Source organism: Acidobacteriota bacterium (assembly GCA_028874215.1).
GTDB lineage: Bacteria > Acidobacteriota > UBA6911 > RPQK01 > JAJDTT01 > JAJDTT01.
In genome coordinates, this window is sequence record JAPPLF010000096.1 from 68,693 (window position 1) to 109,255 (window position 40,563).

The 40,563-nt window shown below is 63.9% G+C and carries 27 protein-coding genes (1 of these 27 running past the window's edge); 14 read left to right on the forward strand and 13 right to left on the reverse strand.

Annotation, left to right across the window (positions count from 1 at the left end):
* Window positions 1–3,392: the 5' portion of a PSD1 and planctomycete cytochrome C domain-containing protein gene (locus tag OXT71_19175; GenBank protein ID MDE2928511.1), read on the reverse strand. Its footprint begins 106 nt before the window's first position; 3,392 of the gene's 3,498 nt are visible here — the first part of the coding sequence; the start codon lies at window positions 3,390–3,392; its stop codon lies off the left edge, out of view.
* A gap of 308 nt (window positions 3,393–3,700) precedes the next feature.
* Between OXT71_19175 and OXT71_19180 the strand changes: the two genes are divergently transcribed.
* From OXT71_19180 to OXT71_19195, 4 genes are all read left to right on the forward strand, one after another.
* Entirely contained in the window at window positions 3,701–4,501 is an 801-nt protein-coding gene (locus OXT71_19180; GenBank protein MDE2928512.1) for an SDR family NAD(P)-dependent oxidoreductase, read from the forward strand.
* A gap of 70 nt (window positions 4,502–4,571) precedes the next feature.
* On the forward strand, window positions 4,572–6,017 hold the full coding sequence (locus OXT71_19185; protein MDE2928513.1) for a neutral/alkaline non-lysosomal ceramidase N-terminal domain-containing protein: 1,446 nt from the start codon (window positions 4,572–4,574) through the stop codon (window positions 6,015–6,017).
* 8 nt (window positions 6,018–6,025) lie between these two features.
* Window positions 6,026–7,093 carry a tetratricopeptide repeat protein gene (locus tag OXT71_19190; protein ID MDE2928514.1) on the forward strand — a complete coding sequence of 356 codons (1,068 nt, stop codon included), beginning with the start codon at window positions 6,026–6,028 and terminating at the stop codon, window positions 7,091–7,093.
* 67 nt (window positions 7,094–7,160) lie between these two features.
* A complete protein-coding gene (locus OXT71_19195) occupies window positions 7,161–8,813 on the forward strand; it encodes a CRTAC1 family protein (protein ID MDE2928515.1) in 1,653 nt (550 codons plus the stop codon).
* Between the two features lie 55 nt (window positions 8,814–8,868).
* On the opposite strand, the gene OXT71_19200 is transcribed toward OXT71_19195, so the two are convergent.
* From OXT71_19200 to OXT71_19220, 5 genes are all read right to left on the reverse strand, one after another.
* The gene (locus OXT71_19200; GenBank protein MDE2928516.1) at window positions 8,869–9,714 is read right to left on the reverse strand and encodes a carbon-nitrogen hydrolase family protein; all 846 of its coding nucleotides are present in this window, start codon (window positions 9,712–9,714) and stop codon (window positions 8,869–8,871) included.
* 78 nt (window positions 9,715–9,792) lie between these two features.
* On the reverse strand, window positions 9,793–10,965 hold the full coding sequence (locus OXT71_19205) for a sialidase family protein (GenBank protein MDE2928517.1): 1,173 nt from the start codon (window positions 10,963–10,965) through the stop codon (window positions 9,793–9,795).
* A 62-nt stretch (window positions 10,966–11,027) separates the two neighbouring features.
* Entirely contained in the window at window positions 11,028–12,698 is a 1,671-nt protein-coding gene (locus OXT71_19210) for a CRTAC1 family protein (GenBank protein MDE2928518.1), read from the reverse strand.
* Window positions 12,685–14,076, reverse strand: a complete 1,392-nt coding sequence (locus OXT71_19215; GenBank protein ID MDE2928519.1) for a tetratricopeptide repeat protein — start codon at window positions 14,074–14,076, stop codon at window positions 12,685–12,687. Before OXT71_19215 ends, OXT71_19210 begins: the two co-directional genes overlap by 14 nt.
* A 79-nt stretch (window positions 14,077–14,155) precedes the next feature.
* Window positions 14,156–17,326: a carboxypeptidase regulatory-like domain-containing protein gene (locus OXT71_19220; GenBank protein MDE2928520.1), complete on the reverse strand. Its 3,171-nt coding sequence runs from the start codon at window positions 17,324–17,326 to the stop codon at window positions 14,156–14,158.
* Between the two features lie 279 nt (window positions 17,327–17,605).
* Between OXT71_19220 and OXT71_19225 the strand changes: the two genes are divergently transcribed.
* Window positions 17,606–18,106: a gamma-glutamylcyclotransferase gene (locus OXT71_19225; GenBank protein MDE2928521.1), complete on the forward strand. Its 501-nt coding sequence runs from the start codon at window positions 17,606–17,608 to the stop codon at window positions 18,104–18,106.
* Between the two features lie 18 nt (window positions 18,107–18,124).
* Here the strand turns inward: OXT71_19225 and OXT71_19230 are convergent, their stop codons facing one another.
* The 3 genes from OXT71_19230 to OXT71_19240 all read right to left on the reverse strand — a co-directional run bounded on the left by OXT71_19230 (window position 18,125) and on the right by OXT71_19240 (window position 21,607).
* The gene (locus OXT71_19230) at window positions 18,125–18,964 is read right to left on the reverse strand and encodes a phytanoyl-CoA dioxygenase family protein (GenBank protein ID MDE2928522.1); all 840 of its coding nucleotides are present in this window, start codon (window positions 18,962–18,964) and stop codon (window positions 18,125–18,127) included.
* Between the two features lie 54 nt (window positions 18,965–19,018).
* Complete coding sequence (locus OXT71_19235) at window positions 19,019–20,653, reverse strand: GWxTD domain-containing protein (GenBank protein ID MDE2928523.1); 1,635 nt, start codon at window positions 20,651–20,653, stop codon at window positions 19,019–19,021.
* A 93-nt stretch (window positions 20,654–20,746) separates the two neighbouring features.
* Window positions 20,747–21,607, reverse strand: coding sequence for a phytanoyl-CoA dioxygenase family protein (locus OXT71_19240; GenBank protein ID MDE2928524.1), 861 nt, complete (start codon window positions 21,605–21,607; stop codon window positions 20,747–20,749).
* 118 nt (window positions 21,608–21,725) lie between these two features.
* Between OXT71_19240 and OXT71_19245 the strand changes: the two genes are divergently transcribed.
* Window positions 21,726–23,117, forward strand: a complete 1,392-nt coding sequence (locus tag OXT71_19245) for a sialidase family protein (protein MDE2928525.1) — start codon at window positions 21,726–21,728, stop codon at window positions 23,115–23,117.
* 44 nt (window positions 23,118–23,161) lie between these two features.
* Here the strand turns inward: OXT71_19245 and OXT71_19250 are convergent, their stop codons facing one another.
* Complete coding sequence (locus OXT71_19250; GenBank protein MDE2928526.1) at window positions 23,162–23,884, reverse strand: SDR family oxidoreductase; 723 nt, start codon at window positions 23,882–23,884, stop codon at window positions 23,162–23,164.
* Window positions 23,885–23,946: 62 nt separating this feature from the next.
* Complete coding sequence (locus tag OXT71_19255; GenBank protein ID MDE2928527.1) at window positions 23,947–26,187, reverse strand: LamG domain-containing protein; 2,241 nt, start codon at window positions 26,185–26,187, stop codon at window positions 23,947–23,949.
* Window positions 26,188–26,319: 132 nt separating this feature from the next.
* Between OXT71_19255 and ilvC the strand changes: the two genes are divergently transcribed.
* Window positions 26,320–27,336 (forward strand): ketol-acid reductoisomerase, encoded by a 1,017-nt coding sequence (ilvC, locus tag OXT71_19260; GenBank protein ID MDE2928528.1) that lies wholly within the window; start codon window positions 26,320–26,322, stop codon window positions 27,334–27,336.
* An 18-nt stretch (window positions 27,337–27,354) separates the two neighbouring features.
* On the opposite strand, the gene OXT71_19265 is transcribed toward ilvC, so the two are convergent.
* Entirely contained in the window at window positions 27,355–28,428 is a 1,074-nt protein-coding gene (locus OXT71_19265) for a hypothetical protein (protein MDE2928529.1), read from the reverse strand.
* A gap of 431 nt (window positions 28,429–28,859) precedes the next feature.
* Here OXT71_19265 and OXT71_19270 point away from each other — a divergent pair, with 431 nt between their 5' ends.
* From OXT71_19270 to OXT71_19295, 6 genes are all read left to right on the forward strand, one after another.
* Window positions 28,860–30,125 carry an extracellular solute-binding protein gene (locus tag OXT71_19270; protein ID MDE2928530.1) on the forward strand — a complete coding sequence of 422 codons (1,266 nt, stop codon included), beginning with the start codon at window positions 28,860–28,862 and terminating at the stop codon, window positions 30,123–30,125.
* A 14-nt stretch (window positions 30,126–30,139) separates the two neighbouring features.
* Entirely contained in the window at window positions 30,140–31,024 is an 885-nt protein-coding gene (locus tag OXT71_19275; GenBank protein MDE2928531.1) for a sugar ABC transporter permease, read from the forward strand.
* Entirely contained in the window at window positions 31,024–31,923 is a 900-nt protein-coding gene (locus OXT71_19280; GenBank protein MDE2928532.1) for a carbohydrate ABC transporter permease, read from the forward strand. Before OXT71_19275 ends, OXT71_19280 begins: the two co-directional genes overlap by 1 nt.
* 15 nt (window positions 31,924–31,938) lie before the next feature.
* Window positions 31,939–33,033 carry a sn-glycerol-3-phosphate ABC transporter ATP-binding protein UgpC gene (gene ugpC / locus OXT71_19285; protein MDE2928533.1) on the forward strand — a complete coding sequence of 365 codons (1,095 nt, stop codon included), beginning with the start codon at window positions 31,939–31,941 and terminating at the stop codon, window positions 33,031–33,033.
* Between the two features lie 371 nt (window positions 33,034–33,404).
* The gene (locus tag OXT71_19290) at window positions 33,405–33,923 is read left to right on the forward strand and encodes an N-acetyltransferase (GenBank protein MDE2928534.1); all 519 of its coding nucleotides are present in this window, start codon (window positions 33,405–33,407) and stop codon (window positions 33,921–33,923) included.
* A gap of 336 nt (window positions 33,924–34,259) precedes the next feature.
* Entirely contained in the window at window positions 34,260–36,608 is a 2,349-nt protein-coding gene (locus OXT71_19295) for a response regulator (protein MDE2928535.1), read from the forward strand.
* Window positions 36,609–36,626: 18 nt separating this feature from the next.
* On the opposite strand, the gene OXT71_19300 is transcribed toward OXT71_19295, so the two are convergent.
* Entirely contained in the window at window positions 36,627–37,082 is a 456-nt protein-coding gene (locus OXT71_19300) for an OsmC family protein (GenBank protein MDE2928536.1), read from the reverse strand.
* Window positions 37,083–37,176: 94 nt separating this feature from the next.
* Here OXT71_19300 and OXT71_19305 point away from each other — a divergent pair, with 94 nt between their 5' ends.
* Window positions 37,177–40,467: a HEAT repeat domain-containing protein gene (locus OXT71_19305; protein MDE2928537.1), complete on the forward strand. Its 3,291-nt coding sequence runs from the start codon at window positions 37,177–37,179 to the stop codon at window positions 40,465–40,467.
* Window positions 40,468–40,563 lie beyond the last annotated feature (96 nt).

Here is a 40,563-nt window from a genome sequence, read left to right on the forward strand (position 1 = left end):
TGGCTCTGGTGAAGAGCATTGAAATCATGGACCGCCTGGGTCCACGTCGTCAACTCGCCCGCCTCCGGCTCCCGTCCCAGGGCATGCCGGAACATGTCGGTCAGCCGCTGCTCAAGCGAGCCGTGCGATTCGGCGATTAACCGGCGGGCCCAGAATTCGGCCTGCCCGGCAACGAAGGGATCGTTGAGCATGGTCAGGGCCTGATTGGGCACATTCGTGACGTCACGCCGGCCGGTGGGCATCTTGGGAATGGGCTTGTTGAACGTCTCCAGGAACTTGTACGGCTCCATGATCGTGTTTCTGAGGTAAATGGAGCGCCGTCCGTTCCCGTCCAAAGGCCCCGAGAAATAGGTTTGATCCGCCTTGACCACCTTGCTCTTGGGCCGGTAGGGATCCACGAATCCACCCAGGAGTTCAGGATCGAGACGTCCGGAGACGGCGAGCATGGCGTCCCGAATGGACTCGGCGTCCAGGCGGCGGAGCGGATAATGGTGCAACATCCGATTGACGGGGTCCACCTCATGGGCCCGGGCGCTGGCCTGATTCGATTGCTGAAACGTCTCCGTCATCACCAGCATCCTGACCAGCCTCTTCACCGACCAGCCTTCCTGGACGAAGCGGTCGGCGAGATAGTCCAACAACTCGGGATGAGAGGGCCGGTCGCCGAGATGACCGAAGTCATCCGGGGTTCGGACGATTCCGGAACCGAAGACCCAGTGCCAGACCCGATTCACGAAGACGCGGGCCGTGAGTGGGTTCTCGGAACTGGCGATCAACTGGGCCAGTTCCAGGCGCCCGCTGCCCTTGGAGTCTGAACCGTTGGACTGGCCCGACAGCACCCGGATATGCCCGCGCGGCACCCGCTGGCCGTAATCCGTGTAGACGCCTCGCACGTTGAGGCGGTAGTCGCGGCCGGGATCCAGGTCGGCCATGCTCAGGACCGTCACCGGGTCGACCAGCTTCTCCTCGACCTCGCGGTAGGAGGCGACCAAGTCCCAGATCTCTTTGCGGGCAAGCATGTTGCCGGGCAGCAGTTGGTTCGGCAACAGTCCGGCTTCCAGCAACCCATTGATCAGGAGGACGTCCTCTTCGTCCGCGCGACCTTCGGCCCAGTCTTCCACCGACGCCGCAATCCACTCTCCGTAGCGGGCGGCGAGTTGTGGCAGATCGACCGGCGCATCACCGCTGAACAAGGGCGTGAAACGGCCCAGCTCGTCGGCGGGCGGTTCCTTCTTGTCGTGCAGGAACACCCGGGTCACGCCGAACCAGCTCCGGGCGTCCCGGGCCTCGGCTGCCGAGATGTCGGGGCCGAGTCCCACTCTCGGCGGGAAGTTGGGGTTCGACGCCTTGGTCGCCAACTCGATGTAGATCCGAGTCTCCGCGGACTCGTCGGAGTTCGGCGAACGATTGGTCTTGTGATCCGCCATGGTCGAATGGCGGACCCAGTGGGGACGATGGTCCTCCAGATAGGTCTGCCGCTCCGTCCGGAAGGAATTGTCCACGATCAGCCGGTGAGCGCTGTAGTCGCCGCCGATCACCCCCATGCTGACGTAGGACCGGCCGGAATGATTCAGAAACGGTGTCCGGACTGCCCCATTGAGCCGGGGCGAGAGCGCGTGGGTGAACATTCCGGCGGGCAGGAGCATTCCCACCGCCCCGGAACCCTTGAGCGCCACCGTGAAATCGCCGTCTTCGACCCAACCGTGGCGCACTCCGACTCCATCCACCGACCATCCCTCGGGAAGGTCTCTGCGGCTGAAGTCGGCGGCGAGGGTAAAGTCCCTGGCGTTGTTCTCGATTCGTTCCCGGCGAGCCTGCGAATACTCCCCGGCGAGACTCCGCCAGGCCAATTCCAGTTGCTCACCCTCGAGCAGGGATTCCTGGATTTCCAACCAGGGAAAGAGAGGACCGGACATGGTGTCCCGTGCAGCCGTTTCGGCCGCTTCTTCCTCGTCCTGTTTTGTGGTCTGCCCTTCGAAGGGCCTGGGACCGATCGCCTTCTCCCACGCGGAGAGGCGAGCCCGATCCAGATCCTGCGCCGCTTGTGCCGGATCCATCCGGCCCTCGACGACGGCCTGCGCCGCCAGCAGGTACCGGGGGATCTGCCGCGCCGCCTCCAGCCACCAGTCCGCCAGCGGGCCGCGGAGTTTCGTCTTCAAACCCGCCAACTCCTCCAAAACGTTCTCGTTGCGTTCCGGGAGGTCCAGCGTGTGGGTCACCCAGCGCGAACTCATGAAGACGCCGCCCAGAGCGTAGTAGTCCTGCTGGGCGATGGCGTCATATTTGTGATCGTGGCAGCGGGCGCAGGCGACCGTGGTCGCCTGAAACGCCTTCGAGAAGGTGTCGACCTTGTTGTCGAGCATCTCCTGGTGGATGCCGTTGAACATCAGGCTGTCGCCGTGACGATTCTCACCCATCTGGAACCAGGTGGGACCGACCATGGACTCGTTGATCTGCCTGGCGGCATCGATTCGCGGTTCCGAGAGGAGATCACCCGCAATGTGTTCGCGGACAAGCTGGTCGAAGGGGATGTCCTCATTGAAGGCGCGGATCAGGTAGTTGCGATAACGCCACGAACCCTTGATCTCGGCATCCGTTTCATAGCCGTAGGTGTCGCTGTAACGGACCACGTCCATCCAGTGCCGCGCCCACTCCTCTCCAAAATGGGACGAGTCCAACAGGCGGTCCACTTCCTGGGCGTACGCAGCGTCGAAGTCGGGATTCCGGAGGAAGGCGGCGACTTCCCCGGGCTTCGGGGGCAGTCCGGTCAGCAGATAGCTTACCCGCCTCAACAGGGTGCGCCGATCGGCGCGCGGAGCCGGGGTCAGGCCGTTTGCTTCCAACTTGGCGAGGAGAAAGCGATCGACGGGCTCTTCCGACCACTCCTTCCGTTGGACTTGCGGAACCGGTGGTTGCGAGACCGGCTGGAGGGACCACCACCGGCTGCGGTCCTGGTAGACCTGCTCCCAATCGGCATGAGCCTCGTCCGCCGAAACCGCTCCCGGCCCGCCGGCGTCTCTCGGAGCGGCCGCCCCCAGGCGCACCCATCTTTCGAAGACGTCGATCAGATCAGCGGACAGTTTTTCGCCGCCCAGGGGCATGGGCAGGCCTGGCCCCTGGTGACGGATGGCTCGAATCAGAAGGCTCGCGTCGGGATCACCCGGGGAAATGGCCGGCCCCGACTTGCCGCCCTGCTCCCAGCCGCCGGGAGAATCGAGCCGCAGTTCTCCCTGCGCCAAGTCGGCACTGTGGCAGACGTAGCAGTTGTCGGCCAGTGCCGGACGGATGTTCCGCTCGAAAAACTCCCGGGCTTCCGGACTGATGTCCACCTTGCCCGGGGCGCCCGCCTGGGCAACGCCCAAAAGGCAGAACAGCAGACCCGGCAAGACCACCGCCGCCAACCGCCTTCCGGAGACGGAACATGACACTGTCCTTACTGAACGATTGGCGTGTGTAAGGGAAGAATTAACCCAGCTTTTGCGGGGACGCCGATGTTTTACCTGACCACGGCACACGGTATTTTGAAACCCGGACACACCGGACATTGGCTTAGGACATATGGCAATTACCTTACGCCATACCCTTCACACCTGTCAATCGTCGCGGCGCCTGGCGGAAGGGCTCGTTTACCCGCCTTTACTCCGTGGTTCGCTCCGACCTATCATGCCTTGGCTCGCCGGCCGATTCCGGAGTCGATGACATGTTGGACAACCGGTCGAACCCGCGCCGTGTTCTGGTCACCGGCGGGGCAAATGGTTTCGGACTCGCGACCGCCCGCGCGTTGTTGGACCGCGGCCACCAGGTGGGCATCGGCGACGTCGACTCCCGGAAACTCGAGCGCGCTTCGCGGACCCTGAACCATCCCCATCTGCTTCCGATCGGGCTCGACGTTACGTCGAGACAGTCTGCCAGAGCCGCAGTGGAGGCTTGCCGGACAAGTTTTGGAGGTCTCGATGCGCTCATCAACTCGGCAGGGGTCATCCACATGACCCCCCTGGACGAGATCACGGAGAAAGAATGGAATCACGTCATCGACGTGGACCTGAAGGGGACCTTTCTCTGCAGCCAGGCCGCCGCCCCGCTGCTGCGCCGGAGCGGACGCGGACGCATCGTCAACATCGGTTCGGATGCCGCCAGAATCGGTTGCCCACAGATCGTTCCCTACTGTGCAGCCAAGTCCGGCGTGGTGGGATTGACGAAATCCCTGGCGGCCGAGCTCGCCGCCGATGGTGTGACCGTCAACTGTGTGAGTCCGGTCGGGGTCTCCACCACCGGGATGGGTCGATCCGTTCTTCAGAGGAAAATCGAGCTCAGCGGACAGGCTCCGGAAGACATCCTGGCTGCAACCGCGGCGGAGATCCCGTTGCAGCGCAATCCGACCACGGCAGACATCGTCCATGCGATCCTGTTCTTTCTGTCCGAGGAATCAGCCTTTCTGACCGGAGTCGTCCTGGACGTGGACGGCGGAATGCTGAGCATTCTCCCAGTCAGAGGAACCTGAACGGGGTATCGGTCTTGCATCGATCCATCGCATCGTGGATTGAAGTCCGAGATACGAGGAGGGAAACAATATGAGCGACCTGCATCTTACGGCAGGGGTTGCGCGCATCGACATCACGCCGCCCGTGGGCTTCCGGATGGAGGGCGCCATGCGCCGGGTGGATCCTTCGGTGGGGGTCGAAACGCCGCTCCTGGCCACCGCGCTGGTACTGGCCGACGAGCGAACCAAGGTCGTCGTCATCGATTGCGACCTGATCGGATTCGACATGCCGTTGGCCGCGGAGATCCGCAAGGCCATTGCCGACCGCGTGGGGATATCTCCCGGCTGCGTGGCGCTGGGTTGCACCCACACCCACAATGGTCCCTGTACCGCACGCCGGATCCTGGGTGGCGTCCATCACGTCGCCGGCGACCCGGCAGAGATTCGGGCCCTCGACGCCTATGTCGAGGACTTGGTGAACCGCCTCGCCGGATTGGCGGCTCTTGCGGACAGCGACCGCCAACCCGCGCGTGCGGCGGCGGGAAGCGGCCACGCCCCGGTGGCCGTGAACCGGGAGGAACGGGCGCCCGAGGATGGCCTCGTCGTGGTCGGCCGGAATCCCGACGGGACCACCGACCATAGCGTCGACGTGCTGCGGGTGGATGATCTGGACGGCAACCCCATCGCCGTGGTGGCCAGCTATGCCGCCCACCCGGTGGTCATGGGCTTCGAGACTTACCTGCTGAGCCAGGATTTTCCCGGCGTCGTCCGCCGGGTCGTGGAACAGGCGACCGGAGCCACCTGCCTCTACCTCACCGGAGCCGCAGGAAACCAGGCGTGCTATTCGTTTCTGCAGAGCGACTGGGGCGAGAAGGAACGCACCGGCGGAATTGTCGGCGCCGCCGCGCTGCAAGCCTTCTACGGCATCGAGACGCGGCCCCACGAGGAAATCCGGGAACGCGGCCTCTCGCTCTCCCGGATCGCCCTCTACCACAAGGAGTTCAGGGACGGCCCCACCCACAAGGTTCTGAAAGCCGCCAGCCGTCAGGTTGACCTTCCCCTGCAGCCTCTACCCTCCCTGGACCAGGCGGAAGCCCAATACGCCGAAGCCGCCGCCAATGTGCGAAAGCTGGTGGAGAGCGGCGCCGATACGACCGAGGTCTGTCCCGCGCAACTCGTTGAGGTCTGGGCCAGAGGCGTCCTGGATAAAGCCAAGGCGGGCGTTGGGGAAGACTCGTTGTCGTTCGACATCGTGGCCTTCCGGCTGGACGATTTCGTATTGGTGGCGCAGCCGGGAGAGCCCTTCGTGGAGATCGGGTTGGGGGTCAAGAAACGATCCAAGGCGAAGCACACCATGTTCGGAGGGTATTGCAACGGGGTTCTGGCATACATGCCCACGGCCGAGACGGTGGCCCAGGGCGGCATGTCGGTGGAGGCGGCGGTCAGAACCTACGATATTCCCGCGCCTCCCGTGGCGGAAACGGTGGATCTCCTCGTCGCGGAGTATGGAGAGCTTCTGACTGAGGTCGGCTTCTGAGAGCAGGATTGACGTCAACTTCAAGACCGGTCCGTCCCCGGTGGGAGGCGGGACAGGAGGGGGGACTTTCCTGTCCCCCTCTTCATCGGCGATCCATCACCGGCGGCCTGTGGATTCTCTCCTGCTTCATGACCGCGAGCCTCGTTTTCTCCCAGTCCGGACTCGACCAACATATCCTGGAGAAGTTCCGGCAGGGCCGTTTTCAGGAGGCCTCGGTGTTGGCCCGCCAAGCCGTCGAACAGGAAGGCTCGAATGCCGTCTACCAGGAACTCTACGGCATGGTGCTGGCTGCCTTGGGAAAGAACGAAGAGGCGGAGAGGCATCTTCGCAGGGCGGTGGAGATCCAACCCCAACAGCCCGATTTCCACTACAATCTGGCGCAGTTCCTGCTCGGCCGCCAGGAGGAATCCGGACTGCATCCCTTCGATCCCAGGGCCAGGCGGCTCATTGAGGACGCCGCCACCGCGCTGAAACGCGTCCTGGAGATCAGTCCCGGCAACGTCGAAGCGAGGATGTCCCTGGCGCGCAGCTACAACAACCTGAACTTCAGCGAGATGGCGCTCAAGGAGTATTCCACGGTTGCCTCCGGAGAACCGAACCGGCCATGGCTCAGTTTTCAGATGGGCATGCTCCATTCCAACCTGTCCAACCCGGTGAATGCGGTGGCGGCCTTCAGAAGAGAGATCGCCCTCTATCCCGGCCACGCCAGAGCCCGGCTGGAGCTGGCCGGGATCCTGCTGCAACAGGGGACGGTAGAAGAAGCGAAACGCCAGCTATCGCGGGCGGAACCCGGAATTGAAGACTCCCTGAAACATCGTGTCTACTTCCTTCTGGCCAAGGCCCACCGGAATCTCGGCAGTACCGAAGATGCCTTGGCTGCTGTCCGCAAAAGCATCGATCTGTGTCCGTCGTTCATCGCTCCGAACTACCTGCTGGCCCAGCTCTACCGGGAGGCAGGAGAACCCGATCTGGCGCGCCGGGCCTTGGAGCGGGTCGAACGGCTGAGAGCGCAGGATTCTTCATCCGCCGACCCCTTTGCCTTCCGGGAAGGCCATTGCCCGGACCGGAACCGATGAGAGAAGGCGGCGCCTCCCGGCGGCTCCATCCGGTCCCCGCGGCGCAGGCCGGAGGCCGATACGGAACATGCTGAGCCTCTGGCTGGTCCTCTCCCTGTCCACGATCCGCTTCACCGACGTGGCCGAGACGGCGGGCCTGGAGTTCCGCCATTTCAGTGGAAGCCCGGAAAAGAAATATCTGCTGGAAGTCGATGGCGGCGGGATCGCCTGGATCGATTACGACCGGGACGGTTGGCCCGATCTCTACCTGGTCAACGGCGGACGCTGGGAGGAATTGCTGACCGGGAAGCGGACCGTATCCAACGCGCTTTTCCGCAACAACGGCGACGGCACCTTTTCCGACGTCACGGCCCAAGCTCGTGTCGGTGGCAACCACTGGGGAATGGGAGCGGCCGTCGCCGATGTCGACAACGACGGGTGGCCCGACCTCTATGTCTGCAACTTCGGCCCCAATGCCCTTTTTCGCAACAACGGCGACGGCACGTTCACGGATATCGCGTCAAGATCGGGCACGGACGACCCGCGATGGGGCTCCAGCGCCGCCTTTGCCGACTACGACGGGGACGGCAGGCTGGACATGTACCTCACCAACTACGTCAAATTCGACCACCACCGGCCCCCGGCTCCGACCTGCGGATACCGGGGCATCCAGGTCGCCTGCGGGCCGCAGGGACTGACCCCGGACGGCGACGTTCTCTACCGCAACAACGGCGACGGAACCTTCACCGACGTCACCTCCGGGGCGGGGATGGCGGTCCGGCCGGCGTTCGGACTAGGCGCCCTCTGGTTCGATTCGGACAACGACGGAGACCTCGACCTCTACGTCGCCAACGATTCCATGGGCAACTTCCTGTTCCTGAACAACGGGGACGGGAGCTTCCGGGAGATGGGACTCCTTTCCTCCGTCGCCTATGACGAGGACGGCAAGGAGCAGGCCGGGATGGGAGTCGCCACCGGAGACTACGATCGGGACGGACACTTCGATCTCTACGTGACCAACTTCTCCGACGACTACAACACCCTGTACCGCAACCTGGGGAACGGTTTCTTTCGCGACGTCACCTACGCCGCGGACCTGGGTACGGCGACCTGGCCCTTCCTGGCCTGGGGAACCGGTTTCGCCGACCTCGACAACGACGAATGGGAGGACCTGTTCGTTTCCAACGGCCACATCTATCCCCAGATCGACCGGTACGAAACCGGTTCGACCTACCTGGAGCGAAACCAGTTCTTCCTGAATCTGGGAAACGGCAAGTTCCGGGAGGTCAAGGGAGCCATCAAGGGAGGAGGAAACCGGCCCCGGTCGAGTCGCGGATCGGCCTTCGCCGACTACGACAACGACGGAGACCTGGACATCGGGATCAACAACCTGGACGGGCCCCCCTCACTGCTGAGGAACGACGGACCGCAGGGCGCCCGGCACTGGCTGATTCTGGACTTGGAAGGCGTTCGCTCGAACCGGAGCGCCATCGGGACCCGGGTCACCCTGGAGACCGAAACCGGGAGGCAGATGCGGGAGGTTTCCGGGGGCTCCAGCTACCAGGCCAGCAACGACCTGCGGGTCCATTTCGGACTGGCTGCGGCCGAACGCGCCCGGTTGCTGACGGTGAGATGGCCCAGCGGCGAGGTCCAGAGGTTTCGGGACGTCGGCGCCGACCGGCACTACCACCTACGGGAAGGGGGGAGGCTCCAACTGTCGCGAGCCGGCCAGCGCGACTGACCATCGGTGGCAAACCAAGTCCCGGAATTCATGGCGGCCCGGGGGGATTTTCCGTCTAACCGAGAATGTCTTCCGTGTCGGCGGTGATGACTCGATACGCGTCGGGCCGGCGGTCCCGGAACATGAAGTAGCGGTTGCGGACCTCGTTCACCTGGTCCAGCCCGAGATCTCCATAGACGACCATCTCCCCGGACGCCGGGGCCTCCGCCACGATTCCCCCTTCCGGATCCACGATGATGCTCTTGCCGCCCAGGACGAAGGCGTCGCCATCGGGAAGATGCAGTTCCCCGACCGCATTGCAGGCGGCCACGTAGGCACCGTTTTCGAAGGCCCGGGTGATGATCATGTGTTCCCAGATCCCCCCCTCGGTGGTCGACGCCCCGAAAGGCGCCAGGATCAGTTCCGCCCCGTTCAGGGCCAGGCACCGGGCTGGTTCGGGCAGCAGGGTGTCGTAGCAGAGCATGGTGCCGACCCGCCACTCGCCCACCGGAGCCACGGGAAACTTGGAGCCGCCGCGGTAGAAAAGTTTTTCCAGACCTCTCCGTGCCGGGACATGGACCTTCCGGTACTTGCTGACGATTTCGCCCTTGGGACTCACCATCATGGAGGTGTTGTAAAAGAGTCCGGGACCGTGGCGCTCATAGATGGTGGACGCGATGTGCACTCCGTGCTGCCGCGCCTTATCCCGGACCGCCGTAGTGGCCTTTCCGGCGTCGCTGTCGGCCAGGTCGTAGAAGCTGTAATCCACCGCCAGGGGGAAATATCCGGTGCTCCAGAACTCGGGGAGGACCAGGAGCTCGGCTCCTCCGGCTGCCGCTTCGTCGATGAAGCGGGAGGCCCGGGCAATGTTTCCGTCGAGTCCGCCGATGGCGCTCTCCATCTGAATCAGCGCTAGTCTCATGGTTGATTCCTCCTGTCCGGACCGCAGGCCGGGAGCAGCCGGCCCCACCAGACTACGATTATCCCAGGCCGCCGGGATTTACGCCGGCGGCACATTCCCGCCGGTCAGCCACTCCAGATTGAATCGGGCGAAGCTGATCCGCTCGTAGGGGCTCCCGGAGCCATTCTCGTACAGCAGACCGACTTTGCCGTCCTCCAGCACCGTGAGGCACGAATAGGCCGACGGGCCGGGATGAATGACCCTGGAAACGGGCCAGGTGGCCCCCGAATCCGAACTCAGCCGCACCGTCATGTTGACCCGCTCCTTGCGGTGGGCCGGGTTCGAGAACAGAAGCCGATTCCAGCCGCCGCTGCCCGCCCCGGCGCCGTATCCGATCAAGCTCGCTTGGCACCGGGGTTCGATCAGCTCGGTGTCGTGTCTCAACTCCGACCAGGACTCGCCGCCGTCGCCGGACGTGGCGACCGCCCGGCACCCCCTTCCATGGTAGCTCCGCATGTTCAGCATCAGGTCTCCGTTCGCCAGTTCGACCACCTGGCATTCATTGGTGGCGGGACCGGCGGCCGACCCCAGTGTCCAGCTCCGGCCCCGGTCGTCGCTGTAGGCCACCGAGGAGTAGTCGCCCTGACGGCCGGACCCGTCCACACGGCGGGAGTAGCAGGGCACGACAAGACGGCCGCTGGCGGTCCGGATCCCTCTTCCCGGAGCGGCCATCACGGCCACCCAGCCCTCTTGGGTGAGTTGGCCGGTGATGTCCTCCGGCGGAGACCAGGTCTTTCCGTCGTCCTCGCTGACGATGGCGTGCAAAGTGATGATCCGGCCCGTCCCGTCCGGCATCACCCCCTGGGGAAGAACCTGGTTCGCCCGCTCCAGAGACTCGAGGTCGGGCCAGACATGATCGTAGATCACCCAGACCCTACCGGTCCGTCCATCGACCAGCATGCAGGGATCGCAGGCCGCCCGACTTCCCGGAAAGTCGGCCACCACCGCCATCCGCGACCAGGTCTCCCCCTGATCTTCGCTGCGTTTCAGGACCAGGTCGATGTTGTTGGGGGCATCCCCCGGTTTCTCCACCCGGGCATCGCAGAGGGCCAGCAGCGTCCCTTTCGCCGTGGTCGCCAGAGCCGGAATCCGATACTCGCGAACCCCGTTCACGCCCGCGACGAAGAGATCCTCGCTCCGAAAAAAGGGACGGGTCCGCAGGGGCGGCGCCGGGGTGCAAAAAGGCATCCCCGCGTTTGCCGCGATTGCCATCTTTAGAAATTCCCGGCGTCTCCAGCAATTGCTCATATCCAAGCCTCCCTCAAACCAAGACGTCAAGGTCCTTCCTGAACCGTCTCTTCGATGGTCAGAATACGATTGGCCGGCAGGGCGCGCATCGTCTGGGACCTGCCGCTGGGCCACTCGATCCGCAGCCGGTCCACTATCGGGGACGCCCCCAGCCCGAGGTGCACGCGCCGGTCCTGGCTCGACAGGTAGCTGGCCGCCCGCTGGACCTGGGTGACGACGACCCGACCGCCGATGCGGGCGGTGAGACGGGCTCCGATGCCGTCCCGGTTGCTCTTGGCGCCGACCAATTTCAGGAGCAGCCAGTTATTTCGATTACCGCCGTCGTTCCGAAGCAGTTGCGCCCCGCCGGCATTGTTGGTCACCAGGACGTCGACGTCGCCGTCGTTGTCGATGTCGGCGAAGGCGGCGCCCCGCCCCACGTCCCGGACCGAAAAGCAGTCTCCCGACTCCCTCGACCGTTCCCGGAATTTCCCTTCCCGGTTGTCATAGAGGAGCTTTTCCTGGGGAAAGCTGGTGTCGTCCCGGTACTCGGCGATGCGGGGAATCACGTGCCCGTTCACGGCCATCACGTCCAGGTCGGCGTCGTTGTCGTAATCGAAGAAGCGAACGCCGAACCCCACCTTCAGGAAGCTGTTCTTGCGGATCCCGGTGTGGCGGGTGACCTCGGCGAACGACCCATCCCCGGCGTTGCGGAAGAGCGCGTTTCCCTCGGAGGTGAAGTTGGTAACGATCAGGTCCAGCCGGCCGTCCCCGTCGTAATCGCCGAAGTCCACTCCCATTCCGGCCCGGGCATGACCATCCTCGTTGTACGCGACGCCCGCCAGGAAACCGACCTCCCGGAAGGTGCCATTCCCCTGGTTGTGGAAGAGAAAGTCGGCCACGGTGTCGTTGGCCACGAACACGTCGATCCAACCGTCCCGATCATAGTCGGCGAAGGCCACTCCCAAGGACTTGCCGCGCACCCCGGCAACCCCGCTCTCCCCGCTCACGTCGGAGAAGGTCCCGTCACCGTTGTTGCGGTAGAGGACGTTGGGGTCGCCTTCGAAGGCGCTGGGATGACAATAGGACCGGAATCCGCCGCCGGAGCAGGGGGGATTCACGGCGGTGTCGAACCGGACGTAGTTGCAGACGAAGAGGTCCAGGAGACCGTCCCGGTCGAAGTCGAAAAACCCGGCGCTGGTGGCCCAGTGCCCCGGGTTCCGGACTCCCGCTGCATCGGTGCCGTCCCGGAAGGTGCCGTCCCCGTTGTTGACCAGGAGGACACTTCTCAGGTAGCCGGTGACGTAAAGGTCCGGATCGCCGTCGTTGTCATAGTCTCCCGCTGCCGCCCCCATGCCGAAGAACCCCCTGAGGTCGATCATGGACCGGGGTGTGACCTCGGTGAAAGTTCCACTGCCGTCGTTTCGATACAACTGGCTGTTGGGGTCGGTGGCGGGGTTCGGCGCCGGCAGGCTCGATCCGTTGACCAGAAAGATGTCCTGGTCGCCGTCCCGGTCATAGTCGAGAAAAGCGGCTCCCGGTCCGGCGATCTCGGGAAAATAGAAATGGCCGGCGGCCCCGTTGAAATGCCGGAATCGAATCCCGGCCTCCGCCGTAATATCGGTGAATTGGACCGGCGCCGCCGGCAGCCAGGTCCAAAGCGCCAGGGCCGGCAGGGCCATCCGCGCCCGGAACCCGATGGTCCTACTTCGTTCCAAAGACGGAGAAGTCGTCGCCGACCCCTGCATAGATGTGGAATCTTTCCTTCCGCGAACGCTCCCGCTGCAACTCCAGCCGCTTGAACTCCCGGAGCAGCCCTTGGGCCTCCGTCCGGCGTCCCAGCTTGGCGTTGACCTGCGCCGCCTTGTAGTGTGCGGAAATGTGATCCTCTTGCAAAGTCAGCACCCGGCTCAGGAGACCCAGGCTTTTCGGGTAGTCGCCCTCCTGGAAACGAATGAGAGCCAGGTAGTAGAGGGTCTCCACCCGGTCCGGCTCCCGCTGCCGGACCTGCGTGAAGAATGGCTTCGCCTCGGCCTCGAGCCCCTGCTTGTAGAGGCTGACGCCCAAGTGGTGAGCCGCGTCGGTGGATTCCGGGTCCAATCTCAGCACTCTGCGAAGCTCGGCGGCGGCTTCGTCGAAACGGCCCTGCATTCCATAGGCAAGAGCCAGGTGAAAGTATCCCTGCGGTTCCCGGGGGCGCAGACGGATGGACTCCTGGAAAGAGGAGATGGCCTGGTTGACCTTCCGGGCCAGACCGTAGCCGATGCCCATGGAGCTGACGATTTCCGGATCCCGCCCCTGGCGTTCTCCGGCTTCGCGGAGAATCGTGACGGCATCGGCGTAGCGGCCGTTCTCCAACAGCATCAGCCCCAGGGCATGGAGTCCTTCGCCGTCAAAGGCCAACAGGCGGCGCAACCGACGGGTCGTTGCCGCAGCCTCCGCCTCCCGCCCCAGCTTGAACTGAGCCTTGGCCAATACCAGGAGCAGTTCCGGGTCCCCAGGCGCCTGGGCCAGTGCCCGGACTGCGTTTTTCAGTCCGGCTTCGTAGTCACCCGTTTCATTGAGCAGTTCGACCAGGCCCTTCAGCGACGGCAGATGGGCGGGGTTCCAATCGAGCACGCGCTCGAACTGACGCCGGGCCTCCTGGAGCCGACCGGTCTTGGCGTAGAGGCGGGCCAGGTTGCTTCGAGCATCGATGAAATCGTCGCGCAGGACCACGGCCCGCTCGAAGTAGGCGATGGATCGCTCCGGCTGCCCACGAAGATCGGCGATAATCCCGGCCACGTTCAGCGCTTGCGGAATTTCGGGGAAGTCGGCGAGAAGGGAACCGATCTTCTCGTCGGCTCCGGCATAGTCCCCCGACTCCAACAGGGCGACGGCGCTCCCATAGAGCTCCTGCGCCCGGGCCCGATCCTGTCCCGGGAGGATCGAACCGGCACCGAGCAGGACCAGGAGAAGCGCCGCGATCCTGGACGCAAGACCACAGGCGGCGGTAACGCGGGTCAGGCAGTGATCCGCCTGACGCTCGGGAAACGGGATCGGCCCGCAGCCTGATGATTGGCAACGGAGGTGGCGGCAAGGAACAAAGTCTTTCACAAGCCTCTATCCCTTAGTCCTTTTTAACGGAATTGGCCGGAAACGCGGGTGAGGGGCCGATGCCCCCCACCCGCTTGATTCAGAATGAAAACCTCAGTCCAAATTGGAAGATTCGTCCCGGCAGGGCGCTCGAAACGACGCCGAAACTGGCCCGCTCCAGTCGGCTTCCTGGTTTACCGAAGTTCACGTTGTTGAAGAAGTTGAAGGAGTCGAACCGCAACTGAATCTTGCTCTCCTCGTTGATCTGAGGAATGTAGAAGTTCTTGGCCAGCGAGAAATCGAAGTTGATGAACCCGTCGGTGTCCAGAAAATGGACGCCGCTGTTGCCGAAGGTGCCGAGGGCCGGCATTTGGAAACATCTGGTGCTGAACCATTGGTTGATGGCCCGGCCGCCGTTTCCGTCACAAGTGCGGTCGGGCCGCTTGTTGGTGGCGATCTGTTCGGTGTTGGAAGGATCGAACGAAGTCGTGGGATGAAAGCCGAATCCGCTCTGCAGACTTCCGATCCCCGAAAGCTGCCAACCCCCGAAAAGGGTCCGGGGCACCGCACTCAGATTCTGCATTTTGGGGGTTTCGTAGATGAAACTCGTGACGAAACGCTGGCGCACGTCGAAGGTGCTGCGTCCCTTGTCCGGCTTGCCTGGCACGTAGGCCCGGGCCCCCTTGTTGTCGAAGGAATCCCAGTCCAGCGACTTGGAGTAGGTATAGGCCGCGGTGAAGCTGAAGCCGTGGCTCAGCCGCTTGCGCAGGCTGCTCTCCAACCCGTGATAGTAGGCTTGGCCTTCGCCCTGGTCGGTCAGGATCCAGGCGAAGTTCTTGAAGCGCCGCTTGGAAATCCGGCACTCGGCCCCGCATTCGGGCGGCTGAGCCTGGTGCAGGACGTTGAGGTTGCGGCGCTTGGACATGTGAATGCCGTGGGACCCGACGTAGGCGATCTCGGTGAACAGGTCGGAACCCCAGGTCTTCTGGAGACTCAGCGTCCAGACCTGCTGATAGGGATCCCGCCGCTTCGTCTCACTGTTCATGATGAAGAAGACGTTGGGCCCCATGATGGAGGTGGGCTCGATGGCCGGCGGATCCGGGAGCTGCCCCGTGGTGCGCAGGGTGGGGGTCAGGAGGTCGCTGATGAAGTTCTGGCCGACGCCCACGCTGGGTCCGATGGAGTCCCAGCCCCGGTCGTTGCCCGGCACGTCGTCGTAGAAGACCCCGAAGCTGCTGCGGATGGCGAGATCGTCACGCCCGTTCGGCGTCCAGGCGAACCCGATGCGGGGCGCGAAGTCGTTGGCGTCGATGTCCACCAGTCTCGGCCTTTCGGGCGAGGCCTGGATCGTGCTTCCGTCACCCTCCTGAATGAACAGCATGATGAGGTGGTCTTCATCGGATTCCCAAGGATAGACCTGATACCTCATTCCCAACGAAAGAGTGAAGTTCTGGGTCACTTTGATGTCGTCCTGAATGAAGCCGTTGTACCAGAAGGCGTGCTTCTTGACCGGGTTCTGGTAGTTGACCCCATCGATACCGCTGGGATACCCGAGCAGGAAGTCGGCGAAATTGTGCCCGCTGAATCTGTTGTTGAAGGTGAAACGCCCGGCGTGACCGCTCACGATGGCCAGATCCTGGCGCTTTCTCCGCACCTCCGCACCCAGCATGACCTGGTGTCTTCCTTCGATCCAGTTCAGATTGACCAGGTAGTGCTGGTCCTTTTGAACCGGCTCTTCGCAGTTGTTGCTCCAGGTCCCGAAGCCCCCGACTCCGCCGATGCCCAGGGAGAGCACTCGGTTGCACACCGGAACGACATTGATGTTTTTTACGCCGAACACCTGACCCCAATTGGTCTCGGTGTCCTGGGACCGGCCGGCAGCCGAGAAGTCCACGCGGTTGAGACCTCCCTTGAGATTGAGGGTCAGTGCGGGACCGAAGACGTGAACCCAATCGACCACCATGTTGTCCGCGTGCAGCGGGCGGGTCGAGTCCTCCCGAATGATCCGGTCCTCAAACCGGTCCGACCGGCTGTAGGAATAGCGGCCGAAGAACTTGTCGCTCTCGGAGGGCGCGTAGTCGAACCGCACCAGCATTTTGTTTTCGTCCACGACAGTCAGCGTGGGGCCGATGTAGTTCAGCGCCGCTCCCGGATGCGTGGGACCCGGAATGAATCCCCGTTCCATCCAGGTCTGAGCGAAGCCGTCGATTCGAGAACTCGGGATCTGGTTGTTGTTGAAGGGGTTTCCGGTTATGGGATCGACCAGTTGGGTGCCGGGGAGTAGATCGGAGAAGTCGCCGTTCAGCCATCCGGCATTGGGAACGCTCCCTCTCCCGGTCCCGGACTCCCGGCCACGGATCTCCTCATAACTTCCATACCAGAACAACCGGTCGGAAAGAATCGGCCCCCCCACCTCGAAACCGTACTGGTTGCGCAGAGTCTCCGGGCTGCCCACATCGAAGAAGCTGCGGGCGTTGGTGTTGTCGTTCTGATGCGCCTCCCAGAGCGTGCCGTGGATTTCGTTGGTGCCCGATTTGGTCACCACGTTGATGACGGCGGCATTGTCGTAGTTGCCGGCGAAGTACCCTTTCTGGACCTTGAACTCCTGCAGCGTCTCCACCGCCGGGACCGTGGCCACCAAACCGATGTAGAACTCCTTGCTGGGAATGCCGTCGAAGAGGACGTTGGTCGATACGTGCCTCTGTCCCGAAATGGCCACCTGCAGGTTGCTCCGGTTCGCGTAGGAGGAACCGAACTCGCCGGTGGGGAGTTCGGGCGTCACTCCGGGGGTGATGCTGGCCAGGGTCATGAAGTTCTTTTCACCCGAGGGCAGCTCGAGAATCTCCGTCTCTCCGACCACTTCACCCAGCGAGGGTTCCTCCGACTCGACCACGTTCCGGGACGCTTCCACGGTCACCTGATCGGCGATTGCGCCCACGTCGAGGGCCACGTCCCGCCTCACCACGCTGTCGACCCGGACCTCGATGCCACTGATGACCGTGGTCTTGAAACCGGGCAGGGAGGCGGTGAGATCGTAGATGCCGGGAGGGAGATTGGGGATGCGATAGAGTCCCTGGTCATTGACCAGGGCCCCCGAATCCACTCCCGTGGCCGTATTCGTGGCGGTGACCTCCGCTCCGGGAAGCACTGCGCCGGAAGTATCGGCCACGTTGCCGGTTATGGTCCCTGAGATCTGCTGGCCCAGGACACTAGCGCAGGCGAACAGTGCCAAAGCCGCCGCCAGAGCGAGGCGCGAGGGTTTCCTTGTCATTGATGTGTCTCCAGAAAGGCGAGCCGTGCAGGGGACGCATAGAAGACGTTTCCCCGGAAAGATCAGGTGGCCAGAGAAAACTGGAAATCAGAAAAAACCGGAAACCTGAAAAAGAGTTGAGAACATTGTGGTTGCGCCCGGAGACCATTGTCAAGACCAGGGGACATTTTCGGTTCAGCCCCGCGTGACTCCAGCCTCATGGAGTTTTTCGGTGACCGATGGACAACTCTCGAAACAAATCGCAGAATCCGAAAATCCCAGGAGGAGAGTCCATCCGGAATGTTGAAACTCTTCGTCTATGGCACTCTCAAGCGAGGCTGCCGAAACCACAACCAATTCTGCCGGGGAGCGCTGGAGATTGGGGAGGCGCAAGTTCGCGGCCGGCTCTACGACGGACCCGGCTTCCCGGTTCTCGAGGTGCCCGGCGAGGATGTTCTGGCCTGCGGAACTGCGGACCCCCTCGCCGACGTGGCCACGCAAACGCGCCTTGCCGACGGGGCCGGAAAGTATCCCCGCCCGGTTCCGGGAGGCGCCAAAACGGGGGACTGGGGAACAGTGTACGGGGAACTTCTCACCTTCGACGACCCGGAATCCCGGTTGCCGGCCATCGACCGGCTGGAAGGCTTCCGTCCGGATGGCCGGAGCCTCTACCGCCGCGTGTTGGTGGTGACTTCGGCGTCCGGATGCCGCGAACTCGCCTGGGTCTACACTCTGGAGTCGACGGACATCAAACACCGCCGAATCCTGTCTGGCCGGTGGCCCGTGGATTCGACCGGGTGACAACCGCCGTTTCGCGCGTTATTTCACCCAGAACCGGTAGAGCGGCTTCACGTCTTCCGGCAGGGATTCGTAGACGCTCTTTCGAACCGGCGGCAACTCGTAGTTCTTGCCGCCCGTCTCCACCACCATGGCGGTGTGCTCCGGCGTGCCGATCATGGTGGGATTCAGATTGAGCCACCAGGGAGCGTAGCGAATCAGGATGGCGATCCTGGGCTCCCGGCTCCGATTGGGAGCGACCGCATGCCAGAGCCGGCTGTCGCTCACGAACACGCTGCCGGCGGGACCGCAGACGTTCATCTCGGTCGGGTAGGGGTCGTCTTCAGGGACGGAGTTTCCGCCGCCGGCCGGGTTGCTGGAGGTCCGGTGACTTCCGGGCACCACGAGCGTGCCGCCCGTCTCAGCGCTGAAGGGGGAAAGCATCCAAATCGTCGAGATGTGCATCATGACGTCGGGATAGGGGGCGCGAACGTGAGAGGCGTTGGTTCGATTGTAGGGCCAGTCCGCGTGCAGATAGCCGCGCCCGTTTCCCGGATTGTTGATCACACAGTCGGTGCAGGAGATCCGGACCCACGGACCGAAGAAGGCTTCCGCCAAATCCAGGATCCGCCGGTCGGCCAAGTAGGGGGCGAAAGCCTGGGTCTCGTTGATCACCTGCCGGAGATTGGCGACACCCATGACCCCGACCCGGTGACCCCGGGACCGCGTCGCCGCCAACTCGGCTTCGGCTTCCCCATGGCGCCGGGCCTGGGCCTCCACCACGCTTTGCCGGACCTGATCGACCTTGTCGTCGGGGATGACCCCTTCGATCACACAGAACCCGTCCGTCTTCAAGCGGCGGATTCTCTCCTCCGTCGTCATTCGCACCTCCGAGGCGAACCGGCTGAAGATTCCTTCGCCCCCCCGAACCAGGAGTCAGGAGTCGGCGGGAACGACTTTGAACCGGACCCTGTCCCGAACGTCTCGTTGCTGGATCTTGTCCTCGACCTTCAGTAGAAGCGTGTAGTCCCCGCTTTCGATGCCCTCCAGCGGGAAAACCAGAGCGGCCGCCACCCGGTCGCTGAAGCGCGAAAAGAGGTGCGTGGCAGGCCCGTCGATGAGCTCTTCGCCTCTGGAATTGACGATGGTCGCCGAAATGTCGAGATCCGCCAGGTCTCGGCTCTGATCGACTTCGAAGCTGTAGACCTCGAAGTAGACCCCCAGCCGGTCCCCCGTATGAAATCGCCGGCCCTGCACCGGGTACACCTTCCAACCCAGAACCGTGACGAAGGGGCTGGGCAGGGTTGCCCCCTTGGCCGGAACGATCGTGTCCGAGAGCACCAGAGACGAGAGGGAGAGCCCCTCGGGCACCGACACCGGCAACACCAGCCGCTGTTGCAGGTGGCCGATCTTCTGGCTCCCCAGGTCCTTGGCGATCAGATCGAGCTTGTAGATGCCGGGGGCCAGCGGGAGGACCTTCTGGAAGGATTTCCGTCCCTTCACCTCCGCGGCCGAGACCCGTTGGTCGTCGTAAATCGTCTCCTCGAACTCGCTGACGATCCGGCCTCCCATGCTCTTTACCGAACCGTAAAGCTGCACCGTCGCCCGAGGTGCGGCGCCGGCGGACGGAGCCTCATAGGCCAGTTCGTTCAGGGGCAGAAAAACGGTGATGGGAACCATGAACGATTCGGCGGTCAGCCGGGTGTAGGAGTTGGCGGCGAAGATCGGCAGCTCGTCGTAGGTAATGTTGGTGGCGACCGCGGCCTTGAGGTCATTGAACTGGATCCGGGGCGCCTGCTGGAGCCGGAAGAACCGATCCAGCCGGAGGAACGGATTCTCCGCATGCTTGTGAACCGCATCGAATTCCCCGCCCACCGACCGCATCGGGTCCATGGCGCGGATCCGTCCGGCCCGGGTGTCGAGGCCCATTCGCTCGAACAGGGTGAGGCCCGCCCCGTCCATGTAGAGGAGGGCATCCTTCTCCTCCGGCCTCAGAGCCATCCGGTACTCTCCGGTCATGGTCTTGTCCACGAATTCGATCTCGATTCCGCTCCCGATGTCCTCCACGTGGTTGTAGTACCACTTCTCCATGGGATAGACGGCGGTGGTCCCGCCCCCCTCGTCGATGTCCCGGTAGTAGGTCTGTCCGGCGCCGTAGCGATCCACCGAGGTGGGAGGGCCCAGGGCGATGTAGATCCGGCCCCGGTCCGACTTCCATCCCGGGATGCCGCCGCTGTGATACCGCTCGTTGGAGTACGCGATGCGGCGATAGTGCTCGGTCTTGAACTCGTTGAAGGCGGTGGAGGGATCGGAGTCGCGGCGGCGCCAGAACTGCTCGATGAAACTCTCCTTCTCTTCGGTGCTGGTCAACTTGGAGAAGACGGCTTTCTCTTCCGGCGAGATGATGTAGACCACGTCCCGATTCAGCCACTGGGCGAACGGATCCGCCTTTTCCTCGGCCCGGGCGTCCTGACCGGCTGAGGGAGAGGCAAAAGACACCGTACCGAAGAAGACCAGACCGACGGGCAGGAGGCGGATCAGGCGGTTCACCATCTCTCGCAAGGTTGACAACAGTTTACTCCCCGGACCGGGTGGTCGACAAACCCGGGCGGATTCGGGTCCGGCGGGTCCAAGAGGGATCCGTGCGCCGGAATGGGGACCAACTCATTCGACCTTGGCCTCCTCCTGCAGTTGGTAGAGCGATTTCCACATGCCGTCGTAGTGGGGAATCAGCGGCGGCGGTCCGCCGAACCGGGCGAATCGGGACGGCCTGCCGCGCAACACCTGGCCGGTCATCCCGTACGACGTCATCTCTCCGAAGTAGATCGGATAGCAGTCTGCGGCCTGGTACCCGTAGATCAGGGTCCGGCGGGGGTGCTCGGACCGGTTGGGAAGCGAGGCATGGGGGGCGATGCAGTGCAGGAGGATGACGCTTCCGGAAGGACCGGCCAAGGAAACCGGCCGGCCGAAGCGGCCATCGCTGAGATCCTCGGTGACCATGCCCGCAAACTGGCCGTCGGCTCCGGTGTGGTCGAAGAAGTGGGTGTGGTGCCGCGGCAACACCTGGAGGCAGCCGTTCTCCTCCGTAGCGTCGTCGACGTAGATCAACACCGCCACCTGATCGTCATTGGTGGAGGGGAAGTAGGCCATGTCCTGGTGCCACTTGACCACCGATCCCACCCGGGCCGGTTTCATGTTGATCTTGCTGTATTGGGCCGCAATGTTGGGGCCGATCAGCGGCTCCAGGCAATCCAGCAGGCGCGCGTCGGATCCAAGGCGGCGAAAGGTCTCGTGCCGTTCGTGTGGTTCATAGATCCGTCGCGGCACCGGACGTCCATCCTGCAGTTCGGGCTCCAACTCCAGGACATCGCTCCAGTCGCCGCTCGCCAGCGCCGCTTCCGTGACTTCCCGAATCGCCCCATCGACTGCCGCCATGTCGTCCGCGCCGAAGAACTCGGGCAGCAACAGGTAACCCTCGCGCCGATAACTGTCCACCTGATCGTCCGAGAGTCTCGCGATCGCCATGATTCAACCTTTCCGCCCGGAAGAGCGCATGCAGGAATCCACGCGCAGGCCTTGCCGTGGGTCTTGTTGTCTTCCATTATCGTGGCCACTGGCCATTTCCCGCAAGAGGAGTTCCCGCATGATTTCCCGGCGCCGGTTTCTCCGGCTGGCAGCGCAAGGGACGGTGAGTTGCTCCGCGATCCGGAGCGCCGGCTCGGTCCCCGCCGGCGAATCGACGGTGGAGCACCTGCTCTGCATGTCTCCCCGGCAATCGGCCCAACTGGAGGAAGGCCGTAGGCGGGGACTGATGGAGCTCGCTCCCGTCAGTCTCCCTCCCGATCCCGGCGCCCTCAACAACCATTTCGGTTGGCCGGTGGCCACCCAGGCAGGCGACGCCATCATCGTGGTGCACCGCCGGATTCCGGGCCATTGGAAGGGGCTGGAGCGCACCGACGACCGGCACAGCTACACCATGATGGTGCGGTCGACGGATGAGGGGAAGACCTGGACCGAACCCTTCGACCTGCGCCAGGTGATGACCCGGGAAGACCGTTTCCGGGGAGGACACATTCCACTGGCCCACCGCTACAAGTTCGCCCGCGACCAGGATCCGACCCTGGGCTACAAAATCCATCTGAATGCCATCGGGACGGCGTCCGACGGCGGAGTGGTCTTGGTGAGCGACCACGGGGTATTTCGTAGCGACGACCAGGGCAGGACCTGGGTGCATTTTTCCCGCGCGATGCGGGAGGACACCACATCGGGTCCAGTGGTCTATGTCGGCCCGCGCCTGTTCGAACACCCGGACTACGGACTGGTCGTGGCGGGGCACTCCAACCTGGTGACCGAACAGTACAATGAGGGGCCACATCCACCGGACACCGACGGCAAAAGTGTCCGTATCCACGACAAGATCCACTTCCGCTATTCCCGGGACGGCGGACGCACCTGGGCCGAGGAGGCGCAATCGCTTCCCACCTTCGTCCGGCCGGCCGAGCCGGTCGCACTGCTCCACGAAAACCGGCTCGCCATCGTCTGCCGCAGCTACGATCCCGCCTCCTACGACGCTCGGACGGACACCTCGGTCTACGCCCAACTCTGGTCGGAGAGCGGTTGGCATCCTCTCAAGTCGAAGCACTCCGGTATCCGAGTGGCAGGCAGGCGGGGACGCCAGGATACGCTCGATATCGATTTCAATCCGGTCACGGAAAGGATCGAGGCCGTGGTTCCGGCGCGGGCCGGCAGCGGACCGGACCGTCCCTATCCGGGGAAGATGTCCCTGAACATCTGGAGCATCGACCCGGCGGATTTCTTCTCAGGAAGCACTCGGTGGCGATTCGACTGTGCGCTTTTCGCACGTTGCGACGTGCTGGGCCGGATCGACGGACTCCATCCGGGGGCCTCCATCATCGATTCCAGCCGCGGCGTCCAGCATGTCTTCGTCTACATGGGCTACCCGGCCGGTCCGGCCGGCGTCTTCCGGCTGACGCGGACGCTCGACACGAATGCCCTGAAGGACTTTCTGACCTGACCGGGTTGGTCGCGAGAGCCGGCAGGCCGCCGGCCGCGGCGGAATCACTTCTTCCTGGGTTTCGACGGCCGCATCTCGACCCGGCTCACCAGACACCGCGGGTGTTGGGTCAAGGTGCTGACAACGACCTCCGCCACGTCCTCCGGAGCCATCTTCCAGGCGTCTCCGCTCCCGTCCCCCGATGACCGCGAACGGGTGTTGACGCTGCCCGGCATGATGTAGGCGACGCGGATGTCGTCGTGCCGGACCTCCTCCATCAGGGCTTCGCTCAGTCCCGTCAGTCCGAACTTGGAGGCGTTGTAGGCCGATCCTCCGGCGAAGGCATTCTTGCCGGCGAGGCTGCTGATGTTGATGATGAACCCGCCCCCGGTCTTCTTCATTTCCGGGACCGCGAAGTGGCAGCCGTAGAAGACACCGTCCAGATTGGTGCCGATGGTGGTCCGCCACTCTTCTACGGGCATCTCCTCCACGCTCTTGAAGGCGCGCACGGCGGCGGCGTTGTTGATCAGGATGTCGATCCGGCCCATCCGGGAAACGCAGTATCGGATGAGCGCCCGGACCTGCTCCGGGTCCCTGACGTCACAGGACCGTCCCAGGACCGGTCCCGCGCCGCTGCTCCGGAGGGCGTCGACGGCCGTTTCGACGGCTGCGCCGTTCCGGGCACAGATCATCACCCCGGCACCGGCGTGAACCAGAGCCCGCGCCACGGCGAATCCGATTCCGCGCGAACCACCCGTCACCACAGCCCGTTTGCCTGAAAGTCTCATAAGCCACGTTCCTCACCGGGAGGCGCGATGATCCCGCAGAACTTTTTCGTTCAATCCACCACTCACAGCGGCTCGTCGGAGGCGAACCGGCGCAGCACGTTGCCGGTGATGCGCGAAACCGCGTTGTCGTAACCGTTGTAGGAAAGGCTGCCGCACCAGGCGATCGAACCCACCGAGAAGACGGCTCCGCCCCGGGGTCCTTCGAAATAGACCATGTCCGACCGGATCAGCGGGCTCTTGTCGCCGAACAGGGGGCCGGTCAGATTCTGGAGGTCCTCCATCACACACTCGTACCCATCCGAGTGACCGAAGGAGGAGGCCAGCACCAGGGCGTGGGCCGGACTGCCCAGGGCGAGGTCGAATCGGTCCAGCTCGAAGCCGGCGGCGCCGTACCGGAAAGCCAATGACTCGAAGTCTCCGATCAGGTCGTCCTCGCCGATCCCCTCGAAGATGAAGGCGGCCCGGGGATCGAAACTTCCGGTCCGCCGCCGATAGGGACGGCCCGATCCCGCTCCCTGCGACGTCATTCCCACACCCACCAGCTTCTGCGGCCCCCGATTCTGATAGCGCCAGAGACCCCCCAGCTCACCCGTCGTACTGTGGTAGTACTGCCCGTGTTCGGCCTCGCAGCTCCTGCTGCCGCCCCAGCGCCTCACTTCGATGACGTGGGGCCGTTCGGGATCGACCGCCGTCACCCAGTAGAAGCCGTTTCCGCCCAGGTACATGAATCGTCCGCCGCGGGCCTGGTACGCCTGAAGACCGGCGATCATCTGCCGGGTCCAGTATTCGGGGTGGCTGCCGGTGAGAACCACCCGGTAGGGAGAGAGGAGTTCGACCCCTTCGTGATGCAGATCCTCGTCGGTGATCACGTCATAGCGGTAGGAATTGGCCTCCAGCCAGTCCACCAGGTGGAGGTCTCCGCTGAGCTGATGGGGAGAACCCGCGCCCAGCGAGAGCGGGGGCAGGCGGTGCTCCGGCCTCATGTTGACGATGGGCTTGAGGCGCGAGGAGTAATGGGCGCAACTGCCGTCGGTATGCAGGTCGTACAGGCTGTGGAGCCGTTCATTGACGATGAACTGGTCCTGGGGCCGCGACGAGCCGGGCTCCAGGCCCTTGACTGCCATACGATCCGGATTGTTGAACTTCTGGTTGGCGTAGGCGAGATAGCTGAAGGTGGGCGCCAGGAAGGCGATGTCGGCGGTGGCGGTGCCTCGTCGGGGCCGGACGAAGAAGGGGATGTGGTCCTCGGCGTCCGAGGCGGTCAGCCGGGCGGCGTAGACCCCGCTGCGGAGGTCGGAAGGCACCTCAAATTCGAAGTCGACCTCCCACCCGGCATCTTCCAGATCGTCGTCATGGAAGTGGATGGCGCCGTACTCTCCGGGCGCCGCCTTGAAATCGACCTCGTTGCCGGTCCAGTTGTGGCCGGTCACGGCTCTCGCCGGCAGGTTGACGGTCTGTCCGTGCAGGCCGTGCGGACCCGTGTCGATGACCTTTCGTCCGGACGGGCCGAGTGAGAAATCCCATGCCGCCAGCAAGGCCTCATCCACGTCGCCGGGCGCCGCTCCCCCTTTGAGGCCCTCGACGTCGGCGGACTCCAGCGCCCGCCCGTAGAGGCAGGGACCGTCGATCTTGCCGTTGAAATGCCCGGCCACCTGAGCCCGTGATCCGTCCGGCCGTTTCCAGCAGGCGCCCATCAGGAGCGGGAACGGACGGGCAACGATGCCTGCCCTCCCGGCGGTAGCGGACGCCACCGCTCCCGACCGGTCCAGCGGCCACGTGGTGACAGGTTCCTGGTACAGCCGAACGCTCCTTTCCGCGGCATCCCACGTGGCCGCCACGAAGTACCATTGCGATGCCGTCAGCGGTGTCCCGGTCCGAAACTTCTCCACCCGGCCGTCGCCGTCGCCGAACCACAGGCTCAGACCCCGGTCCCCGTCCAGGAACAGGCCGTAACCGGCATGATCCGATTCGGACCACTGGGTCAGGATCCCCTGCCCCGCTTTTTCCGGCATCGTGGGACGGATCCAGGCCTGAAACGTGAACCCGCCGGTAAAATCGAGGACCGACGGATCGGGGACCACGAGATACGATCCGCGATGGAACGGCTGGACCCGGCCCGGGTATCGGCCGTTCGCCGGAGCCGCCACCGGCTCGGACTTGACGCCCGGCCCCTTGGGGTTGTCGTCGCCGTGAATCAGGCGCACGATCCCGGCCCGATAGGCGTCCGTCCGGCAACTGACCATGAACCGGACCGTCTCGCCCTGCTGGACGCTGAGCCGGTCGCCGTAGCCGACGATCTTCATTCCAGCCCCTCCGCGCTCACATTGACATCCCCCACCGGCGGGCGTCTAATGTGGAAAAGGTTTCGAACAGGGGTCGTGAATGACCGCGGCTCGTCACTCCTCAATTCCATTTCGTTCAGGAAGGTTAGCACAATGGCAGAAGCGAAAGGCACGCTGAAACGGGATCGTTTCTACACCGAAGAGGACGCCGATCTCGGTCTGATCAAGGACCTCCCGATCGCGGTCCTCGGCTACGGTAGCCAGGGGCACGCCCAGGCCCAGAACATGAGGGACCAGGGTCTCGACGTCATCATCGGAAACGTCGAAGACCGTTTCGCGGAACAGGCCCGGGGCGACGGGTTCGAAGTCGTCCCCATCCCCGACGCCGTTCAGCGCGGCCGGGTGATCCTGATGCTGATTCCTGACGAGGTGCAGCCTGCCGTCTTCAAAACCGATATCGGACCGCATCTGACCCCGGACCACACCCTGGTCTTCGCCAGCGGATACGCCGTGCATTTCGGGCTCATCACACCGCCCGACTTCCTGGACGTGATTCTGTCCGTTCCCACCTGCGTGGGCGCCATCGTCCGTGAGCGCTACGCCCGGGGTCAGGGAATCTTCGGTCACTTCGGCGTTTATCAGGACGTGACGGGACAAGCCCACGATCTGGCCCTGGCCGTCTCCATGGGGATCGGCATCCTGCGCTTCGGGGCCACCGAAACCACCTTCGGAGACGAGGTCGCCGTCAATCTCTTCGCCGAGACCGCGGGCCTGAGCGGCATGATCAAGTACCTCCTGACCGCCTTCGAAGTCCTGGTGGAAGCAGGCTTTTCGGCCGAGAAGGCCTACGGCGAGACCTTCTACGAAATTCAATTCCTCACCGAGTCCATCTGCCGAATGCCCTTCGGCCAGGCGGTCGCCTTCGGATCGCCCACCGCCACCTACCTGGCGCTGACCAAGACCGGCGACGTGGTCACCGAAGACGTTCGGGAGCGTATGCGGCAGATGCTGGCCCGGATCAAGGCCGGCGAGCTGGTCCGCGACTGGAACCTGGAGCAGTTGGCCGGCTGCCCGGTCCTGAACCAGTGCCGGCGGGAGATCCTGGAACACCCCATCAGCGAAGTGGAGGAACTCTTCCTGGAACGGAAGCTGGCGTCGGGCGGCGTCTAGCCTCCTGCCGCATCCACTCTACGAGCGTTCCCAGGCTTCGGCCAAGTGGCCGCTCCACCCCAGGATGAACATCGCGGAGATCAGAATCACGACGGCAATGGCCATGAACCCCAGCGGTCTTCTACCGCTGCCGGCCCATTCTCCGCTGACCGCCCCCCAGAGATTGGCGCTCAGGATTCCCATAGAGGAGAGCATGGGGAATCCGATCACTTCGCCTAGATTGCCGATTTTCCAGGTGCCGACCCCGTAGAGCAGCAGCCCCATGGGTCCCAGCAACCCCATGCCCAGGCCGATGACATAGTCCCGGGAGGGAGGCAGGAACAGACCCCAGGTCTTCTTCCTGGTGATGACGTAGGCGCAGTAGGCGGCGTTGACCAGCGAGCCGGCCGTCATCCCGATGGCCCAGATCACGTTGAGGGCCAGAAAGGGGAGCGTGCCCCGCTGCTCGGCCAGCTCGGCCAGAGGAGCCCCATAGGCGAAACTCAGATTGATCATGGGATTGAGGAGACCCGAAAGAACGGCGGCGATCACGCCGTACTTGACGTGAATGTCGAGCCGCCACTGCTTGACCTCTCCGCTCGCCGAGGCGGCCTCCGCCGGGGCCGCTGATTTGTCCTTGAGGTGGCCGGCCCAGGAACAGAACACGACTCCCACCACCGCCACCAATACCCCGCCCATGATGATCCGTCCCTGCATGGTGAAGAGTTGTTCCCGGTGGAGCAGCACCAGGGGGGATATGGATCCGACCGCCGCCCCCAATCCGGTGGCAATAGCGTAACTGAGCCCCATGCCCGCCATCTTCAAAGCGAGGCCGAAAAAAACAGCGCCGAATCCGAAACCGAAACCGAAGATGAAGACCCGGAAGATATCGAGTCCGGATGCCGCCGCCAGGACGCCCATGAGATCGTTGACCGTCACGAAGCTCAGGATCCAGGGCATGAAGCAGAAGGAGATGACGGAGTAGACCATCCAGAGGTGTTCCCATCGCCAGACCCGAATCCACTTCAGGCCCAGTCCGAGCCCGCCGTCAATGAAGGCGCCCAGAGAGATGAGGGCAATGCCGAAAACGATATGGGCGGAGTCACCGAACATTTCAAACACCTGCTTTCAGACTCGCCCGGGAGGGGTTGGGCTTACGAACGCCGCCGCACAATGCGGACGGTCACATTGGTCAGGAGTCTACATGGAGGAAGGAGGAAAGAAAAAAGAAGGAATCGACGTGATTTATTATGAATAGTAAAATATGGGCCGGAATTGTCTGTTTACAGTAAACAATGCCTGAAAAATGCCTGAAAAAGGGAAAACGACCGTGTTTCGGTTGCCCGCGCCCGCTGTCCGCCACTCCATTGGGAGGTCGGTCGTACTCTGGGAGTTCGGCGGCTGTAAGCCTCGCTCCAATTTCCCGGCTTGGGGGATTCCGATCTGCAATACTGGTGAACCAAGAAACGGCCCGCCTCACTGGAGGACCGGGAATGGGGTCCAGCCTGCGAATTTCACGGCGCGAACTGCTCAGACGAGGGGCCATGATCGCGGGAACGCCGGCGGCGTTCCCGTTCGTGGGCAGTTGCGGACCGGGCGGTGCGCCCGGCGGCGGCCCGGACCGTCTCACCCTCCGAACCTGGAGTCCGGACACCCGGGACGCGGCGCTGGCCTCGGAGAGGTGGTGGCATGACGCCTTCATGGCCGCCAATCCTCAGCTACGGGTGGAACAACTCACGGTCCCCTACGATGAGGACACGGTCAAGCTGAAGGCCGCGCACCGCGCCGGGACCAACGTCCCGGACATCCTCTGGACCTACAATCAGAACCTCTACGCCTACGGCCTCGAAGGTCTGGTCCGCCCTCTCAACGACCTCATGTCCCGGATCGGTCCGGACCGCTATCCGCGGCAGGTTCTGGACGGAATCCGGGTGGAGGGGACCTACTACTCCGTTCCCTTCGTCGGCTTCCCGTTCTTCGTCTACTGCCGAAAGGACCTCTACGCCGCGAAGGGACTCCGTCCCCCCGAGACGCACGAGGAGCTGCTGGAAAACGTCGCCGCCCTGCACGATCCGCCCGGCCGTTACGGCTATCTGTTGACGAACCAATACATCGCCGACACCTTCAATCTCAAGACGGCCATGTGGACCCATGGCGCCTACTTCTTCGACGCCGAGGACAACCTGGCTTTGGACCGGCCCGAAACCCTGAGGGCCTGGGCCTTCTACAAGAAGCTGGGGAAATATTCCCCGCCCGGGTCCATGGCCCAGGGCGACCTGGAGAGCCGGGAGCTGATGCTGGACGGCCGAGTCGCCCACATGTTCACGACCACCAGTTTCGCCGCCGACTTCGGCCCCGAGGACCTGACCCGCCAGGGGGCGTTCGCCTACCCCATCCAACCCGGGGCCAGGGGGGCGTCCCTCGATTTCAATGCGCTCGCGCTGCCGGCCCGGTCGAGGCAACCCGAACTCGCCAAGGACATGATCGGTTTCCTTCTGGAGCCGGAAAACTTCCAGGAGTTTCTGACCCGGACCGTGGTGGGATGGGTTCCCATGCTCGAGGACGCCTGGACCGACCGGTACCTGAATCACCCCCGGATCGCGGCGGTGAGAGAGTACCTGGAAGTGGGCCGGATCTCGCAGGAGACCGGGATTGTCTCCACGGGGTATTTCGGGCCTTCCCGGCACTCCAGGGTCCTGATCGCCACCGATATCGAAAAACAGATCGGAGACCGGCTGGTGGTCTTCGACCAGAGTCCCGAGGAGGTCCTGGAATGGGCCGCCTCGGTGCTGCGGAAAGCACTTGCCTGAGTTTCGGATCCCGGATGCGGGCTGCAGACTTGAAGCACAGCGTCTACGTACAGATCGCCGGGGTGGTTCTGACGATTCCCGCCATGCTGTTGCTGGCGCTGGGGGTCGTGTTCCCCTTCGTCACGGCGGTGTGGTGGAGTCTCTCGCCCGAAGCAGGTACGGGTCCGACTCTGGCCGGTTACCGCTGGATCCTGGACCCCGCGTTCTTTGAAGCCTTCAAGCACAGCCTCTACATCGGCGTGGGGTCGGTTCTTCTGGAACTCGTCATCGCCATTCCGGCAGCGATCCTGCTCAATCAGGCGATCCCGGCCCGCGGGTTCTGCCGGACGGCGCTGATGCTGCCGTGGGCGGTTCCCACCATTGCCGTGGCCGCCGCGTTCCTGTGGCTGGCCAACACCAACTACGGGCTTTTCAACCAGTTGGGACTCGAACTCGGGCTGCTGGAGGCTCCCATCGCGTTTCTGGGTTCTCCGGCGCTGGCGCTGCCCAGCGTGACCATCGCGCACGCCTGGAAAGGCCTGCCGTTGGTCTTCATCATCATTCTGTCCGCTCTCCAATCGCTCCCGCCCGAACTGATGGAAGCGGCCCGGGTGGACGGCGCCGGCCGCATGGCTCAGTTCACCCATGTGATCCTGCCCCATCTCAAGCCCTCCATCGCCCTGGCGGCGGTGCTCTCGGGCATCTACAACTTTTCCCTCTTCGACATCACCTTCCTGCTGACCGGCGGCGGACCGGCGGGTAAGACCACGACGCTTCCCCTGCTGCTCTACTACCAGGAGTTCAAGGCTCTGGATACGGCCCGGGCGGCGGTGGCGGGCGTTTCGATCTTCGCTGCCGGCCTGCTGGCGCTGGCCGTGCTGGGGTGGAGTTCGCTCGACAGGGAGGCGAGGAAAACCTGATGGGCACGGTTCCCCGAAAAGTCTTCGACTCGGATGCCGGACACCCGATCAAACCCACCTCGTTCGCACGGCGGCGGTCCCGAATGTTGGCGCTCCTGGCGCTGGCCGCGACTCTGGCGATCCTCTTCCCGTTCCTCTGGATCGTTCTCTCGTCGTTCCGGGACCCCCAAAACTTCCTGACGTTGGATTTACGAGACGCCCTGCCGCGAAGCCTGGACCTCTCCAGCTATCGCCTGGCTCTGGGCCGAACCGATCTCTTCAGTTGGGTGGGGAACAGCCTGCTGGTGGCGGCTTCGACAACCGTGTTGTCGCTGCTGGTTTCGGCGCCGGCGGCCTTCGCCCTGAGCCGTCTCCAATTTCGCGGCAAGGCTGCCGTGCAGTGGTTCAGCATGATCAGCTACGCCGTGCCGTCGATCATCATCGTGGTGCCGCTTTTTCTGATCCTGGTGAAACTGGACCTGAACAACTCCTACGCCGGCCTGATCCTGGTCCACGCCACCTTCACCATCCCCTTGGCGACCTGGGTCCTGCGCGACTTCTACCGGTCCATTCCCCCCGACCTGGAGGAGGCGGGGTACGTGGACGGAGCCAACCTGCTTCAGGTCCTCCGGCACATCGTCCTCCCCCTGTCGATCCCGGGTCTGCTGGCCGCAGGTTCCTATGCCTTCATCCTTTCCTGGAACGACTTCCTGTTCGCGCTGGTGATCATGGACGAAGCCGCGGCGTATACTGCCCCGGTGGGTGTGCACGCCTACTTCACCGGGCGGTTCCTGGGCGAGTCGACCTGGGCCCAACTGATGGCCGCATCCTCCATCGTCAGTCTTCCCAGCGTCCTCCTCTTCGGGTTCTTTCAGCGTTACCTGGTGTCGGGATTCCTGAGGTCGGGAGTGAAGGGATGAAGGAGGGCTCGACCCTTGGCTGACGTCGGACTCAAGGGGGTCACCAAGACCTTCCCGGGAAGCGTACTTGCGGTGTCGGACCTGACGCTGCAAGTGGAGCACGGGCAATTCGCGGTCCTCCTGGGGCCTTCCGGCTGTGGAAAATCCACGACGCTGCGCCTCATCGCGGGGCTGGAGGAACCGGACCAGGGCGAGATTCTCATCGGCGGCGAGGTTGTCAACCACCTCCCTCCCCAAAAGCGGGATCTGGCCATGGTGTTCCAGTCCTATGCCCTCTACCCCCACATGAGCGTCGCTCAAAACATGGGATTCGGCTTGAAAATGCGCCGCGTACCCGCCGCCGAGATCCGGGACCGGGTCCGGACCGCGGCCCGGCTCCTGGGATTGGAAGAGTTTTTGGAACGCTACCCGAACCAGCTTTCGGGGGGCCAGAAGCAACGGGTGGCGCTGGGCCGGGCCATCGTGCGCGAGCCGGCGGTGTTCCTGCTGGATGAACCACTGTCCAACCTGGATGCTCAGCTTCGGACCGAGACCCGAGTCGAGCTATTGAAGCTGCAAAGGCAATTGAACGGCACCTTCATCCTGGTCACCCACGACCAGGTGGAGGCGATGATGCTGGCGGACGTGATCGCCGTGATGAAGGACGGGACGCTGCAGCAGACGGGAACGCCGGAGGAGATTTACGGCAAACCCGCAAACCTGTTCGTGGCCGGGTTCGTAGGCTCCCCGCCCATGAATCTCTTCCCCGGGGATCTGTTGCATGAAGACGGCGCCTGGCACTTCCGGGGTGAATTCTCCGTGACCCCGCCCCACCTGAACCAGGGCCAGCCGGCCCGTGAAGAGAACTTACCCGTCGTCCTCGGCTTCCGTCCCGAGGCGGCGCGAATCTCCCCCGCCGGGCACATCCGGCTGCGGACCGAGTTGGTGGAAAACCGGGGAGGCCAGAGATTCATCTACGGCTCTGCCAACGGAGGACAGCGGCTTAGCGTCGCCGCGGCTCCCGACTCCTCGATCCGGGCCGGAGAGATCGTTTCCGTTTCCGTCAACCCGGAACAACTCTTTTTCTTCGATGCCGCGACGGGAAAACGGATCGGCCCGGAAACGGCCTGAAGCGAACAGCCCCCGGAACCGGCCCACAATTCGATCCCCGTTTTTCAGTTCCACCGTGATGGGGGACGCCATTTCCAAGACCGGGACCATCTCCCACCGTCCTGGGATCACCTCCGCATGCGCCGGCAGGGAGATCAGTCCGCCCAAGATCAGAGACACGGCTGGGATCCGGAATGACTTCATCGTTGGCCTCCTTATTGTTTCAGAGCACGGGGTGGTGGATGGTCCCCCGACCGGATTTCTGAAATGATGCCGCCTACACGATACATGGGGCGAAGGGGACCGTTGCTTTCGCTACTCGAGCATCAATAACGCGGAGTTGGAAAAGGGGACGGTCACCCTCTCTCTCCGACCGCAATAATTCCAGCGCCATGACCGATTTTCTCATCCGCCCGGAAACAGACGGCGACCGGGAGGGCATCGCAAGGCTGCTGCTGGCCGCTTTCCCCACGTCCTGGGAAGCCAGGCTCGTCGAGCAACTCCGCAGGGACGGCGATGTCATGTTCTCGCTGGTCGCCGTGGCGGCGTCGGAAGTCATCGGCCATGCCCTATTCTCTCGACTGCGCGCGCCGGATGGAGCGCTTTCCCTGGCGCCGGTCGCCGTAGCGGCAAACCGCCGCCGCCGGGGAATCGCCGCCAGGATGATCGAGGACGGACTTGTCCGGGCAAGGACGGAGGGCTGGGCGGCAGTCGTCGTGCTTGGCGATCCTTCCTATTACCGGCGCTTCGGGTTCAGCCGGGAGGCCGTGCGGGGCATGGCGTGCCGATACGCCGGGCCGGGCCTGATGGGCCTCGCTCTTTCCGGGGGCGGTCTGGAAGGACCGCGGATCGAACATGCGTCCGCTTTCTTATCCATCGGGGATGAGAACTGCAACACGGCCCTCGGGTGAGAACGCGAAGCGCATAGCGAGGCCGGGAGATCTTGGAAGACTTCGCCCGACCCGGAGGCGTCGGGGCCTCACCACGGACTATAGGGTCAATCGTAGCCGAACACCCAACCTGAGGATCGGCAGGTCGCAAGCGAATTCAGAAACCAAGAGTGATTTCAGGGTGAGACCAGCATCGAATCTGGTGATTATTTGGTGAAGATATGGTGACTTCTTCCAGCATGGGGATATATTGAGTGCTGATGAGGCCCGATACTTCTTGAGCCCGCTTCCTGCTCCAAGCCGACTATTGCCACCGCTGAATCGGGTGTCGCTTTTTGATTCGGTGAGGTTTGGCAATTGAGGAATCCCGAGGAACTCAGACAAGAGATAGAACGGCTGCGGAACAACATCTCCCAGCTCACCGCGGCCAGCGTTCGCATCACTGCAAGCCTCGATGTCGACACCGTGCTGCGCGAAATTGTGCAAGGCGCCCGGGAGTTGACGGGAGCTGACTGCGGCTTGATCGCGACCGTCGACGACTCGGGGCAGATCGAGGACTTCGTCTCTTCCGGCTTGACTTCGGACGAACATCGCAAGTTGTCGCAATGGTCCGACGGACCGCGCCTCTTCGAGTACTTTCGGAACCTCCCGGGAGCGGTGAGGTTGCGGGACGCGAACGCCTTTGTCCGTACGCTGGGCTTTTCCTTCGACCTGCTTCCGTGGGCGAAGGCCGTCCAGGGCACCCCGATACGCCATCGCGGCGTCCATGTCGGCAACTTCTTCCTCATCGGTGGAAAAGGCAGACGGAAATTTACGAGCGAGGACGAAGAGATTCTCGTGCTGTTCGCATCTCAGGCGGCAGTGGCCATCGCCAACGCCCGAACCTACCGGGACGAGCAGCGGGCCAGGGCCGACCTGGAGGCCCTGATCAACACGTCACCGGTGGGTGTCGTGGTCTTTGACGCCAAATCGATAAAGCCGGTCTCGTTCAATCGGGAGGCAAAGCGGCTTGTGGAGGGCCTGCGCACGCCGGGCTGCCCATTCGACCAACTGCTGGAGATCATCAAGTGCCGGCGCGCCGACGGGCAGGAGGTTTCCCTGGAGAAACTCCCACTGGCGCAGACGCTGAGCGACACCGCTCCGATCCGGGCCGAGGAAATCGTCCTCCATGTCCCCGATGGCCGAAGCCTCACGACATTGGTCAACGCGACGCCGATCCGATCCGAGGACGGCACGATCGAGTCCATGGTGGTCACCCTGCAGGATCTGGAGTCGCTGAAGGAGACAGAGCGATTGCGAGCGGAGTTTCTGGGCTTGGTAAGCCACGAGTTGCGGGCCCCGCTGACCTCGATCAAGGGCTCCGCCGCCGCCGTGCTCGGCGCCACTTTGCCCCCGGCCGAGATGCGCCAGTTCTTCCGCATCATCAACGAACAGGCCGATCACATGCTCGGAGTGATCAGCGACCTGCTGGATGCCGGGCATATCGAGACGGGCACGCTGTCGGTCTCCCCCGAACCTTCGGACATGGCCAGACTCGTGGACAAGGCCAGGGGCACCTTCTTGAGCGGCGGCGGCCGGCATACCGTCCACATCGACCTGCCCCTGGACCTGCCCCAGGTGATGGCCGACCGGCAGCGCATCGTCCAGATCCTGAACAACCTCTTGTCCAATGCCGCCCGGTACTCGCCCGAGTCCTCCCCTATCCGGATCGGAGCGGTACAGAACGGTGTTCATGTGGCGATTTCGGTCTCGGACGAAGGCCGGGGGGTGCCGCCGGACCTGCTGCCGCACCTGTTCCGCAAGCATGTGCGTCTGGGGGACGGCGGGATCCGGGGATCCGGTCTGGGGCTGGCCATCTGCAAGGGCCTGGTGGAGGCTCACGGGGGACGGATCCAGGCCGAGAGTGACGGCGTAGGGCTGGGTTCGCGGTTTACCTTCACGATTCCAGTGGCGGAAGAACCCGCGGCCGGCGACGCGCCCCGCTCCGGCCGGGGAGTTTCCCGTCCGTCCCGCCCGGGCCGGGAGTCAGCGTCCATCCTGGTCGTGGACGACGATCCGCAGATGCTCCGGTATGTGCGAGACACGCTCGCGGCGGCCGGTTATTCCTCGCACGTGACGGGGGATCCGCGGGAGGTGCCCGACTTGATCAGGACGGCGAGGCCCCAGTTGGTCCTGCTGGATTTGATGCTGCCCGGAACCGATGGCATCGAGCTTATGGAGTCCGTTCCCGAGTTGGCCGATCGACCGGTCATCTTCATCTCCGGTTACGGAAGGGACGAGACGATCCCCCGGGCCCTCGACAACGGGGCCGCCGACTACATCGTCAAGCCCTTCTCGCGGACCGAACTGGTCGCGAGAGTCCGGGCGGCCTTGCGCCGAAACGACGAGCCGCAGGCGCCGTTCCGGCTGGCGGACCTGGTCATCGACTACGAGGAACGCCGGGTGACCCTGGCCGATCGGCAGTTGAGGCTGACGGCCACCGAATACGAGATGCTTCGGTTGCTCTCGGTCAACGCGGGAGGTGTCGTAACGTACGATTCGTTGTTCCGCCACGTGTGGGGCCAGCGGCGCTCCGAGGACCTCCGGCCGATCCGCTCCGTAGTCAAGAATCTCCGCCGCAAGCTGGGCGATGATGCCGCCAAGCCTTCCTACATCTTCAACGAACGCCAAATCGGCTACGGCATGGCCAAGCCAAGCGACTCGTAAACGCCATCCTCGGCTTGGTCAGCTCCCCCAGCCAGCTTCGACCGTTACCGAAGTGCGGACGGAGTTGGCGATGAAACACTCCTTGTGTGCAAGTTCGTGGATCTTCTCCAGTCCCTCGGGCGATGGCGGACCGGAAACGAATGAGACCTCGGGACGCAGGACCACACGGGTCACGGCCAACTTTCCATCCGCGTTCTTCTCCAGGAACCCCACCGCCGCATCCCGGTAGCGATCCACGACCAGCCGCTTGCGAGCCGCGATCGCGAGAAACGTGAGCATGTGACAGCTCGCGAGTGCCGCAACGTATGCCTTTTCGGGATCGACCCGGTTCGCGTTTCCCAGGTACTCGGGCGCCGACGACGCACTGACCCGAACGCCGCCCTCGAACTTCCAAATGTGATCGCGGGAGTAGGACCGGTAATCGAATTCGACTGCGCCCCTTTCCCATTCCACTGTCGCGTGATGTTCCGACATTTCTCGATTCCTCCGGTCTACGGTGAAACCACCGGTTTCCTCCTGCCAAAACTATTATGGCTCGGAGTCCGACAGGGCGCCGGCTTCGAATGAGATGACCCATTCGAGGCCGGGATCGATTCACGACTCGCTGCCGCGCTTGCAGCCCTGGACCATCCGGCGCATCATGATCGTCATGAGACGAACTTGGTTTCCGCGCATTCAACGGGCTGCGATCAGGACTCGGCAATTCGAACACCGGAGCCGGCTCCGAGCGATTCTGTTGCTGACCGCTCTTCTTCTGCTGCCTCTCGCCTGCGCGAGCGGACCGGATGAGGAAACGGAAGAGTGGCGGCGGATCACCGACATCTCCAGAAATCCGGACCAGCTCCGAGAGTACCTGAAACCGATCCCTCCGCTGGATCCGGCCGCATCCCTGAAAGCCCTCGAGGTGGCCGATGGCTTTCGCGTGGAACTGGTGGCCCACGAACCTCAGGTGGTGGAACCCCTGGCCGCCACCTTCGACGAGAACGGCCGCATGTACGTGGCCGAATTCTACGGCTATCCACGCCAGCCGCGGCCGGGTGAGGAGGGCACGGGCCGGATCCGGATGTTGGAGGACCGGGACGGCGACGGCGCCTTCGAAACGGCGCAGGTGTTCGCGGACAAGCTGGTCTGGCCCACCGGCGTGGCGGTCTGGAAAGGGGGGCTCTTCGTCTCGGCGGCGCCGGACATCCTCTATTTCAAGGACACGGACGGCGACGGCAAGGCCGACGTCCGCAAGCAGATTTACACCGGGTTCGGCGTCACCAACGAGCAGCAGATGGTCAACAACATCATGTGGGGCGTGGACCATAAGATCTACGCCTCCACCGGCGGCAACGGGGGCTACATCCGCCCCGGAGGCCAGCCGGACGCGGAGCCGGTTTCCGTCTACAACCGGGACTTCCGATTCAGTCCGGTGAGCCTGGAGATGGAGCTCACCACCCAGACCTTCCAGTTCGGGTACACCTTCGACGAGTGGTTCAACCGCTACGTCTGCCGGGCGGGGTCCTTCGGCCGGCACGTGGTCATGCCGCACGGATACCTGGAGCGGAATCCCTACCTCTTTTTCGACCTGCACGGGTTCCTGACCACGGGTTCCATGGAGGTCAACCCGCTGACCCAGGGACGGCTCCCCATCTACCGCGCCAGCCCCATCGAACGATGGCGCAAGGTTCGGGAGGCCCGGCGGATTTTCGCCGGACGGATCACCCGCGTCGAGGAGGGCGGCCGGGAAAACTACCAGGAGTTTGCCGCCGCCTGGGCAGGGGTAAAGGCCTACACCGGGCACGCCTATCCGGAGGAATACCGGGGCAACATCTTCACCGGAGCCGCCACCGCCAATCTGCTGCATCGCCGGATTCTGGAACCGGATGGGGTCACCTTCAAGGGAGTGCGAGGCGAACCCGAGGGCAAGGAATTCCTCCGCTCCAGCCACAACTGGTTCCGCCCCATCAACTCGGTCAACGCCCCCGACGGTACCCTCTACGTGCTGGACATGTGCCGGGAGCTGGTGGAGCACGGCCACGTCCCGGAGCGGGTCCTCGCGCATCTGGATTTCTCCCGAGGGTCCGAACACGGACGGATCTACCGGGTGGCGCCCCTCGACTTCAAGGTGCCGCCGGCGCCCCGTCTGGGAGAAGCGAGCATCCAGGAGCTGGTGGGACACCTGGAGCATCCCGGCGGCTGGTGGCGGGAGACGGCGCACCGGCTCATCTACGAGCGTCAGGACAAATCCGCGGTGCCGCTCCTGCGCCGGCTCTTGACCGAGAGCGAACACCCCCTGGCCCGGATGCACGCCCTCTGGTCGCTGCACGGCTTGGGCGCTCTGAAAAACGCGGACGTGGCGAAGGCGTTGTCCGATTCCTCGCCCGGGGTCCGGGAACACGCCGTGCCGCACGCGGAGCTCCGGATGAAGCGCTCCGGACGGCTCTTTCGGAAGATCCTGGAGCTGGCCGGGGACGAGAATCCCCGGGTGCGAATGAGGGTGGCTCTGGCTCTGGGAGTGATCGGCGACCGGCGGGTTCTCCCGGCCCTTTTGAAGATCGCCCGCAGCGACGGCGGAGACCGCTGGATCCGCAACTCGGTGCTCAGTTCCAGCACCCGCCTGGCCGACCGCCTCTTCACGGAGCTTGTGGCATTGGACGAGTTCCAGCAGGAACCGCTGGCGGAGCAGTGGCTGCCTCCGTTGGCCCGGACCGTGGGAGGCCGCGGCGTCGCCTCGGAACTCCGCCGCCTGACCCGCGCCGCCGCCAGCCACGAGGCGCTGACCTCCCGGCCGGAGCTGCAGTTGGCCATCGTCACCAGCCTGGCCGAGGGACTGTCCATCAACGGACGGACCTTCACCGGACTCAAGAATCTCCACCCCGCAGCCGCCCGCATGATCCGCAACCACCTGGAGGGATCTCTTGCGGCGGCCGCCGACGCGGAACAACCGGAACAGAAACGGCTGGCGGCCATCGGACTGCTCCGGCACGCCGCTCTGGGAGAGGTCAAGGAGACGCTGGCGAACCTGATCGACCCCTTGCAATCCCAGGCGCTGCAGTTGGCCGCCATCGGGGCGCTGGCCGGCTATGACGACCCTGAGATCGCTCCGCTCCTGCTGGAGTCGTGGGGCGCGCAGACGCCCAAGGTTCGAGGCGGGGTCCTGTCGGGAGTGTTTTCCCGCCCGGAATGGACCCGCTCCCTGCTGGAGGCCATCGAGTCGGAGGAGGTTCCGGTCCACCAGATTGACGCCAAGCGCCGCGACCTGCTGATGAACCACGACGACCGGGGGATCCGCGACCGGTCCCTGGCACTCTTCGAATCTGCCGCGCCCGGCGACCGGCAGGAGGTGGTGGCCAGCTACGAGGCCGCCTTGACGCTGCCGGGGGACCGGGTGCGCGGCGAGAAGGTCTACCGCCGCGAGTGCATCAAGTGCCACCAGGTGGGCACCACGCGGCACGTGGTCGGGCCGAATCTCATCGTGGCGGGCTACCAGGACCGGGAGACGCTCCTGACCAGCATCCTGGACCCGAACCGGATGGTGGAGCCTCAATTCACCAACTACGTGGTGACCGACCGGAAGGGGCGTCTCTACACCGGCCTCATGGCCCAGGAGACGGCGGCCAGCATCACCCTGGTGGAGAGCGAGGAGTTGCAGAACACGCTGCTGAGGAGGGACATCCAGGAGATCCGGGCCACCGGGCAGTCCCTGATGCCGGAGGGGTTGGAGGAGACCATCTCTCGACAGGAAATGGCGGACGTCATGACCTTCATCCTGGACTACCAATACGTAACCGGCGCCGTGGGAGGAGGCTACGGTCCCGGGGAAGAGGTCTACGGAGAGTCCCTGGAGACGCGCCGTTTCACCGCGGGTCCGTAACAAGCGGCGACTTTCCTGTCGCCGGTGGAGCGGCGGTTTTCCTACCGCCGCACTCCGTTGTGACAAACTTGGCGACGAAGACCGGGCGTTTGAAAA

What these genes read in the sequence shown, in the direction of transcription:
- OXT71_19255 (MDE2928527.1), bottom strand. Translation starts at nt 26,187, where the DNA reads ATGAAGATCGTCGGCTACGGCGACCGGCTCAGCGTCCAGCAGGGCGAG.
- OXT71_19225 (MDE2928521.1), top strand. Translation starts at nt 17,606, where the DNA reads ATGTTGAAACTCTTCGTCTATGGCACTCTCAAGCGAGGCTGCCGAAAC.
- OXT71_19245 (MDE2928525.1), top strand. Translation starts at nt 21,726, where the DNA reads ATGATTTCCCGGCGCCGGTTTCTCCGGCTGGCAGCGCAAGGGACGGTG.
- ilvC (MDE2928528.1), top strand. Translation starts at nt 26,320, where the DNA reads ATGGCAGAAGCGAAAGGCACGCTGAAACGGGATCGTTTCTACACCGAA.
- OXT71_19240 (MDE2928524.1), bottom strand. Translation starts at nt 21,607, where the DNA reads ATGGCGATCGCGAGACTCTCGGACGATCAGGTGGACAGTTATCGGCGC.
- OXT71_19185 (MDE2928513.1), top strand. Translation starts at nt 4,572, where the DNA reads ATGAGCGACCTGCATCTTACGGCAGGGGTTGCGCGCATCGACATCACG.
- OXT71_19290 (MDE2928534.1), top strand. Translation starts at nt 33,405, where the DNA reads ATGACCGATTTTCTCATCCGCCCGGAAACAGACGGCGACCGGGAGGGC.
- OXT71_19230 (MDE2928522.1), bottom strand. Translation starts at nt 18,964, where the DNA reads ATGACGACGGAGGAGAGAATCCGCCGCTTGAAGACGGACGGGTTCTGT.
- OXT71_19180 (MDE2928512.1), top strand. Translation starts at nt 3,701, where the DNA reads ATGTTGGACAACCGGTCGAACCCGCGCCGTGTTCTGGTCACCGGCGGG.
- OXT71_19220 (MDE2928520.1), bottom strand. Translation starts at nt 17,326, where the DNA reads ATGACAAGGAAACCCTCGCGCCTCGCTCTGGCGGCGGCTTTGGCACTG.
- OXT71_19305 (MDE2928537.1), top strand. Translation starts at nt 37,177, where the DNA reads ATGACCCATTCGAGGCCGGGATCGATTCACGACTCGCTGCCGCGCTTG.
- OXT71_19200 (MDE2928516.1), bottom strand. Translation starts at nt 9,714, where the DNA reads ATGAGACTAGCGCTGATTCAGATGGAGAGCGCCATCGGCGGACTCGAC.
- OXT71_19265 (MDE2928529.1), bottom strand. Translation starts at nt 28,428, where the DNA reads ATGTTCGGTGACTCCGCCCATATCGTTTTCGGCATTGCCCTCATCTCT.
- OXT71_19205 (MDE2928517.1), bottom strand. Translation starts at nt 10,965, where the DNA reads ATGGCAATCGCGGCAAACGCGGGGATGCCTTTTTGCACCCCGGCGCCG.
- OXT71_19275 (MDE2928531.1), top strand. Translation starts at nt 30,140, where the DNA reads ATGCGGGCTGCAGACTTGAAGCACAGCGTCTACGTACAGATCGCCGGG.
- OXT71_19250 (MDE2928526.1), bottom strand. Translation starts at nt 23,884, where the DNA reads ATGAGACTTTCAGGCAAACGGGCTGTGGTGACGGGTGGTTCGCGCGGA.
- OXT71_19300 (MDE2928536.1), bottom strand. Translation starts at nt 37,082, where the DNA reads ATGTCGGAACATCACGCGACAGTGGAATGGGAAAGGGGCGCAGTCGAA.
- OXT71_19280 (MDE2928532.1), top strand. Translation starts at nt 31,024, where the DNA reads ATGGGCACGGTTCCCCGAAAAGTCTTCGACTCGGATGCCGGACACCCG.
- OXT71_19195 (MDE2928515.1), top strand. Translation starts at nt 7,161, where the DNA reads ATGCTGAGCCTCTGGCTGGTCCTCTCCCTGTCCACGATCCGCTTCACC.
- OXT71_19270 (MDE2928530.1), top strand. Translation starts at nt 28,860, where the DNA reads ATGATCGCGGGAACGCCGGCGGCGTTCCCGTTCGTGGGCAGTTGCGGA.